Origin of the sequence: Desulfatibacillum aliphaticivorans DSM 15576 (assembly GCF_000429905.1) — a bacterium.
GTDB lineage: Bacteria > Desulfobacterota > Desulfobacteria > Desulfobacterales > Desulfatibacillaceae > Desulfatibacillum > Desulfatibacillum aliphaticivorans.
Genome location: NZ_KE386984.1, coordinates 22,615 through 70,208 on the forward strand (window position 1 = coordinate 22,615; position 47,594 = coordinate 70,208).

The 47,594-nt window shown below is 54.5% G+C and carries 45 protein-coding genes, 2 tRNA genes and 1 CRISPR repeat array; of the genes, 13 read left to right on the forward strand and 34 right to left on the reverse strand.

Annotated features, from left to right (window positions below):
- Positions 1-10: 10 nt before the first annotated feature.
- A CRISPR array of direct repeats spans positions 11-872; the repeat unit is 28 nt; unit sequence GTTATCCATCCCTATAAGGGGTTATGAG.
- A gap of 26 nt (positions 873-898) precedes the next feature.
- The gene (locus tag G491_RS33050; protein ID WP_248635550.1) at positions 899-1,591 is read left to right on the forward strand and encodes a site-specific integrase; all 693 of its coding nucleotides are present in this window, start codon (positions 899-901) and stop codon (positions 1,589-1,591) included.
- A gap of 78 nt (positions 1,592-1,669) precedes the next feature.
- Here the strand turns inward: G491_RS33050 and G491_RS0128525 are convergent.
- From G491_RS0128525 to G491_RS0128625, 20 genes are all read right to left on the reverse strand, one after another.
- A tRNA-Cys gene (locus G491_RS0128525) sits at positions 1,670-1,744 on the reverse strand.
- A gap of 9 nt (positions 1,745-1,753) precedes the next feature.
- A tRNA-Gly gene (locus tag G491_RS0128530) sits at positions 1,754-1,828 on the reverse strand.
- A gap of 70 nt (positions 1,829-1,898) precedes the next feature.
- Positions 1,899-2,486, reverse strand: a complete 588-nt coding sequence (gene pgsA / locus G491_RS0128535) for a CDP-diacylglycerol--glycerol-3-phosphate 3-phosphatidyltransferase (protein ID WP_012609567.1) — start codon at positions 2,484-2,486, stop codon at positions 1,899-1,901.
- A 28-nt stretch (positions 2,487-2,514) separates the two neighbouring features.
- Positions 2,515-3,159 (reverse strand): fructose-6-phosphate aldolase, encoded by a 645-nt coding sequence (gene fsa / locus G491_RS0128540; RefSeq protein WP_012609566.1) that lies wholly within the window; start codon positions 3,157-3,159, stop codon positions 2,515-2,517.
- A 40-nt stretch (positions 3,160-3,199) separates the two neighbouring features.
- The gene (locus tag G491_RS33055) at positions 3,200-3,451 is read right to left on the reverse strand and encodes a hypothetical protein (protein ID WP_012609565.1); all 252 of its coding nucleotides are present in this window, start codon (positions 3,449-3,451) and stop codon (positions 3,200-3,202) included.
- 43 nt (positions 3,452-3,494) lie between these two features.
- On the reverse strand, positions 3,495-4,010 hold the full coding sequence (gene folK / locus G491_RS0128555; RefSeq protein ID WP_028316959.1) for a 2-amino-4-hydroxy-6-hydroxymethyldihydropteridine diphosphokinase: 516 nt from the start codon (positions 4,008-4,010) through the stop codon (positions 3,495-3,497).
- 12 nt (positions 4,011-4,022) lie between these two features.
- Complete coding sequence (locus G491_RS0128560; RefSeq protein WP_012609563.1) at positions 4,023-5,189, reverse strand: LL-diaminopimelate aminotransferase; 1,167 nt, start codon at positions 5,187-5,189, stop codon at positions 4,023-4,025.
- A gap of 16 nt (positions 5,190-5,205) precedes the next feature.
- On the reverse strand, positions 5,206-6,042 hold the full coding sequence (gene dapF, locus G491_RS0128565) for a diaminopimelate epimerase (protein WP_012609562.1): 837 nt from the start codon (positions 6,040-6,042) through the stop codon (positions 5,206-5,208).
- 11 nt (positions 6,043-6,053) lie between these two features.
- Positions 6,054-7,307, reverse strand: a complete 1,254-nt coding sequence (gene lysA / locus G491_RS0128570; RefSeq protein ID WP_012609561.1) for a diaminopimelate decarboxylase — start codon at positions 7,305-7,307, stop codon at positions 6,054-6,056.
- Between the two features lie 44 nt (positions 7,308-7,351).
- The gene (locus G491_RS0128575) at positions 7,352-7,810 is read right to left on the reverse strand and encodes a hypothetical protein (protein ID WP_169829542.1); all 459 of its coding nucleotides are present in this window, start codon (positions 7,808-7,810) and stop codon (positions 7,352-7,354) included.
- A gap of 8 nt (positions 7,811-7,818) precedes the next feature.
- Positions 7,819-9,216, reverse strand: a complete 1,398-nt coding sequence (argH, locus tag G491_RS0128580; protein ID WP_012609559.1) for an argininosuccinate lyase — start codon at positions 9,214-9,216, stop codon at positions 7,819-7,821.
- A gap of 10 nt (positions 9,217-9,226) precedes the next feature.
- A complete protein-coding gene (locus G491_RS0128585) occupies positions 9,227-10,429 on the reverse strand; it encodes an argininosuccinate synthase (protein WP_028316961.1) in 1,203 nt (400 codons plus the stop codon).
- Between the two features lie 10 nt (positions 10,430-10,439).
- Entirely contained in the window at positions 10,440-11,360 is a 921-nt protein-coding gene (gene argF / locus G491_RS0128590; protein WP_012609557.1) for an ornithine carbamoyltransferase, read from the reverse strand.
- Positions 11,361-11,399: 39 nt separating this feature from the next.
- Entirely contained in the window at positions 11,400-12,587 is a 1,188-nt protein-coding gene (locus tag G491_RS0128595; RefSeq protein ID WP_028316962.1) for an acetylornithine transaminase, read from the reverse strand.
- 25 nt (positions 12,588-12,612) lie between these two features.
- Positions 12,613-13,488, reverse strand: coding sequence for an acetylglutamate kinase (gene argB, locus G491_RS0128600; protein WP_028316963.1), 876 nt, complete (start codon positions 13,486-13,488; stop codon positions 12,613-12,615).
- 36 nt (positions 13,489-13,524) lie between these two features.
- On the reverse strand, positions 13,525-14,898 hold the full coding sequence (gene hslU / locus G491_RS0128605) for an ATP-dependent protease ATPase subunit HslU (protein WP_028316964.1): 1,374 nt from the start codon (positions 14,896-14,898) through the stop codon (positions 13,525-13,527).
- A gap of 7 nt (positions 14,899-14,905) precedes the next feature.
- Positions 14,906-15,448: an ATP-dependent protease subunit HslV gene (hslV, locus tag G491_RS0128610; protein WP_012609553.1), complete on the reverse strand. Its 543-nt coding sequence runs from the start codon at positions 15,446-15,448 to the stop codon at positions 14,906-14,908.
- Between the two features lie 31 nt (positions 15,449-15,479).
- Positions 15,480-16,427, reverse strand: a complete 948-nt coding sequence (locus tag G491_RS0128615) for a tyrosine recombinase XerC (protein WP_051327588.1) — start codon at positions 16,425-16,427, stop codon at positions 15,480-15,482.
- Positions 16,409-16,987 carry a 5' nucleotidase, NT5C type gene (locus G491_RS0128620; RefSeq protein WP_028316966.1) on the reverse strand — a complete coding sequence of 193 codons (579 nt, stop codon included), beginning with the start codon at positions 16,985-16,987 and terminating at the stop codon, positions 16,409-16,411. The genes G491_RS0128615 and G491_RS0128620 overlap by 19 nt, the downstream gene beginning before the upstream one ends.
- A 61-nt stretch (positions 16,988-17,048) precedes the next feature.
- The gene (locus G491_RS0128625; RefSeq protein ID WP_012609550.1) at positions 17,049-17,375 is read right to left on the reverse strand and encodes a hypothetical protein; all 327 of its coding nucleotides are present in this window, start codon (positions 17,373-17,375) and stop codon (positions 17,049-17,051) included.
- A gap of 426 nt (positions 17,376-17,801) precedes the next feature.
- Here G491_RS0128625 and G491_RS0128630 point away from each other — a divergent pair, with 426 nt between their 5' ends.
- On the forward strand, positions 17,802-19,187 hold the full coding sequence (locus G491_RS0128630) for a hypothetical protein (RefSeq protein WP_028316967.1): 1,386 nt from the start codon (positions 17,802-17,804) through the stop codon (positions 19,185-19,187).
- A 383-nt stretch (positions 19,188-19,570) separates the two neighbouring features.
- Here the strand turns inward: G491_RS0128630 and G491_RS0128635 are convergent, their stop codons facing one another.
- Complete coding sequence (locus G491_RS0128635) at positions 19,571-21,022, reverse strand: diadenylate cyclase (RefSeq protein ID WP_028316968.1); 1,452 nt, start codon at positions 21,020-21,022, stop codon at positions 19,571-19,573.
- A 79-nt stretch (positions 21,023-21,101) separates the two neighbouring features.
- The gene (locus G491_RS33060; RefSeq protein ID WP_051327589.1) at positions 21,102-22,808 is read right to left on the reverse strand and encodes a carbon starvation CstA family protein; all 1,707 of its coding nucleotides are present in this window, start codon (positions 22,806-22,808) and stop codon (positions 21,102-21,104) included.
- Between the two features lie 130 nt (positions 22,809-22,938).
- On the opposite strand from G491_RS33060, the gene G491_RS0128645 reads away from it, so the two are divergent.
- From G491_RS0128645 to G491_RS0128660, 4 genes are read left to right on the forward strand one after another with little or no spacing between them, the layout of a single operon-like run.
- On the forward strand, positions 22,939-23,562 hold the full coding sequence (locus G491_RS0128645) for a Maf family protein (RefSeq protein ID WP_028316969.1): 624 nt from the start codon (positions 22,939-22,941) through the stop codon (positions 23,560-23,562).
- Entirely contained in the window at positions 23,555-24,256 is a 702-nt protein-coding gene (locus tag G491_RS0128650) for a YggS family pyridoxal phosphate-dependent enzyme (protein WP_028316970.1), read from the forward strand. Before G491_RS0128645 ends, G491_RS0128650 begins: the two co-directional genes overlap by 8 nt.
- 14 nt (positions 24,257-24,270) lie before the next feature.
- Positions 24,271-24,822 carry an epoxyqueuosine reductase QueH gene (locus tag G491_RS0128655; protein WP_028316971.1) on the forward strand — a complete coding sequence of 184 codons (552 nt, stop codon included), beginning with the start codon at positions 24,271-24,273 and terminating at the stop codon, positions 24,820-24,822.
- Positions 24,823-24,831: 9 nt separating this feature from the next.
- Complete coding sequence (locus G491_RS0128660) at positions 24,832-26,664, forward strand: M48 family metallopeptidase (RefSeq protein ID WP_028316972.1); 1,833 nt, start codon at positions 24,832-24,834, stop codon at positions 26,662-26,664.
- 318 nt (positions 26,665-26,982) lie between these two features.
- On the opposite strand, the gene G491_RS0128665 is transcribed toward G491_RS0128660, so the two are convergent.
- Both G491_RS0128665 and ndk read right to left on the reverse strand, forming a co-directional pair.
- Entirely contained in the window at positions 26,983-27,738 is a 756-nt protein-coding gene (locus G491_RS0128665; RefSeq protein ID WP_028316973.1) for an RNA methyltransferase, read from the reverse strand.
- On the reverse strand, positions 27,738-28,154 hold the full coding sequence (gene ndk / locus G491_RS0128670; protein ID WP_028316974.1) for a nucleoside-diphosphate kinase: 417 nt from the start codon (positions 28,152-28,154) through the stop codon (positions 27,738-27,740). Before ndk ends, G491_RS0128665 begins: the two co-directional genes overlap by 1 nt.
- A gap of 216 nt (positions 28,155-28,370) precedes the next feature.
- On the opposite strand from ndk, the gene G491_RS0128675 reads away from it, so the two are divergent.
- The 5 genes from G491_RS0128675 to G491_RS0128695 all read left to right on the forward strand — a co-directional run bounded on the left by G491_RS0128675 (position 28,371) and on the right by G491_RS0128695 (position 33,009).
- Entirely contained in the window at positions 28,371-29,435 is a 1,065-nt protein-coding gene (locus G491_RS0128675; RefSeq protein ID WP_012609538.1) for a branched-chain amino acid aminotransferase, read from the forward strand.
- A 138-nt stretch (positions 29,436-29,573) separates the two neighbouring features.
- Positions 29,574-30,596 carry a tRNA dihydrouridine synthase gene (locus G491_RS0128680; protein ID WP_248635552.1) on the forward strand — a complete coding sequence of 341 codons (1,023 nt, stop codon included), beginning with the start codon at positions 29,574-29,576 and terminating at the stop codon, positions 30,594-30,596.
- Between the two features lie 210 nt (positions 30,597-30,806).
- On the forward strand, positions 30,807-31,199 hold the full coding sequence (gene hypA, locus G491_RS0128685) for a hydrogenase maturation nickel metallochaperone HypA (RefSeq protein ID WP_012609536.1): 393 nt from the start codon (positions 30,807-30,809) through the stop codon (positions 31,197-31,199).
- A gap of 14 nt (positions 31,200-31,213) precedes the next feature.
- The gene (hypB, locus tag G491_RS0128690) at positions 31,214-31,882 is read left to right on the forward strand and encodes a hydrogenase nickel incorporation protein HypB (protein ID WP_028316976.1); all 669 of its coding nucleotides are present in this window, start codon (positions 31,214-31,216) and stop codon (positions 31,880-31,882) included.
- Positions 31,883-32,013: 131 nt separating this feature from the next.
- A complete protein-coding gene (locus G491_RS0128695; protein ID WP_028316977.1) occupies positions 32,014-33,009 on the forward strand; it encodes an ATP-binding protein in 996 nt (331 codons plus the stop codon).
- 159 nt (positions 33,010-33,168) lie between these two features.
- Here G491_RS0128695 and G491_RS0128705 read toward each other — a convergent pair whose 3' ends face one another.
- The gene (locus G491_RS0128705) at positions 33,169-34,185 is read right to left on the reverse strand and encodes an AraC family transcriptional regulator (protein ID WP_028316978.1); all 1,017 of its coding nucleotides are present in this window, start codon (positions 34,183-34,185) and stop codon (positions 33,169-33,171) included.
- A 181-nt stretch (positions 34,186-34,366) separates the two neighbouring features.
- Between G491_RS0128705 and G491_RS0128710 the strand changes: the two genes are divergently transcribed.
- A complete protein-coding gene (locus G491_RS0128710) occupies positions 34,367-34,798 on the forward strand; it encodes a hypothetical protein (RefSeq protein WP_012609532.1) in 432 nt (143 codons plus the stop codon).
- Positions 34,776-35,612, forward strand: a complete 837-nt coding sequence (locus G491_RS0128715) for an SDR family NAD(P)-dependent oxidoreductase (RefSeq protein WP_028316979.1) — start codon at positions 34,776-34,778, stop codon at positions 35,610-35,612. The genes G491_RS0128710 and G491_RS0128715 overlap by 23 nt, the downstream gene beginning before the upstream one ends.
- A gap of 37 nt (positions 35,613-35,649) precedes the next feature.
- On the opposite strand, the gene G491_RS0128720 is transcribed toward G491_RS0128715, so the two are convergent.
- From G491_RS0128720 to G491_RS36050, 9 genes are all read right to left on the reverse strand, one after another.
- The gene (locus G491_RS0128720) at positions 35,650-37,098 is read right to left on the reverse strand and encodes a TrkH family potassium uptake protein (RefSeq protein WP_028316980.1); all 1,449 of its coding nucleotides are present in this window, start codon (positions 37,096-37,098) and stop codon (positions 35,650-35,652) included.
- Between the two features lie 57 nt (positions 37,099-37,155).
- Positions 37,156-38,520, reverse strand: a complete 1,365-nt coding sequence (gene trkA / locus G491_RS0128725) for a Trk system potassium transporter TrkA (protein WP_028316981.1) — start codon at positions 38,518-38,520, stop codon at positions 37,156-37,158.
- Between the two features lie 63 nt (positions 38,521-38,583).
- Entirely contained in the window at positions 38,584-39,342 is a 759-nt protein-coding gene (locus G491_RS0128730) for an energy-coupling factor transporter transmembrane component T family protein (protein WP_028316982.1), read from the reverse strand.
- A complete protein-coding gene (locus tag G491_RS0128735) occupies positions 39,330-40,085 on the reverse strand; it encodes an energy-coupling factor ABC transporter ATP-binding protein (RefSeq protein ID WP_028316983.1) in 756 nt (251 codons plus the stop codon). Before G491_RS0128735 ends, G491_RS0128730 begins: the two co-directional genes overlap by 13 nt.
- 1 nt (position 40,086) lies before the next feature.
- Positions 40,087-40,695, reverse strand: coding sequence for a biotin transporter BioY (locus tag G491_RS0128740; RefSeq protein ID WP_012609526.1), 609 nt, complete (start codon positions 40,693-40,695; stop codon positions 40,087-40,089).
- Positions 40,696-40,736: 41 nt separating this feature from the next.
- Entirely contained in the window at positions 40,737-41,675 is a 939-nt protein-coding gene (locus G491_RS0128745) for a biotin--[acetyl-CoA-carboxylase] ligase (RefSeq protein WP_169829543.1), read from the reverse strand.
- Positions 41,676-43,011: 1,336 nt separating this feature from the next.
- Positions 43,012-43,515, reverse strand: a complete 504-nt coding sequence (locus tag G491_RS0128755) for a cyclic nucleotide-binding domain-containing protein (protein ID WP_012609523.1) — start codon at positions 43,513-43,515, stop codon at positions 43,012-43,014.
- A 122-nt stretch (positions 43,516-43,637) separates the two neighbouring features.
- Positions 43,638-45,080, reverse strand: a complete 1,443-nt coding sequence (locus G491_RS0128760; protein ID WP_028316986.1) for a HEAT repeat domain-containing protein — start codon at positions 45,078-45,080, stop codon at positions 43,638-43,640.
- Between the two features lie 417 nt (positions 45,081-45,497).
- Positions 45,498-47,594 (reverse strand): autotransporter outer membrane beta-barrel domain-containing protein (locus G491_RS36050; RefSeq protein WP_028315685.1); only part of this gene is annotated, 2,097 nt, incomplete at its 5' end.

Here is a 47,594-nt window from a genome sequence, read left to right on the forward strand (position 1 = left end):
GGCGTTCAAGGTTATCCATCCCTATAAGGGGTTATGAGCAGGCCCGAAAGCCCGTCCCGTGGGATGGGTAACACGTTATCCATCCCTATAAGGGGTTATGAGATATTCCTGCCCATGCCAGCCGGTGACAAGATCGGAGTTATCCATCCCTATAAGGGGTTATGAGAAGTTTAAAAGCAACCTTGGCTCCGTCAAGGAAACAGTTATCCATCCCTATAAGGGGTTATGAGACAAGCAATGTCAAATGGTCTGACTTATCAAGTGTGGTTATCCATCCCTATAAGGGGTTATGAGATGGGCAAACACTCCAAGGCCGCGTTTATGGCCTATGTTATCCATCCCTATAAGGGGTTATGAGCGTTGTAATACTTCGCAACCAGATCCCCGGAGCCAAGTTATCCATCCCTATAAGGGGTTATGAGCTGGCTCCATGACCCAGGCCGTCGCCCAGGATCTTGGGTTATCCATCCCTATAAGGGGTTATGAGAGACGATATTTATCAGTATGCTGAGTCTTTCCAGGGGTTATCCATCCCTATAAGGGGTTATGAGGGTCAACCACATGGGCGCAAAGATAAGCGCCGGTCTGGTTATCCATCCCTATAAGGGGTTATGAGAGACACGGACATGGGGAAGCTCGGGAAGGATTTCATGTTATCCATCCCTATAAGGGGTTATGAGACTTTGGCGAGCAAATCCAGTGCCCAGGCTCGGCAGGTTATCCATCCCTATAAGGGGTTATGAGTGGAAGAAGCCAAAAAGCTGGCCGACAAAATCGACCGTTATCCATCCCTATAAGGGGTTATGAGTTCCGTCCTATCCCCTGCTATACGGCCATAAACGGTGTTATCCATCCCTATAAGGGGTTATGATTTGAACAGTCCCAGTCCAGAGAGAGGTTGATCGAGATCTTCAGAAGCGCCGGCCGGGGAGGGACAACCTACAAAGGCACAACGCATCAGCAGGCGGTTTCTTTTCAGTCCAGGCACATGGTGCTTCTGGCGAGCATCGAAAAAAGCCTGCCCAGAGCTGCGGACAATTCCCGCTTTCTCTCCATTTGCACAAAAAAGGACCCGACCAGAAAACCGAAGATTCCGGATTGGCGCGAATTGGAAGAAATAAGAACGGACATGGTTGCCTACGCGTTATGCAGGTTAACTTGGGCTCAAGTCGACCTCAATAGGGGCACAGCCAAATTGGATCCCGGTACGACCAAGAACAACGAAGGCCGTCTGGTTTTTTTGGATGAGGAGTTGCAAGGCATGTTGAAGGGTCTCCATAAAAAGCGCAAAAGCCTACTACCCTGGGTATTTCTTAACGAACGGGGAACGGGCCGAGTGGATCAGTTTTCCAAGTCATGGGCAAACGCTTGCACTAAAGCAAAATTAGGCCATCGATTGTTTCATGATTTGAGAAGGACTGCTGTGCGCAACATGGTTCGATCAGGTGTGCCGGAAGCGGTCGTCATGAAGATCTCAGGGCACAAAACGAGATCGGTATTTGACAGGTATAATATCGTGAGCGAGGAGGACCTGAAAGCTGCTGCATTCAAGCAGGAAGGGCATCTTCAGAGGGTCGCAGGCACAGTTTAGGCACAATTTAGGCGCAATCGGCCATTTTGAGCATAAAAAAAGGTTAGCCCAAAACGAGCTAACCCTTTGATTTTCTTATGGAGGCGGCATCCGGATTTGAACCGGAGAATAACGGATTTGCAGTCCGCTGCCTTACCACTTGGCTATGCCGCCCAAAAAAAATGGAGCGGGAAACGGGATTTGAACCCGCGACTTCGACCTTGGCAAGGTCGCACTCTACCACTGAGTTATTCCCGCTCAGCGACCCCTACTTACCCAGAACAGGCAGGGTTTGTCAACCAAAAAAACGCTAACAAAAGCCTAAAATTCAACTTCTGATGACCTTTGAGTAATTCCTGAAATACTCGGCCCCGGACCAGATAGTAAAGACCAAAGCAATCCATAAAACCCAGTATCCCACCTGCCCGAAATCCAGGAAAAAACTCTCCGTAAAATAATACTTGTGATGAAGCAGCAAGGGGATGATCGCCCCGATCTGAAAGCCCATTTTATACTTGCCCAGTTTTTCCGCGGCAATGACCTTGCCCTGCTCCGCGGCGATGCCCCTGAGTCCGGTTACGGCCAGTTCGCGGCCCACGATGACGCAGGCTATCCAGCCCGGAATCCACTGGTGCCACGTGAGCATGGTCAGGGTGGACATGACCAGGAGCTTGTCGGCCAGGGGATCCATGAACTTGCCGAAGTTGGAGACAAGTCCCAGGGATCGGGCGTAATAGCCGTCCAGCCCGTCGCTGATGGCCGCCAACGAAAACAAAACGGCGGCGATAAAGCAAAACAGTTTGCCGGGCTCCTGAGGCAGCAACAGTATAACGATGCCGGGGATAGTCACCACCCTGAATAACGTCAGGGTGTTTGGATGCAGCACAATGTCCTTGAAAGAGCGACCTGAAGCCATGATATTCCTATTACGGACCGGTTTGGGCTTACTTTTTGGACTTTTCGTAGTCCGCCAGAAAGGCTGCCAAGCCCTTGTCCGTCAGGGGATGGCCCATCATTTTCTTGATAACGCCAAAGGGAATGGTGGCCACGTCCGCGCCCATCATGGCTGCTTCCAGCACGTGAAGCGGATTGCGTACGCTGGCGACCAGCACTTCGGTGTCAAAGGCGTAGTTGTTATAAATGGTCACCATCTGCTCAATCAGGAGCATGCCTTCGTTGGCCAGGTCGTCCAGGCGTCCCACAAAGGGGCTGACGAAAGCGGCGCCCGCTTTGGCCGCAACCAACGCCTGCAAAGGAGAGAACACCAGGGTCACATTGACCGGAATGCCTTCCGAGGACAGGGCGCGGGTGGCGATCATGCCGTCGGGAATCATGGGGATCTTAATGACGATGTTCTTATGGATAGCAGCCAGCTTTTTACCTTCTTCAATCATGGACTTGGCTTCGGTGCTGATAACCTCGGCGCTGATGGGGCCGTCCACTTCGGCGCAGATATCCTTGATGATATCCTCAAAAGGCCTTCCTTCTTTTGCAATCAGGGACGGGTTGGTCGTTACGCCGTCCACCATTCCCATGCTGTTGGCCTCTTTGATCTCGTCGATGTTGGCCGTATCGATAAAAAACTTCATCCGCCGCGCTCCTTGTTTGAGTGTGTTTTTTTATTCCGGTTTATTTTTGATTAAGATATTTTTTCATGCATTCCTCGCTGCAGAAATACATGAGCTGTCCGTCCACTTTGGCTGCAACCCCTTCCCGCTTGGGAAAATACACCTTGCAAACCGGGTCCTGCACCATGACATCGTCTATCTGCCGGACATCCTGGCGATCCATCCGGGGCCTGTTTTTTTCAGGTCCGGGGCCTGCCAGGGCCTTGTACACCATGTAACCCAACCCGGCAAATATTAAAAATTTTAGCCACATGAGCAACCCCTTAAGCTATTTCGGCGCTCCGGTCAAGCCGGATTCACGCCGTTATTGCAAGGACATCCTCCAATACCATGACATCCTTGCCGCCGTCATCCAGTTTGTCCAGAAGTGCGCTAACTGTCTTTTTTAAAACCGGATGCTGCAATTCCGGAGCTATATCACAAAGCGGGGCTAAAACAAACCGCCTTTTATGAAGCCGGGGGTGAGGTATTTCCAAATCTCCCGATTCCATGACAAGGTCTCCGAAAAACAGGATATCCATGTCCAGGACCCTGGGGCCGAAACGGGGGCCTGCATTGGTGCGCCCCGCCTCTTTTTCCAGGGATTTGAGCAAGGCCAAAAGATCCCGGGGCGCCAGGCTTGTCCTGATCCTGGCAGCCCCGTTCATAAACCTGTCCTGGGCTTCGTAATCCACGGGCTCGGTATCGTACAGGCGGGATATCTTTTCCACCATGCAGACTCCGGACCGGCTCAGGCTGTCCATGGCCCACTGGCAGTTTTTCTTCAGGTCTCCCATGTTGGACCCGAACCCGATGTAAACGGTATGCTCCAATGCGATCTTTCCTTAGAGCTTCAATTCCTGCATGCGCTTGACCGCTTCGGCCATGCGATCCTTGTTCTGGGTGAGGGCCATGCGGAAATAGCCTTCGCCCGGCGCGCCGAACCCGTTGCCCGGGGTGGCTACAATGCCCGCCTCGGTAAGGAGCTTGGTGCAGAAGTCCGCCGAGGAGTATCCTTCCGGAACCTCGACCCACATGTAAAAGGTGGCCTTGGGAGGCGTGCATTTGAGGCCCATGGCGTTCAGGCCTTCCATAAGCAGGTCGCGGCGCTCCTGGTAGATCTTGGAGTTGTCGGCCACGCACTGTTGATCGCCGTCCAGGGCTTCGATGCCCGCCATTTGCACGGCGTCGAAGGCGCCGGAGTCGATATTGCTCTTGACCTTGCCCAGGGCGCCTATGACTTCCGCATTTCCAACCGCAAACCCCAGGCGCCAGCCGGTCATGTTGTATGTCTTGGACAGGGAGTGGAATTCGATGCCCACTTCCTTGGCGCCGTCCACTTCCATGAAGCTCATGGGAGCGTATCCGTCAAAGGACATTTCCGTATACGCGGCGTCGTGGCAGACGATGATTTTATATTTTTTAGCGAATTCAATGACCTTTTTGAAAAACGCCTCGTCAGCCACGGCGGCCGTGGGATTGTTGGGATAATTGATGAACATGAGCTTGGCCTTGGACGCAACGTCCTCGGGAATGGCGTCCAGGTCGGGCAAAAAGCCGTTTTCCTTCAGCAAAGGCATGATGTGGCAGGATCCGCCGCAGAACTCCACGCCGATCTGGTAGACCGGATAGGCCGGGCTGGGAACCAGGGCCACGTCCCCGGGGTTGATGTATGCCAGGGGGATGTGGGCGATGCCTTCCTTGGAGCCGATCAGGGTGATGATCTCCGAAAGCTCCAGGTTCACGCCGAAGCGTTTGTCGTAAAAACGGGCGACCGCCTTATTGAACGCGCCCATGCCGGAATAGGAAGGATAGCGGTGGTATCTGGGATCTTTGGCGGCCTCGTTCAGGGCCTTGATGATATGATCCGGAGTGGGCAGGTCGGGATCGCCTACGCCCAGGTCGATAATGTCCACGCCCTTGGCGCGAACCTCTTCCTTTTTCCGGTCGATTTCCGCAAACAAATAGGGTGGAAGTTGTTTGAGCCTGTCCGCCTTTTCAAATTGATCCATGATCCATCCTTTCCGCTTATTTTTTTTGGGCCAGTTTCAGGGCGTCCGGCCCGATTTCTCCCGTGTAAATAATATTGGCGTCCCCTTCGAGAAAGATATTGCCGTATCCGCCGGGCACGCGCTTGTAATGCACGTAAAGATACCCGCCGCTGCGGGTCAAAACCTTGACCGGAGACAAAGCCGCGTCCGCCGCCACCCGGGCGAGGGCTGCGGCCACTGCGCCGGTTCCGCAGGCCAGGGTTTCCCCTTCCACGCCTCTTTCATACGTGCGAACGGCAAGCTCACCGCGGCGGAACTCCACGAAATTCACGTTGGTTCCCGCCGGAGCGAAGGCTTCGTGATACCGGATTTTTCGGCCCAGTTCTTCCACATCGGGCTTTTCGATATTACCCACCAAAAGCACCACATGGGGCACGCCCGTGTTCATACTGGTGACGTTGCAAGTGGTTCCGTCCACGTCCAGGGCGTAGAAATATTTGACGTCCGTGGGATCGGTCAAACCCGCCTTGACTGTTTCGCCCAAAACTTCTGCATGGATGACGCCGGCCAGGGTTTCAAAGGTCATTTTCTCACCGGCGATCTTGTTCAGATAGGCGAAACGGGCCACGCATCTGGAAGCATTGCCGCACATTTCCGCTTCGCTGCCGTCGGAGTTGTAAAACTGCCATTTGAAGTCGCACTGGTCGCTGTTTTCTACAAGGACTAACCCATCGGCGCCTATGGAAATCTTTCGGGCGCACAAGGCTTTTGCAAGCCCAGGCATGTCGTCCTTGGCTATTTTTCCGTCACGATTATCAGCGATAATGAAATCGTTGCCGCTTCCGCTCATCTTGTAAAACTGCAAACCGGTCATCTTAATCTATCCTATAAAAAGGTTGGAATAACTTCCCCCCGCGTAAGATCTTCGTAATTCTCGCGCTGCCGAATGACTTCAAAGGCATTGCCTTTTACCATGACCTCGCAAGCCCTGGGACGGGAGTTGTAATTGGAGGACATGGCGAATCCGTATGCGCCTGCGCTCATAACCGCCAGCAAATCCCCCGGGACTACGGCGCCGATCTCCCGGTCCTTGGCCAAAAAGTCCGTGGACTCGCAAATGGGGCCGACCACGTCGCCGGTAAGAGGATCGCCCTCCCGTTTGTTTACGGGCTGGATCAAATGAAAGGCGCCGTAGATGGACGGCCGGATCAGGTCGTTCATGCCCGCGTCCACTATGATGAAATTCTTGGTTGCGCCTTCCTTCAGATACAGGAACCTGGTCACCATGATTCCCGCGTTGCCCACCATGGCCCTGCCCGGCTCCAAAACCACAGTGATGGGAAAGTCCGCAATCACCTTGCAAATGGCCTTGGCGTATTCGTCGGGCTCGGGAGGCTCTTCGTCATCGTAGTTGATGCCCAGTCCGCCGCCCACGTCCAGGTAGTTTATGCCGATTCCCATGCCTTTAAGCTCGGCGGCAAGGGATTTGACGCTTTCCATGGCTTCCACAAAGGGGCCCACCTGGGTGATCTGGGAGCCGATATGAAAATCGATGCCCACCACCTCCGTGGAGTCCAGTTCGTGAGCCGCCTTATAAGCCTCCACAACGGCTTCCTTGGCGATGCCGAACTTGTTCTTCTTCATGCCCGTGGAAATGTAAGGATGGGTTTTGGCGTCCACGTTGGGGTTGACCCGCAGGGAAATGGGGGCTTTTTTACCCAATGCCTTGGCCCGGGCGTTGATGGCCTGAAGCTCTTCAAAGGATTCCACATTGAACATGAGAATGCCGGAGTTGAGAGCCAGGTCGATTTCGTCCTGGGTCTTGCCCACGCCGGCGTAGGCGATTTTATTGGCCGGGATGCCCGCCTTCAGGCCCCGATGAAGCTCTCCGCCGGAAACCACGTCCAGACCCGTGCCCATATCCGCGAACATCTTCAGAATAGCGCCGTTGGTGTTGGCCTTGGCCGAGTAGCAGATAATGTGATCCACGTCTCCGAAAGCCTTGTCAAAGGCCTGAAAGTGACGGGTAAGGGTAGCATGGCTGTAAATGAAAAGAGGCGTTCCCAGGTTGGCGGCGATATCCGCAACCGGGACGTCCTCGCAATAAAGAGCATTATTCTGATACTGAAAATGATGCATGGCAAAACGGTCCTTGTTCTGACGCTATGTTGTTTGTCGTGCGATCAGGGCGCGGCGGGAATTGCTTCCACGCTCACCCTTTCCGAATCCTGCGCTTCCCCTCCGGGCCCGAAGGCGGTCACCTTGAAAATGTACCTAAACCCTTCCAGCACCGGCGTCATGTGCACGGCTTTATCCGACTGGGTCTGCCAGGGATTGAACTTGCCCACGTGCACAGTGGCTATCCGCTGGAAATTCATGGGGCAGTTCTTGCACGCCTCCTTGTCCAGCTTTTCCCGGGCCATAAATACGGCGAATCCATCCACCTTGCCGCCTGCAACGCACCCGGCCTGGTTCCAGGTCAGCCGCACCCTGCTGTCTTCCAGCATTTCCGCTTCCAAACCGCAGGCGGGCGCCGGAGGCTGGGTGTGGGGCGCCCTTGGGGGGCCTTTTTTCCCGCATCCTATGCTGAGAGCGAGGATTAGCGCCAGCGTACATATGAAGTATTGTCGCATTCCCGGCATTGTCAAGGTCAGTCTCCCGAAGTCTCCGCCTGAAGCTGGGTCTGAGCCCGGCCGATGGCGGCGATTACGTTGACGGAGGCAGTCCCGCCTATGGTGCGGCGGCGCTCCACAACATGCTCCACAGTAAGGGCTTCATACAAATCTTTTTCCAGTTTATCCGAAAACTTGCGCAGGTCGTTCAGGGAAATCTCGTGCAGCTCCCTGCCCCGATCCAGAGCATAAGCCACGGCCCGGCCCACGATTCCGTGGGCTTCGCGGAAAGGCACGCCTTTTTCCACCAGATAATCGGCCATATCCGTGGCGTTCAAAAATCCCTGGTTGGAGGCGTCGAACATGTTCCTCCGGTTGAACTCCAGCTTGGGAACCATCCGGGCGAACATGGCGACGCAGGCCTTCAACGTGTCCACCGCATCAAAGAGCGGCGGCTTGTCCTCCTGCATGTCCCGGTTGTAGGCCATGGGCAGGGATTTCATAGTGGTCAGAATAGCCATGAGGCTGCCGACCACGCGGCCCGTCTTCCCCCGCACCAGCTCCGGCACGTCCGGGTTCTTTTTCTGGGGCATGATGCTGCTGCCGGTGGCGAATGCGTCCGGCATGTTGAGAAAGGCGAATTCACTGGAAGACCAGAGAACCAGCTCTTCACTCATCCTGGAAAGGTGCACCATGCAGATGCTGGCGTCGGACAGGAACTCCATAATGAAGTCCCGGTCCGAAACCGCATCCATACTATTTTGCGTAACGCCCTCAAAGCCCAGGAGAGAGGCTGTATACTCCCGGTCCAGGGGGAAGGTCGTCCCGGCCAGGGCGGCGCTTCCCAGGGGCATTACATTGATTCTGTACAAGGCGTCCGTAAACCGGTCGCTGTCCCTGGTGAACATCTCGTAATACGCCATGAGATGATGGGAAAGCAGCACCGGCTGGGCCCGCTGCAAATGGGTGTAGCCCGGAACGAAGTAATCCAGATGCGCCTGGGCCGAATCCACAATGGCCTGGCGAAGCTCATGAAGCATGGCGATGATTCGCCGGGTTTCGTCCCGCAAATACAAACGGTTGTCCAGGGCGATCTGGTCGTTCCGGCTGCGCCCCGTGTGGAGCTTGGCCGCCGTCGGCCCCAGAATTTCCGTCAGCCTGGATTCGATGTGCATATGGATGTCTTCCAGGCTGTCGTCGTATTTGAAGTTTCCGGCCTCGATTTCGCCTTTTACCTGCCGGAGCCCCTTTTCCATGGCGTCGGCCTCGTCGGAGGTGATCACTCCGGCTTCGGCCAGGGTCCGTGCGTGGGCGATGCTGCCGGTTATGTCATGGGCGTACAGGCGCTTGTCCACCTGGATGGAGGAGGTGAAAGCCTCCACCATGTCATCGGTTTTTTCGGCGAACCTGCCGTCCCAGGGTTTGTGCTCAGCCATCACCCGACTCCTATTTGTTCAACATGGACTGTATGCGGAGCCTCAGGGAGTTCAGCCTGATAAAGCCTTCCGCGTCCTTCTGGCGATAAACCTCGTCCTCTTCAAAGGTGGCGAAATCCATGCGGTACAGGGACTTGTCCGACCTGCGCCCCAGCACCCTGCAATTGCCTTTATAGAGTTCCAAAAGCACCTCGCCGCAGACGTTTTCCTGGGTGGCGTCGATGGTGGTCTGCAAGAGCTTCATCTCCGGGGAGAACCAGAATCCATTGTACACCAGTTCGGCGTATTTGGGAATGAGGGAATCCCGCAGATGGGCCACTTCGCGGTCCATGGTCAGGGTCTCCATGTTCATATGAGCGATGCGCAGGATGGTCCCGCCGGGAGTTTCGTACACGCCCCTGGATTTCATGCCCACGAAACGGTTTTCCACAATATCCATGCGCCCCACGCCGTGCTTGCCGCCCAGTTCGTTGAGCTTGGCAAGCAGATTGGCGGGAGAGAGCTTTTCGCCGTTGACCGCAACGGGGTTGCCCTGTTCAAACTGAATCAAAACCTCTTCAGGCTGATCCGGCGCTTGCTGAGGCGACACGGACATGACAAACATGTCCTCTTCCGGCGGCGCCCAGGGGTCTTCCAGCACTCCGCCTTCAAAGCTGATGTGCAGCAGGTTCCGGTCCGAGCTGTAGGGCTTGGCCTGGGTCGTGGGAACCGGAATGCCGTGCTTCTCGGCGTAAGCCATGAGCTTGGTCCGGGAGTTCAGGTCCCATTCCCGCCAGGGGGCGATGATCTTAATGGACGGATCAATGGCCAGGTAGCTCAGTTCAAACCGCACCTGATCGTTGCCCTTGCCCGTGGCGCCGTGGCTGACTGCGTCCGCGCCTTCCAGCTTGGCGATTTCCATCTGGCGTTTGGAAATAAGAGGCCGGGCCAGGGAGGTTCCCAGCAGGTACTGGCCTTCGTAAATGGCGTTGGCCCGGAAAGCGGGGAACACGTAGTCCTTGACGAATTCCTCGCGCAGATCGTCTATATATACGGCGCAGGCGCCGCTGGCTTCGGCTTTGCCGCGGACGGGCTCAAGTTCTTCGCCCTGTCCGATATCGGCGGAGAAAGCCACCACTTCGCACTGGTAGGTTTCCACAAGCCATTTTAAGATGACGGAGGTATCCAGTCCGCCGGAATACGCCAGAACCACCTTTTTAATATCTTTTCCCATGATGCTTCTCCTATTTCCAAAGCCTGATCAAGGCGTCCAAAATCGCCTTGTGCATGTGCAATTTGTTTTCGGCCTGATCCCAGACCACGGAATTGGGTCCTTCCAGAACCCCGGCGGTGATTTCCTCGCCCCGATGCGCCGGCAGGCAATGCATGACGCTGACATCCTTGGCGGCCAGGTTTACCAGGGCCTGATCCACGACGTATCCTTCAAAGGACTTCATCCTTTCGTCGCTTTCCTCCTCCTGGCCCATGCTGGCCCAAACGTCTGTATATAAAACGTCCGCGCCCACGGCGGCTTCCTTGGGATCGCTGACAACCTTGACGCTTCCCGCAGAGCTCTCCTTGACCTTGTCCAGGATGGTCTGCTCGGGCAGATGATCGTCCGGGCAGGCCAGCACCAGATCCAGGCCGAGAATGGCGGCCGCTGATATCCAGGAATGAGCCACGTTGTTGCCGTCGCCGATCCAGGCGATCTTTACGCCTTCATACCCGCCTTTCAGTTCGATAACCGTTAGGATGTCGCTTAATACCTGGCAGGGGTGATACACGTCGGTCAGGGCGTTGATGATGGGTATGGAGGCCTCCCGGGCCAAGTCTTCCACAAACTCCTGGGAAAAGGTCCGCACCACCAGGGCGTCCAGATACCGGGACAGCACCCGGGCCGTATCTTCCACCGGCTCCTGACGCTTGATCTGCGTATCGCCGGATTGAATGTACATGGGCACGCCGCCAAGCTGAATCATGGCTGCTTCAAATGAAACGCGCGTCCTCGTGGAGGGCTTGTCAAAAACCAAACCGGCGGTCTTGCCCTGCAATACGGGTTCGTAAACGCCCTGCTTGTGTTTTTTCTTTCCGTCCCGGGCGTTGGCGAATAATTGGTCTATCTGCTCTTTGGACAAGTCCGAGAGAGTGGTGATGTCAACTTTCATATATTAACCTCCTAAAAGCGGATTTCCTCCCGCTTTGATTTACCGGCAGTCTGCAAGAATCTTGTCCAATGTTTCGATCAGGCCGTCCACGTCCTTCCGCGTTATGATCAGCGGAGGCACAAACCGGAGGACGTCGCCCTGCGTGACATTGAAGATGTAGCCCATTTCCATGGCTTTGGCCGCAATGGGCCCGCCGGGCATGTTCAGCTTGAGACCCAAAAGCAGCCCCATGCCCCGCACTTCCTCCACGCAGTCGAATTTTTCTTTCAGCAGCAGCAACTGGTTTTTAAAGTAGTCGCCTACCGAAATGGACATTTCCAGCAGATCCTGGTCCATGAGAGTAATCATCACGGCCCGGGCCGCGGCGGTCACCAAAGGGGTTCCGCCGAATGTGGTGGCGTGGGCGCCTGGAGTGAACGCGGAAGCAACCTCTTCCGTGGCCAGGGCGGCGCCGATGGGCAGGCCGTTGGCAAGCCCCTTGGCCAGGGTCATGATGTCGGGAACGGCGCCCATTTGCTGATGGGCGAACAAGGCGCCGGTCCGGCCCATGCCCGTCTGGACCTCGTCGAAAATCAGCAGAATGCCTTTTTTATCGCAAAGCTCCCGCAAACCGGGAAGATATCCGGGAAAAGGAACCATGACGCCGCCTTCCGCCTGAATGGGTTCGGTAAGGACCGCGCAGGTTTCGTCGGTAATGGCTTTTTCCACGGCTTCCAGGTCGTTGAACGGCACGTGGTCGAACCCGTCCATCATGGGCTCGAATCCCTTTTTAATAGCGTCCTGGCCGGTGGCGGCCATGGTTGCAAAGGTCCGGCCATGAAAGGATTTTTCCATGGCGATCACCCGGTATTTATCAGGCTGGCCTTTTTCCGAAAAATATTTCCGGGCCATTTTGATGGCCGCTTCGTTGGCTTCGGCTCCGCTGTTGCAAAAAAACACCCGGTCCGCAAAACAGGAATTGATGAGCTGATCCGCCAGCAGGGTTTGGGGCTCGGTGTAAAACAGGTTGGACACATGCACCAGTTTGGCGGCCTGCTCCGATACGGCCTGGGTCACCGCCGGATGGGCGTGGCCCAGAATGCATACGGCGATGCCGGCCAAAAAGTCAGTGTATTCCTTTCCGTCTTCGTCCCAAAGTTTAACGCCCTGGCCTTTTACAAGGCATATGGGATTCCGGGCGTAGGTGTTTGCAATTACCTGGTCTGCAAGTTGTTTTGTATTATTCATTGTTACGGCCTTTCATAAGATTTAATCACGCTTTGAATTCAGTTCCGATGCCTTTGTCCGTCAAAAGTTCCAGAAGCAAAGCGTGTCGTCGTCGGCCGTTGATAATATGCACTTTGTTTACGCCCCAGGAAATGGCGTCCAGGGCGCAATTGACTTTGGGGATCATGCCTCCGGCGATGACGCCCTCGTCAATAAGAGTCGCGGCGGCATGGGCGTTCAGGGAGGAGAGCAGATTGTCTTCCTGATCCTTGACGCCGTCCACGTCGGTGACCATGATCAGCCGCCCGGCCTTTAACGCCGTAGCCACATGGGAGGCCACCAGGTCCGCGTTGATATTGAAGGTTTCCCCGTTGTCGCCGGTTCCCACGGGCGCAATGATGGGGATGAATCCTTCCCGGGTCAGGGTGTTGATAATCCGGGGATTCACCGCCGTCACTTCCCCCACAAGACCGGGGTCGATGATTTCAGGGGGGCTGTCCGCGGTTTCCTTATGCATGATGGTCATCTTCCGGGCCTTGATCAGTTCGCCGTCCTTGCCGGAGAGGCCTACGGCCCGGCCGCCCGCCTGATTAATCTGAGCCACAATGGATTTGTTGACCTTGCCGCCCAGAACCATTTCCACCACATCCATGGTGGGCTGATCCGTGATGCGCATGCCTTTAACGAACGTGGAGCAGATGCCCATCTGATCCAGGACCTTATTGATCTGGGGGCCGCCGCCGTGAACCACAACCGGGTTGGCGCCCACCAGTTTAAGCAGGGTGATGTCTCGTGCGAAGGCGTCTTTCAGCTCTTCGTCCACCATGGCGTGGCCGCCGTACTTGATCACAATGGTCATGCCAGAGAACTCCCGAATGTACGGGAGGGCTTCCACCAGAATATCAGCAACAGTTTTTTCCATGACTCACCCAAATGATAGAGGCCGGCCCGCCTGCCTTTACAGGATGTACCGGGAAAGGTCCTCGTCTTCCTTAATGGATTCCAGTTTCGCCCGCACCATTTCCGCACCGATGGTGATTTTCTTTTCCGGAACCTCCGGGGCGTCGTAAAGAATGTCCTCCAACAGGCATTCCATAACCGTATGCAGCCTGCGGGCGCCTATGTTTTCCGTCCTGTCATTCACTTCCTTGGCGATGGATGCGATTTCCGCCACCGAGTCCTGTGTAAAAACGAGCTCCACGCCTTCGGTCTTCAACAACTCCTGATACTGGAGCATGATGGCGTTTTTCGGCTCGGTTAAAATCCGCATAAAATCATGTTCGGTCAGGGAGTCCAATTCCACCCGGATGGGGAACCGCCCCTGCAACTCCGGCGTCAGGTCCGAAGGCTTGGTCATATGAAAGGCGCCCGACGCAATAAACAAAATGTGGTCGGTCTTGACCATTCCGTACTTGGTGTTGACCGTGGTGCCTTCCACAATGGGCAAAAGATCCCGCTGAACCCCTTCCCGGCTGACGTCCGGCCCCTGCCCTTTTCCGCCGCCCACGGCGATTTTATCGATTTCGTCCAGGAAGATAATGCCGGACTCCTCCACCCGGGACAGGGCCTTTTTGACCACCTTTTCCATGTCGATGAGCCCCTGGGCCTCCTGCTGGGTGAGGATTTCCATGGCCTCGCTGACCTTGACCTTGCGCTTTTTCGTATTCTTGGGCATGAGGCCGCCCAGCATATCCTTGAAGTTGAACCCCACCTCTTCCATGCCCATGTTGGAAAAAATCTCCACCACCGGCGTATTGCGTTCGTTGATTTCCAGATCCACGTACCTGTCGTCGAACTTGCCGGAGTGCAGCATTTTCCGGAGCTTTTCCCGGGTGGAGTCCTGGTTGGAATCCCCCCGTGTGACGATTTCCAGGGTGGTCTCCCCCTCCGCATCGGCAAAGGGCTGGGTCTCCCTCTTGGGAGGAAGCAGGATGTCCAGGATGCGCTCTTCAGCGGCTTTCATGGCCGGCAGCGCCACCTCATCCTCCTCCTTTTCCCGCACCATGTTGACGGTGACTTCCACCAGATCGCGAATCATGGATTCCACGTCCCGGCCCACGTAGCCGACTTCCGTAAACTTGGTGGCCTCCACTTTTAAAAAGGGCACGTCCGCCAATTTGGCCAGCCTTCTGGAGATTTCCGTTTTGCCCACGCCCGTAGGGCCTATGAGAATGATATTTTTCGGGGCGATTTCATCCCGCAAGTCCTGGGGAACCTGGCGTCTGCGCCAGCGGTTTCTCAGCGCAATGGCCACGAACCGCTTGGCATGGTCCTGCCCTATGATGTATTTGTCCAGTTCCTGAACAATTTCCCGGGGTTTTAGGTCTTCCATGCCTTCCTCATATCTCGTGCAGGGTGACTACCTGATTGGTGTAAATGCAAATGGAGGCGGCCACGTCCATGGCCGCTTTTGCGATGGCCGAAGCGTCCAGGTCCGAATGCCTGATCAGGCCGGTCGCCGCCGCCTGGGCGAAGGCTCCGCCCGACCCAATGCCTATGACGCCTTCGTCCGGCTCGATGATATCCCCGTTGCCGGAAATCAAAAACATGCGCTGGTCGTCCACGGCGATCATCATGGCTTCCAGCTTGCGCAGGTATTTGTCCGTTCTCCAATCCCTGGCCAGTTCCACGGCGGCCCGGGTCAGGTTTCCGTTGTATTGCTCCAGCTTGCCTTCGAATTTATCGAACAGGTTCAGGGCGTCAGCCGTGGCGCCGGCGAAACCCACCACAATCTTGTCGTGGTAGATCTTGCGGACTTTTTGCGCCGTGTGCTTGACCACCGTATTGCCAAGGGTTACCTGGCCGTCGCCTGCAATGGCGGTTTTGCCGTCCTTGCGAACCGCCAAAATGGTGGTGCCCCTGAAATCCAATGGGTTGCTCATGATCAAAGGTCCTTTTTCCGGCTGCTTGAATTCAACTTTTTTCGCCTCGCGGATGCGCCTTGTCATAGGCGGCCATGAGCCGGTCTATGCTCACATGGGTGTAGCGCCCGGTGGTGGAAATGCTGGCGTGACCGAGCAGTTCCTGGACCGAACGCAAGTCCGCGCCGTTATCCAGCATATGCGTGGCGAATGTGTGGCGCAATCCATGGGGGGACAAAGGCCGATTCAGCCCCATATCCCGCACGATCTTTTCCAGAATGCGCCGTATGGACCGGGTTGTGAGGCGCCCCCCGTTTTTATTGAGAAACACCGCTTCCGGGTCCTGATTTTTCGGCCCTTCAACGGCCAGCCTGTCCCTGTATGCCTTTATATGCTCCAGGGCCTTGGCGCCCGCCGGGACGATGCGCTCCTTATCCCCCTTGCCCAAAACCCGAAGGGTCTTGCCGGGGAAATTGATGCGGCCCATGTTCAGGCCCGCCAGTTCGGAAACGCGGATGCCCGTGGAATACAGGCACTCGAACATGGCTCTGTCCCTTGCGCCGGCCAGGGAGTCGTCCAAAATGGAGTCCAACAGGGCGAAAGCCTCGTCCACGGTCAGGTGGGCCGCCACGGTTTTCTTGCGTTTGGGCGTCACCACCGACTGAGCGGGGTTGACGGCCACACGGCCTCTTTTTTCCAGAAAACGATAAAAGGATCTCAGGGAGGAGAGCTTCCGGGCCATGGTGCTCTTTTCGTTCTTTTTATGCAAAAAGCCCAGATAGCCTCGAATGGCGAGGTTGTCCACCCTTTCCACGTCCGCGTTTTCCGGAGAGATTTCCCCTTGCAGGCCCGACTCGGCCACATAGGAGAAAAACTCGCGCAAATCCTTGCCGTAAGCCAAGCACGTTGCAGGGGAATATCTTCGTTCCGCGGCCAGGGATTCCAAAAAGGAATCAATCCAAAAAAAAGCGCCTTGGTCGTCTATATCCCCATGATGCATGGAAGAAGCTCTTCCCAGGAGCCCACCTCCTTAAAGGGGTGAGGCCTGCGGTTCCACGGCTGTCGGAAAAGGACCGGATTGATCCCTGCGTCCGCCAATAGGAAGCAGGTCTCCAACCGGTCCTCCACAAACCAGTTGCGGCCGTGATGGGCCAGGACATCTATTTTGGCCTCAAAACTGCCCGTGGCTTCTATGTGCATGTCTCCGTTGTCGATGCCCAGGTTGCTTCGGAGCCATTGTTCCACGGGCGACTTCCGGGGCCTGGCTGTGACGAACAAAAGAGGCGCCCCCAGAGCCCGAATTCGCCGCAAAGACTCCACGGCGCCCTCGATGGGTTGCAGGACTTCCTTGTACGTTCCGTCGATGATGTCCTTGATCACGTCAAGGATCACCTCATCGCTCATATCAAGGCAGTCCTCCAGCATGTAGCTGGTGATATCCTCTTTTGTTATGCCGCTGACGCCGTGCTTGTTCCGGGCGATGTCCAAAAACAGCTTCATGGCGTCGGCCACCACACCGTCAATATCAAAAGCCAGGGCGGCCGGATCGATTTTGTCCATTTTCAACAATACTTTATAAAAGACTATTGGAAAATTACGCGTCTGGCCGAAAAATGCGCTATTAGGCGGCCCTGCGGGTCTTTTTCTTAAGTTTGCTGATCTTGCGGCGAAGGATGGTCATCTGATCCTTGTCCTTGGCCTCAATGGCTGCGTCGCGTTTTTCCTTGAGTTCGTTGATCTGCTTTTTCAGGCCGCGGATGAGGCCGGTGTCCTTTTTGGGGCCGTCGTCCACGATGCCGCGGGCTTCCTTGATTTCGGAAAGCAGTTCAATCTTGTTCATGGAGTGCACGCCGACGATTCCGGGGATTTCCTTGGCAACTTCCCGGAGTTCCTTGGCTGTCATTTTATCCAGGGGTTTTTCCTTGGCTTCTTTTTTCTTGCCGCCCATGGTCTTCCTCTCTGTACTGTTTCATTTATCAGGGTTTGTAAAACATAACGGAGGCATGAGAAAACACACCTCCGCCCCGAAAACGACCCGTTTCCGGTAAAGGGATAATTTATAGGGCGCCTATAAGCGCTTTGTCAAGAATTGATTGGCTTTAAAAAACTTAAAGGCAAATTGCGACCTTAAAAACTGCGCTGGAGATAGCCCGTATCTAAAACGCCTCAAAAAACCGAAAACTATCAATATATTCTTCAAATTGCTCATTTGTACGAGCTAAATTAAAAAATGGTTAAGGATAGAATAATCTTGACAAAAGCACATCCTATAACGTAGTTAATTCAAATAGATATATAAAAATTACAAATTTATTGACGTCATAAAAGGCTATGTAGTGCAAGTTAATCAGAAACTTCTCTGGGGGGAAAGTGTATGAATGGCGATCATCGAACCCATTTGCCTTCTTATCTTAAAGATCTTGTCCAGCCGACCCCAAGCTCAGTCGTTAAATTCCTCGCAGCATGGGATAACTTGTGTGTTGAAACTCAAATTAAACTGTTAACCACCATTGAAGAGATTTCCTTCCCAGACTATCTTTCAAAGAGAATTTTATCTAAATCTTTAGATAGTCCAAATAGCTACATCAGGTACCTATCGGCAAAACAAATTGTTCATCTCAACCATGAAGATGAAGAAGTTAAAGAACTGATCCTAAAAATTGAATCTGACCCAGATCCTTTAGTAAAATACAGTCCTTTAGAAAGTGAATGGTGTTGGCAAATACCTTCCGAAGACAAAGCTGAGGAATTCTTTGATCTTCCCCAGGAGGCAAGGTTGTCAACAGTCAGACAGTCAAAAAACGGAGGAAAGTGGATTGCATACCTGATTACCTATGGTATCAACAAATTGTTGCCCAAAAGTAAAATTACCAATCTTGAACTTACGGAAATTTTAACAGACTACCTAATGAACCCAAATTTTTCCACTTACTACGGCACTAAACCTTTTAATGACTATGATGGTTTTTCGGAATTTGATAAAGGAGAGGACATCGTCACTCTATGGGAATTGACTCGAATTGCGCCAAAAGAAATTTCTTGGGTACTGATAGCAAATTTGCCAGAGAACTCTGGTTTGAAAAGCGAAATACCTGAATCCACGCTTAACCGCTTAAACCCTTGGCAGTTAGAACAGCTACTTTTCAGAAAAGATATTAAACTTCGTGATTTCAGAAAAAAAATATTCCTGCAAACTGCAAAAAAGGGCGATAGTGCTCGTTGTGCAGCTATTTCTTATAATTTCGACCTGTCTTATGAGGAATTCGCCCAAGTACTTAGCCTTCCGGAAGCAGAAAAGGTTGGGATACTGAGTGATTTAGCTTTATACGCTGGCGATTTGAGTCTAGTTATTTATGATGCTCTTAGCGATTGTCTTAGGAGAAGCAAGGTCTTTGACAATATCAAATGGGCCAGGATGAACTTTCAACGAAAGGCTGAATCATTATCTGGATGGAGACGAAGAGAAGAAATTAAAGAACTACAACTATACAGACTTGCTATCCAAGCAGCGCCATGGAAAGTTAAAAAACAAGGACACCCGCCAGAGGGTGAACTTGGCTTTCTCTCAACCGGAATAATCAAGGGTAATACCTGGAGAACTTTCTTAAATTTTTCAGATGAATGGGAAAAAAAAGGAAACAAAAAACTGGAAAACATCTTCCAGAAATTTTTGAAATTGATGATGTTGATGCCGAGAAAGATGATTCTAAAAAAATTGATGCCATCAAGACTACGGTGGATACCCTGCAGGCAAAATTAAACAACTATGACGAGTCGAATTCCGAAAACGGATGGATAATTCAGAGGCAAATCGATTTACTTAACAAGAAAGCGGGTAATCACTCACTAACACTTTATCTGATTCTTGGTTTAGTTATCTGGCTATTGGTTCAAAGTTTGTAATAGCTCAAATTTGCAATAGAAATGCCTCACAAATAAGGATGTCAAACCTTCACTTCAGTAAGGACTATTTTGGGATGCTGCGTCCTCACAGCATAGTATTCAGTTGTGGGCCATGGACTGCTATCAATTTCCCGGCGCCGGGAAAATGGTCTATAGTCACTCTATAGATTTCTGTGCGACGTCAACAGTCTGATCTCTTTTTGCTCCGCACTTTTAACTCCTGCTCCGTTAAAACAAACATCATTCCACCTTCGCATCAACCGGCATGAGGCGGATTTGCACTTCCACGTCGGGCCAGGGTTTGTCCGAGGGCTGGGCGTCGGGAGGGGCGATGATCTTGCATCGGATGGTGGCGCCGGAGCCCAGGCTGTCCAGGTAGATGGGGGTGGTGGTCACGGCGGGGGCTTGTTGTTCGCCTTCTCCCTTTTTCATGACCACCCGGACTTTCTGCGGCTTCACGGCGACGCTAACCACGGTCCATCCCTGCCGGGGCTGGCCCACCAGTTGGGGGGTCACGGGGACTTCCATATCCACCGTTTCTTCCAGGGACAGATTGATTTCCGAAGGGTCCGCGTCCAGCAGGTCCACCTTCTTGGGCAGATTCAGGCTTTCACGGGATACGAAAAAGGTCTGCTTGCCGGGTTGGGCCTTGGAAAGGTCGATGCGCACGCGCAGGTTGTCGGCCGTCAGGCTGTCCAGTTGCGATTTGGGTCCCGCCATATGGATGCGCGTGCCCGTGGGCTTGGCCCCGGAAAGGGCGATGTTGGCGGGCAAGGAAACATAGACAATGGGAGTCTCCACGCTTTTTTCCACGATCTCCATGCGTCCTATGACCACGCTGGACCAAAGGAGGATGGTCAGCATGAAGGCGGTCACAAGCTCCACGGCGGTGGTCCATTTTTTGGCCCCCTTTTCCGGCTGGGGCAAAAAGGAGGCGGTGGCCTTCCAATGATCCGTAATGGCCTCCACAGCTTCCTTTCGGCCAGGGACGCGGGACAGCTTTCCATTTTTGAAAAAGGAAACCAGCCCCCTCTCCTCCGAAACCACAAAAACCAGGGCGTCCGTGATTTCCGACAGCCCCATGCCCGCATGATGCCGGGCGCCCATTTCCCTGGGCAGGTGGGAGGACTTGGAAATGGGCAGGCGAAATCCGTATCCGGCCAGGCGGCCGTCTCGGACAAGCAGGGCGCCGTCGTGGCCGGGGGAGTGGGTGTCGAAAAGGCTGAGAATCAACTCTGGGCTCGGATCGGCGTTCAAGGGCACGCCTCCCGTGAGGAAACGCTCCAAGGGGTCCCGTCCGGGAAAAACGAAAATGGCGCCGCAGGGAATTTTGGCCAGGGAAAACAGGGCGTCCGCAATCATCATGGGCAAGCCCTCGTGTTCAGGCCCCTCCGGCTCCCGGCGGGCGGGTGAGACCGAGCTTTCCAGCATCTTCCGGATTTCGGGCTGAAAAATGATGATGATGCCAATAAGCGCTACGTGGCTCAGGTTGGAAAAAATCCAGGTGATTCCTTCCAGGCCCAATATGTTGGCGCCCACATAGGCGAGCATGGCCATCACCAGCCCCAGGAACATCTTCCAGGTGCCCAGTCTGCGAAGGGTGTGATAGACGAAGAACATCCCCAAAGCGATGAGGGTGATGTCCGTCAGCGCCCGCCATCCCAGAACTGTTTGCAAAAAGTTGGAAATCATCCAGTGTTCCGTTTAATGGTCGAACGGCCCGCGGCTTTCCCCGGCGCACGGGCCGCCCGCTCCCTGTCTATTTGTTTACTTAAGCAGGCGCCCCGGAGTCTCCCTCATGCCTTTTGTCCGCGCCCTTGTCTTTTAACAAGGAAAAGGCTGCGGAGCAGGCGATGACCAAAGCCAATCCAATGAGCGCCAGGCTGATGACGCCCAGCATAAGGTCATGGCCGGGTCCGGAGCCAAGATATCCGTTTTTGTTGAAGACGGACCAGCCCAAGGCGCCAATGGTGGTGGCCACCATGAACAAAGCCGGAAAAATGACCGGAGCGATGGCCCTGCGCCTCTGGGCCAGCCAGGCTGTGATCACCAGCAGGCTGATGGCGGCGATCAACTGATTGGAGGCGCCGAACAGCTTCCAAATATTTTTCCAATTGCCCGTGGCGGCCAGATAATAGGCGGGCGCCAGGGTTCCCATGGTCGCAATAAAAGTATGCCTTAAAAATTTTACGTTGGAGAACAAGGTCTCCATGAAGATAAAGCGCCCGAGGCGGGTGGAGGTGTCCAACGACGTCATGACAAAGGTCTTCACCATAACCCCGCCCAACAGGGCCGCCACGGCGGCGCTTAAAAACGGCAGGCCCGCATCGCCCACAATGGCGCCGAACCCGTTGCTGAAAGCCACAATCCAGCCTTGCTCCAAGGAAGAGGCGAAGTACAGGCCCGCCGCTTCTCCGGCCGGAGCATTTCCCCACTTGAGGCCCGCGCCCACAACAACAACCACCAGGGCGGCCAGCACGCCTTCCATGATCATGCCGCCGTACCCTACGACTTTTCCGTGGCTTTCCTTGTCCAACTGCTTGGAGGTGGTGCCGGTCCCAACCAGGCAGTGGAAGCCGCTGACGGCGCCGCAGGCCAGGGTGATGAACATAATGGGCCACATGGGTTTATCCGAACCGGTGATGAACGCGGGCGCGGTAAAGTCAGGCCTGGCCGCCACAATTCCCAGCAAGCCGAGAAAAAGCCCCACAAACAATTTCACCGACGAGATGAAATCCCGGGGCTGAAGCAGAACCCAAACCGGAAGCATGGAGGCGATGAGGCAATAACCCATAAGCAGGTTCAGATACAGCATGACCTTGCTTTGATGCTCCCATCCATCCAGGGCAACCGGATAATTGTAACCCACGTAAATTAGAAAGTACGCGAGAAAAACCGCTCCAACAGAGGCTAACACCGCATTGATTTTCAACTTATACACCGCCAGACCCAGCAGGACGGCCACAAAGCAAACGCCGAAGGTCGGGATGACCAGTTCGGGCATATTGGCCAGGGCGTTGGCCGCGCTGACGGCGAACACGGCGATGATAAAGACCAAAGTAATCCAGATGAGGATGCCGAAGGAGAAACGGGTGACGTTTCCCAAGGTGTCTCCGGCCACTTCGGAAATTCCCCGGCCTCGGTGACGTACGGAAAGCATGAGGGACAGATAATCGTGCACGGCGCCGATGAACACGCATCCAATGGCGATCCAAAAAATGGCGGAAGCCCAGCCGAACCAGGCCGTGGCCAGGATGGGGCCGATAATAGGGCCGGCGCCCGCTATGGACGAAAAATGATGCCCCCATAAAAAACTGACTTTGGCCGGAGAATAGTCGATGCCATCCTCAAACTCATAGGCTGGCGTAGGCCTGGAGTCGTCCGGCTTTACGAGGTTTTTCTCCACCCAGGTTCCGTAAAATCGGTATCCCAAATAAAACCAGGCCAGCACGATAGCCATTACGACAAAAGCATTCATCCTTCCCCCTCCTTAAGGTTCCTTGCTATGGAAAAAAAGGCATGAAGCCAGACAAACCAACCCCAAGCCCATCACTCTCCCTCTTCATCCGGGGGTTGCCAAGGGCGAACCCCGGTGTTAAAAGCACAGCATGGAAACAGTAATACCACATAAATGCACGAATGAGCCACTAATTCTGGCCTCGGCGTCCCCCCGGCGCAGTTATCTTTTAGAGCAGGCCGGGCTGGAATTCCAGGTCATTGTGAGCGACGCGGACGAAACCTGCCCGGCGGACGCCTCGCCCAGGGAATGCGCGGCTATGCTGAGCGAAAAAAAAGCCCTGGCCGTGGCCGAAAGCCATCCGGCCCATTGGGTCTTGGGCGCCGACACCATTGTGGTGACCGACGGCCGCATCCTGGGCAAGCCCTCCGGCATGGAGGAAGCCCGGGACATGATCACCATGCTGGGAGGCCGCACCCACCAGGTCTTGACCGGCTTCAGCATATTCCATGTGGACAAAGGCGTGCGCCATACGGAAGTCATTTCCACCCAGGTGACCTTCAAAAGCCTGAGCCCGGACGAAATCGAATGGTACCTGAGCACCGGAGAGCCCTTTGACAAGGCAGGCGCCTACGCCATCCAGGGAATCGGAACTTTCCTTGTCAAAAGCATATCCGGGTCTTACACTAATGTAGTCGGCCTGCCTGTTTGCGAGGTTATCGAGTTTTTTATGGCGCAAGGCGTGATTATTCGAAATAGCGGGAATCATGGATAATACAATCAGCAAAAATTTGCAGGAAATTCAAGAGAGAATCCAAAAGGCCGCGGAAGAATGCGGCCGGGATCCCCAATCCATAAGATTAGTGGCCGTCTCCAAAACAAAACCGGCTGAAATGCTTCGGCAAGCGGCGGCGGCTGGCGCGACGATTTTCGGAGAGAACTACATCCAGGAAGCCCGGGAAAAAATCGCGGAACTGGAGAGCCTGGACGTGGAATGGCACTTTATCGGCCATCTGCAGTCCAACAAGGCCAAGTACGCGGTTCCGTTATTTTCCCTGATTCATTCGGTGGATTCGTTCAAGCTGGCCGGGGAAATCGACAAGCAGGCGGCCAAGGCGGGAAAAATTCAGGACATCCTGGTGCAGGTGAATATCTCGGGCGAAAAAACCAAATCCGGGACGGCCGACGAGGAAGCGGCAACCCTGGTCAAGGAGATTTCCGCGCTGGAAAACGTCCGGGTAAAGGGGCTCATGACCATGCCGCCTTTTTTTGACGATCCGGACAGGGCCAGGCCCTTTTTCCGGCGTCTGCGGGAGTTGGCCCAGGCAATCCAAAACAAGGGCTTCAAGAATGTCAGCATGGTGGAACTGTCCATGGGCATGACCGGGGACTTTGAAGCCGCCATCGAGGAAGGCGCCACCCTGGTGCGGGTGGGCACGGCCATCTTCGGCGCCAGGAACTATAATTAAGGCGACAGCCGTTCATGAAAATTCTATTAAACATTTGCTGCGGGCCTTGCTCCATATACTGCCTTAAAGTATTACGCGAACAGGGCCACGACGTCATGGGAACCTTTTACCGCCATAACATCCACCCCTATACGGAATGCATGAAGCGGGAGGAAACCCTGCGGGAATATGCTGCGGCCCAGGATTTGAGGATGGTCTGGCAGCAGGGCTATGAAATCGAAGAATTCTTGCGAAACGCGGCATTCAGGGAAACCGAACGCTGCCGTTATTGCTACCACAGCCGGTTAAAGGCCGCCGCCATGATCGCCAAAAAAGGAAAGTTCGACGCCTTTACCACCACCCTCCTGTACAGCAAGTTCCAAAAGCACGAACTGATTCGGGAAATTGGGGAGGCCTTGGGCAAGCAATACTCCGTGCCTTTTTATTACCACGACTTCCGGGAAGGCTGGAAGTACGGCATCGAGGAATCCAAGCGTCTGGGCATGTATCGCCAGCAATATTGCGGCTGCATCTACAGTGAAAAAGACCGCTACTACAACGCAAAAAAGGACCAGGAGGCCCGTTAGCCGCCCTTTATGTTCACCAACCTTATTCTTATAATCGCGGTCCTGGTCAGTTATGATTACGCCCCGGAATCCCGGGATCTTTTACTCTCTCAGGGAAAAACGTGGCATATTTTTTTTCTTGCCGCCTTGTTTCTGGTGGTCGCCCGACTGCGATTCAAAAATTTTGCGCGCCGCATCCCCCAGCGATCCAAAAACAGAAACCTGAGCGTCCTGGACAAACTGGCCGTCCAACAGATGCTTATGGCCGTGGTGTTTTTTGTCACGTGCCTGTTTTTGACTCCGCTCAAGCCTTTTTTGCTGGAAATTCCACTCATAAGCAAAATCCCCACCCTGTCGGCCCTGTTGGCCCTTTTTATTTTCCTGGCCTTTTTGATCGCCGTATGGCATATGGCCCATCCCATGTACGCAAAGCTGGGCCAGACCATGGTATCCCGGCGGGAGTACGTCCGGCAGCAGGTCATGCTTGTGGCGCCCATTCTCATCCCGTGGACAGGCTTTTACGGGGTTCAGGACATCCTGCTTCTTATACCAAGCGCCTCCTGGCATGCGGCGCTAATGAGCGCGCCCGGCCAATTGATCTACCTTTTCGTTATGATGACCGCCCTGGTCCTGCTGGGCCCCCGAATCGTCCTGTATTTCTGGGGATGCGCGCCCGTCCCTCCAAGCCCGGAACGGGACCGCATGGAAGCCCTGTGTCGAAAGGCGAACTTCACCTGCGCCGAAATCCTGCGCTGGCCCTTGTTCGGCGGGCATATTCTGACGGCCGCCGTGTTCGGAATCGCAAGCAGGTTCCGGTACATCCTCATGACCGACGCCATGCTGCGGATGGCCGCGCCGGACGAACTGGACGCAGTTTTAAGCCATGAAATCGGACACGCCAAGAAAAAGCACATGCTTTTATTTTTGCTGATTGTCGCCGCTATGGCCCCTGCGGGTTATCTGGTTTGGAGCGCGCTGGAAATACCTGTGCTCTATCTCAGCACGCGCTTTGTCCCCATGAGCATGAAAGCTGAGCAATACGCTTGGTTTTTGAATTTGGCCCAAGGGCTGTTTTTAGTGACATTCGCGGTTTTGTACCTGCGCTTTGTGTTCGGTTACTTTTTGCGGAATTTCGAAAGGCAGGCGGACCTCTATGTATACGAAGTGCTGCCCAGCGCCCTGCCCCTGGTGACCATGTTCCGGAAGATCGCCTTTTTTTCAGGACGCTCCGCCGACGAACCCAACTGGCATCACTTTGGCCTTAATCAGCGCATCGATTATATTCTCAAATGCGAGTCCAACCGGCTTTGGATAGACCGGCACAACGCCAAGGTGAAAAAATCCTTGCTGATTCTGGTCGCTGTTTTTGTCGGGACATTGGTCGCCCAAGGCGCTCTGGCCTGGAATGGATTCCATAATCGCGTCAGACTGGGAGTGACTCTGGCGGCCCTGGAAGCCAGACCGGACGGCATGGAAGAGCTTGACAAAGCTCCGAGCCTGCTGGGGGATATGTATCTTGCCGCAAACGACATTGAAAACGCCATTGACGCCTATGAAAAGGCCCTGCAAATCCATCCTGACGACGCCATGGCCTTAAACAACCTGGCCTGGACCTATGCAACCTGCGAGAAGGAAGAGCTCCGAAACCCGGAAAGAGCGCTGGAACTGGCTCTGCGGGCCGTGGAGATTTCTCCCCGTCCCCACATTCTGGACACCTTGGCGGAAAGTTATTACGTGAACAGCATGTACGATAAGGCCGTGGAAACCCAGACCAGGGCCATAAAAGCAGGGCCGCTCTCCGAAGAACTGAACGATTACCAGGAGCATCTGGACAAATACATGCAAGCCAGGGACGGAAATTAGGTTTATATTACAAAAAAATGTTGCCAGTAATTCGGTCGGGTCACGCGGAGCTTTGCGCCGTCCTTAAAAAAGAGTGGCTCTCATACGGGTTCCGAGTTTACCGAAGCCTTGGTGCATCCAGCGCAGCGACGCGCCATTGTACAACCTTCCATCAAAGACGGATTGAAACGACTCCTGTATTGTCGGGTTGAAGTCCAAAATCCTTCCCGGTTAACAAACACGCCAACGCCGGACTTCATAACCCGACCTACAAAGCAAATGCGATTATATTACAATATGTTAAAACAACTTCCGCTCCGAACAATTTGAATTAACAGCCTAATCCTTTTTCTTGGCTTCCATTTTTTTAAAGCGGCGTTCCGTGTACCAATCCACCTGGCGGCAGATTCCCCGGACAATCTTCACGTCCCGGGCAGTGAGGGGGTGGCGGGTGAAAAAACGGCGGATGTTGTCCATCCAATGATCGGGATTCTCCGGGTTGATAAAGTCGATGCGGACCAAAAGTTCGGAAAGCTGATCGTACATGGCTTCCAAATCGAATTTGTTGGCCAGCTTGGGCGTGCTTTCCCTGGGCTTATCGCTGCCGGCCTTGAACAACTCGTAGCAAACCAGCAGAACGGCCTGGGCCAGATTCAGGGAGGAAAAGCCGGCGGTGCGGATGTTCACCAACTGGTGGCACAGGCGTACGTCTTCCGTGGAAAGGCCTCGATCCTCCCGGCCGAAAACCAGGGCGACCCTGTTTTCCCCGGTCATGGAAATGAGCTTGGCGGCCATGTTCTCCACGGTCATGGCTTTACGGTGGCTGCCAAGCCGGGCCGTGGTTCCCACCACCCAGTTAAACTCCTTAAGGGCGGTTTTCAGGTCGTCCACCACCTCCATGGAGTCGATAAGATGGCGCGCCCCGGCGGTGGCCATGGGGTAGATTTTTTCCTGGGCCAGGCTTTTAGGCTTCACCACAATGAGCCGCTCAAGGCCCATATTAGCCATTGCCCTGGCCGTCCCTCCGATGTTTTCGGGGATTTGAGGCTCGCACAGGACAATGGCTATTTTTTTAAAATCAACGCTGTGGGGCATTAACCGGCCAGTTCGTACTCGGTGAAGAAGAAAGCGATTTCCTGGGCTGCGGTTTCCGGAGCGTCGGAGCCGTGCACGCTGTTCTTTTCCTTGTCAATGGCCAGGTCGGCGCGGATGGTGCCTGCGGCCGCTTCCTTGGGATCGGTGGCGCCCATGATTTCGCGGTTCTTCAGGATGACGCCTTCGCCTTCCAGGATCATAGGCACGCAAGGGCCGGAAGACATGTAATCGGTCAGTTCGCCGTAGAAGGGGCGTTCCTTATGCACGGCGTAAAAGGCTTCGGCCTGGGCCTTGCTGAGCTTAAGCAGTTTCATGGCTACGATTTTGATGCCGGCGTCCTCAAAGCGTTTGACGATGTTGCCAATGAGGTTTCTTTCCACGGCGTCGGGCTTGATGATGGAGAGTGTTCTTTCCATGGTTGATGTCCTTTCGCGTTAAATAATTGTTCCTTGGGTTCAATGCGCAACAATTCCAGCGAGGGATTAGCAGAAGGATACGTTCAAGTCAACAGCGGCAATGTTTGGATTTTTTAAGTACAGGTGTATTTTTCCCAAAAAATCGGGTTGTCAAATCGCTGAAATGGGTTTATGAAATAAGATTATTTCACTTTATTTGTCCCTAAGGAGGAGACGATGGCAATCAAGGTCACTAAGGCATCCAATTTGAAACCCCACCCTGCTGACGACAAGCTGGGATTCGGGAAGATTTTCACTGACCACATGTTCAACATGGACTATGCCGAGGGTAAAGGCTGGTTTGATCCCAGGATTGAACCTTACGCGGCTTTATCCTGCGACCCCGCCATGCTGGTATTCCATTACGGGCAGGCGATATTTGAGGGACTTAAAGCGTACAGGACTCCCAAAGGAAACGTTCAGCTTTTCAGGCCCCAGGCCAATTTCGCAAGGTTCAACCGCTCGGCTTCCATGCTGTGCATCCCGAATTTTGATGAAGCCGAAGCCCTGGACCATCTGAGGCAACTGATCTCCGTGGAAAAAGACTGGGTTCCCAGTTCTCCCGGCACCAGCCTGTACATCCGGCCGACCATTATCGCTACGGACAATTACCTGGGCGTGGCTGCATCCCAGACTTACCGTTTTTTCACCATTCTGTCCCCGGTGGGCGCCTACTACGCAGAAGGCTTCGCCCCCATCAAGATTTTGGTGACCACGGAGCATGTGCGCGCCTCGCGCCAAGGCATCGGCGAAGCCAAGACGGCGGCCAACTACGCAGCCAGCCTGCTGGCGGGTCACAAGGCCGCCAAAGCCGGTTACACCCAGGTGCTCTGGCTGGACGCCGTGGAAAGAAAGTACGTGGAGGAAGTGGGCTCCATGAACATCTTCTTCGTCATCGACGGAGAAGTGGTCACCCCCGAACTGAACGGCAGCATCCTGCCCGGCATCACCAGGGATTCCGTCCTGACCATGGCAAGGCATTGGGGACTGCCCGTTTCCGAACGGCACATCTCCATCGAAGAAATCTTCGAAGCCAATGAGAACGGCAAGCTGGAAGAATGCTTCGGCACCGGAACCGCCGCGGTCATCTCCCCCGTCGGCGAGTTGCGTTACGACGAGCGGGTCATCACCATCCGCAACAACGAAGTGGGCCCCTTGTCCCAAAAGCTGTACGACGCCATCACCGGCATCCAGTTCGGCGAAAAGGAAGATCCCTTTGGCTGGATCGTGCCCGTGGATTAAAAGATCCCACATTACTGAACGACCCATACACGGGGAAAGCCGGATGCAGAAAACGGCTTTCCCCGTTTTTTTCCATGCGTTTCAAGGCACAGCATGGGAACGAGGGCTAACGTCCACCATGCTCGATGGAAGGCGACTTTGAAGACTGACCTGAAAATTTTTTTAAATTCCCCCCTGGATATCGGGGGAAAAACCATCGCCAACCGCCTGATTTTGGCGCCCATGGCAGGGTTGACCCATATCGCCTTTCGAGAGGTCATGGCTCTGTATGGAGGATACGGCCTTTTGTACACGGGCATGGCAGGCGCCAAGAGCGTCCCCCATGAGAATCCCAAGGTCTCCACGGTCTTCTCATGGAGGGAGAAGGAACTGGACCACACGGTCTGCCAAATTTTTGGGTCCGTTCCGGAAACCATGGCCAAAGCGGCGGAACGCATCGAGGCGGAGGGCTTTTTCGGCGTGGACATCAATTGCGGCTGTTCGGCCAGAGCTATTTGCCGGTTCGACTCGGGCGCGGCCCTGCTGGCCAAACCGGATCTGGCGGCCCAAGTGGTGAGGGCGGTTCGCAAGGCGGTCAACATTCCCGTCATCGTAAAATTCCGCACAGGCTGGAAGGACGACCCCGCCCACGCCGTCTCCATGGCCCGCCTTTTTTGCGACGAAGGCGCGGACGCGCTCATCTTCCATCCCCGTGTTGCGCCGGACCTGCGCACCCGCCCCCCAAAATGGGAGTATATCGGGCTGGTCAAGGACGCCGTCAAGGTTCCGGTTTTCGGCAACGGCAATGTAATCAGCCTGGATGACGCCGCAAAAATGCTCTCCATGAGCGGCTGCGACGGCGTTGCCTTGGGCCGCATCGCCCTGGCCCAGCCCTGGATCATGGCCCAGTGGTCACAAGGCATGAAGCCGGCCCTGGAGGACTACAAGACAGCGGGAACGGCCATGGCCTCCTTTTGCGCCAAACGTTTCGAGCCGCGAACCGCTTTTCTCCGATTCATGAAATTTTCCCCCTATTACTGCGCAAACTTCCAGTTCGGCCACGCCTTGCATAAAAGGCTCTTCGCCGCCAAGGAGATTGACAATATAATCCCGGTCTTGGAAAATTTTTTCCAATCCGATCCCCCTTTAAACAAGCGGCCCACCCCCGGCCTATTTGTTTAAATAGCAATGCCTTAAAACATGGGCGCCCATGGCGCCGCTTGACAAAGCCCGTCCCTTGCTGTCATTTTGTGTATTGCAATTTTCAACCATATGGCTATATTATAGAGCAAACGTTCGTTTTTTCATCCCGGACATGCCCAGAAAAGGCGGGGGGCTGGCTGGCTCGGGACCTTACCCCCTCTCCCAATCCCCGCATCGGAAAATAATCATATGCATGAAATGGGTATCGCTCTGCAGATTGCGGAAATCGCCAAATCCGCCATCCCCAAGACTCCCGCTGACCTGAAGGTGAAAGCCGTCAACCTGAGGGTGGGCAAGCTGACGGCCATTGTACCGGACAGCCTGCGCTTCTGCTTTGAAATTGTGGCAAAGGATACGCCCTTGGCGGAAGCGGAGCTTAACATCGAGGAAATTCCAATCGTTGCGGTCTGCAAGGAGTGTTATACGGAAACCATTATAACGGATGCAGACTTTTCGTGCGAAAAATGTAAAAGCGGCAAGCTGGACATCATTTCAGGCAGGGAACTGACCGTCAGTTCCATTGAGGTGGCGGATCCCGAGGAAATGAAACAGGCCCAAAAGAAATCCAAAAAGGAAAAATAAGCAAAGGAGCAACCATGGAAATACCAGTCGTACGCAAGGTCCTGGACGTCAATGACACAATGGCTCAGGAAAACAGGGATTATTTCACCCAGCAGGGCGTGTATGTCTTTAATCTCATGAGTTCTCCGGGGTCGGGCAAGACCACCCTGCTGACCAAAGTGCTGCAAAAATTGGCGCCGGAAATCAAAGCCGCGGTGATCGTTGGGGACGTGTGCACCACCAACGATGCGGACCGCCTTTCCGTCACCGGCGCGCCCGTGGTTCAGATCACCACGGACGATTTCGGCGGAGACTGCCATCTGGCCGCCCATGTCATCCGCAGCGCAGCCAAGGAGCTTGATTTAACGGACATCGATCTCTTGATCGTGGAAAACATCGGCAACCTGGTATGCCCGGCCGAGTTTGAGATAGGCGAGGATTCCAGGGGCGTGGTCCTTTCCATCACGGAAGGAGAAGACAAACCCCTCAAGTACCCCTTGATGTTCCGGGTTTGCAATGTGGCCATCCTCAATAAAATGGACCTGGTCCCCTATCTGGAAGTGGATGCGGACCTGGCGGTGAAAAACATGCTCACTGTGCATCCTGAAATGCCTGTCTTCAAGACCAGCGCCACCAAGGACGCCGGCCTGGATGAGTTCGTTGACTGGCTTAAGGGAGAGGTGAACAAGAAGTTCGGCAAATAACGAGTCCTGAAGCACGCTTTGGAGCGAATCGCGGAAAGCCGCAGCCGAACTGCGCAGCATACTTCTGCTCTTAAGCAAGATAGCTCCATATCGGCCGGCCCATACCATCATAATGAGTCCAAGGAGGATTTATGGGAAAAACCGTCTACGAGCAATTCGCAGAGAAGATAATGATCCCGGGATCAGGGATCGTCCCCCAGCTTATCGCCATGATGACCACGGAGCAGGAAGCGGAAATGCTTCTATCCATGCCCGCCACGGCCCAGGAACTGGCGGATAAGTTTTCCATGGATCTATCCGACGTGGAAGACAAAATGGTGGACTTCTTCAAAAAAGGCCTGGTTTTCAAGTCGTATAAGCCCCAGGGAATCGTCTACCGTATGCCCCGGGAAGTCATGCAGTTCCACGACGCCACCATTCTATGGCACGGCGCCACCCGGGAGTATCACGACCTATGGCAGAAATTCATGGAGGAGGAATGGCCGGAATACACCAAGATGCTGGAAAAATTCCTGCCCCGGCCCTTTTCCAGGATCATCCCGGTGGAGCAGTCCCTGAATCCCAAGTCCCAGATTCTTGCTTATGAAAGCTGCAAGGACCTGATCGAAGACAGCGAAGACATTGCGGTGACCAAGTGCACGTGCCGCGTCATCGCCCACAAATGCGACAGTCCCGTGGAGGTCTGCCTCCAGCTTGGAAAATCCGCCCGATACGCCCTGGAAAGGGAGACGGGCCGAAAAGTCTCCAAACAGGAAGCCCTGGACATCATCAAGCAAAGCGAGGAAGCCGGGCTCATCCATGTGACCATGAACCGGGCTGAAAACATGCATTTTATCTGCAACTGCTGCGGCTGCTGCTGCATGGCCATGCCCATGATGGTGGAGTACGGCCGGGCCATGAACGATCCCAGCCGTTTCTGCGCGGTGATCGACGAAGACGCCTGCGAAGAATGCGAACTGTGCATAGAGCGGTGCGTGTTCAAGGCCATTGAAATGGACGACGACAAAGGCGCCGCCGTGGTGGATCCGGACCGTTGCATGGGCTGCGGCGTGTGCCAGGTCACCTGTCCCGCCGACGCCATTGTCCTGGACGAAGTCCGGGAAAAGGAATTCATTCCCATGACCTAAGGACGATTATTCAACCAACGCAAACCACAAAGGGGAAAGCCTGGATGAAAAGGCTTTCCCCTTTCTTTTTTTGGGGGAATATTGCAAGCCGACCGCCCTGAAGGCCGGCTTCCATATTGTCAGGCCCCCTATAAGAGTGAAAAACTTTCCGCAAAAAGGTTAAAGGATCCTTTTATACATGTTGGGGGATTTGCCAAACCAGCGGCGGAAGGCGCGGCTGAAGTTGCTTGAGTCTGAGTAGCCAAGTTGAAAGGCGACATCGGTCACGGATAGATGGGGATAGCGAATTAAATTTTCCGCCAAATGCTTTCGCGTTTCGTCAAGAATTTCGGTAAAGGAGGTTCCCTGATTCCGTAGATGCCTTTGCAGGCTCCGCGGGCTAATTCCCATGGACTGCGCCGTTGTTTCAATGCTGGGCTCCCCCAGGGGCAGCGATTTGAGCAGTCGGCTCCTGACCTGCTGGTCGAGCCGTTCGGTCTTACAGCGGGCAAGATAATCGAAAACAAGTTTGTCGTTTTGCATTGCAATTTCAGCATTTGCAGTGAGCAGGGTCTTGTGAGCGTCCTGAAGGCTGAAAACGATGGCATTATCTTGCATGGCAAAATACACCGGGGCCTGGAACAGTCGCTCGTACTCCCTGCCCTCCCCCCACTTTTCATGCATGAACTCCACCTTTACAGGATTAAGCGAGGCATCATAAAGCATCCTGGCGTAAAAAACCGCCGCCGCCATAAAGGCATCCACCGAGGCTCCCACAGGCAAGGGGCGTCCGGCAAAGGGGGTGAAACAGAGAGCATCGCCGTCATCCCGCGAGTCAATGCGCACTTCCACTTCATCGCTGATAATCTGATATACCCGGCAAAGGCGTTCCAAAGCCTCGCGCAAGTCCCGGCTGGCCAGCAATGCGGGGCCAAGGGCATGAAAGGTGACCGGGTGAATATGCCGGATTACCCGCAGGCCAAGGCAAGGATCCCTGGATTGCTCCACGGCAAGATTCCATAACCGCGCTATCTTATCTATCTCTATTCTCTGGCCGGGTTGTCCAAGAACCTTCTCATCAATCGCGGCTTTTTTCAAAAGCTCTTTGCTGTTGAGGCCGTAAAAGGCGCAAGTCCTGGCAATAACGACAGCCCATGAACTGATGGTTGTGGGATGCGTTGCTAAAAATTGATTCATCGCTCAAGCCCTGGCATCGAATGACTGAAAGTTGGCATTTACTGACCTGAAAAACAGGCGAAAACCCTGTACATGGATCTGCAGGCGGAACGAGTCTGTAAACATAAATAGCATGAAAATGGAATTTTTCCAATTGATTGGTCTGCAAGCGGCCGCCATTGCCGCGTTTAAGGAGAAGAGCATGAAAAATAGGCTGACGGGATTTGGGTTCCTCCTGGCGGGAAGCGTCAATATTGCCGGGATTCTTCTTTTCAGCAAGTTGTTTACCAATGACCTGATGCAAAGTCTTGATCCCGCGGTTTTTTCCAATGTGGGCATTGCATCCATAATTTTATGGGGCATGGCTTACCTGTCTGTCAGGGATCGATTTCAGGCCGCGCCTCAAATTGTGGGAGTTTTCATGGTCGAAAAGTTTTTTTACGCTGCTGTTTGGGGTCAATGGATTTTTCATCATTGGAAGGACCTGGGGAACGTTTATCAGGAGGACCTGATTACAGGCCTTTTTTTCTCGGTCTACGGGCTGAATGATTTTCTATTTGGGGTGTTTTTTCTAATTGTCTTTATTTCGTGCACCAGAAAGGGAGAAAGTGATGACCCAGTTGTCAGGATCTAAAGCAGTGATAACAGGCGGAGCAATGGGAATCGGGCTGGCGACGGCCAAGCGGCTTCTGGACGAGGGATGTCAGGTGGCTATATGGGACATCAACAAGGAAGCCCTTATGCAGGCGGAAAAGGAACTCAAGGAGGAAGGGGATCGAGTGCTTTTTTGCCAGTGTGATGTGTCGGATGAAGAGCAAGTCTATCATTACGCCCAAGTTGTGCAAAATGCCATGGGCCAGGTGGATATTTTAATAAACAATGCGGGGATGGTTGTTCCCGGACGGTTTTGCCAATACAAGCCCTCTGTGAGGGAAAAGGAAACCCGAGTGAACCTGCTGGCCATGTATTACACGATTTACGCCTTTCTGCCTGGGATGTATGAACGGAATTGCGGCCACATTGTAAACATATCCTCGGGCGCGGGCCTGGTGGGCATGCCGGACCTCGCCGCATACTGCGCCGCCAAATGGGCTGTATACGGCCTGACCGAGTCTTTGCGTTTTGAAGCGATCGTGGATGGAAAAACCGGCGTGCATTTCTCCTCCGTTCATCCGGGCATTCTTAAAAAGGGCATGTTTGAGGGGAGCAAGCTGAATCTGCTGGGAGAAATAATGATTCCCCGCGTGAATGACCATGACTCGATTGCCGGAGTAATCGTGAACCGGGCCTTAAAGAAAAACCGGTATATTGTCAAGTTCCCCAAAAGCCTGCATATGGGCCCATTGGCGCGCGGGTTGATGCCGGATCGCATGATGAACAGCATTATGCTGCTGGCCGGAATAGGGGATTCCATGAAAAACTGGACCGGGTCCGGGCGGGATCAATAAACAAAATCAAGAACATGCTGCTTGATGGGGATCTCCCTTACTTCCTCCAAAACTCAGGGACGAAGAGGATGATGACCGTATAGATTTCCAGGCGGCCCAGGAGCATGCACCAGACCAAAAGCCATTTACCGGCCAGGGGGATATTGGCAAAATTGTCCATGGGGCCGACCCCGCCGATCCCGGGGCCAATATTGCCGATAGTGGCGGCCACAGCGGCCATGGAGGTCACCAGATCCACGCCCATGGCGGCGAGACCCAAGGCTGAAATGGCGAACAAGCCCATGTATAAAACGAAAAAGGCGCACACGCTGTGGAGCACTTCCTCGGGAACCACCCTGCCCCCCAGCTTGACCGGAATCACGGCCCTGGGGTGGATCATACGGAACAACTCCCGGTAGCAATATTTAAAAAGCAGCATGACCCGCAGGCATTTGATGCCGCCGCCGGTGGACCCGGCCGAGGCGCCCACCACCATGCAAAACATGATGAGAAGTTGGCTCAGGGCCGGCCATAGCTCGTAATCGGCCGTGGCGTATCCGGTGGTGGTTATGATGGAGGAAACCTGAAAGGCCGAAGCCCGTATGGATTCGTTCAGGCTGCTGAACACCTTCCCGTGGATGTCCAGGGTGATTACAGCAACCAGCACTAAAACAAGGCCCAGGAAAAACCGGCATTCGGGGTCCTTCCACAGGGCCATGGGCTTGCCCCGCAATAACTGAAAGTGCAAGGAAAAGTTAATGCCCGCCACGATCATAAAGAAAATGATCACCCATTCAAAATAGGGGCTGTGATATTGCCCCACGGAGGTGTTGAGCGTGGAAAAGCCGCCCGTGGGCATGGTGGTGAAGGCGTGGCAAACCGCGTCGAAAACGCTCATGCCTCCCACAAACAGCAGCACGGCCTCCAAGACCGTAAACAAGGCGTACACCTGCCATAGGATGACCGCTGTGTCGCGGATGCGGGGCTTTAATTTGTCGGGAACAGGCGTGGGCACTTCGGCCTTATATAACTGCATGCCGCCTACTCCCAAGAACGGCAGGATGGCGACGGATAAGACAATGATTCCCATGCCGCCCAGCCACTGGATCATGCTGCGCCACATCAAAAGCCCCTTGGACACGCCTTCGATGTCGGACAACACGGAGGACCCGGTGGTTGTGAAGCCGGACACGGATTCGAACACCGCGTCCGTAAAACCCAAAAAAGACGAAGAAAAATAAAAGGGCAGGGCGCCGGCCACGCCGACCGCGGCCCAGCCCAAGGCCACAATGGCCATGCCTTCCCTATGGCTTAGGGTTTCCTGCTTTTTGGTAGGGGCCGCCAGATAAACCATGGCGCCCACCAAAAGCGTGATCCCCATGCCTTTGGCCAGGGGTATTATGCTCTGGTCCTGATAGTACAGGCCGACCAGCATGGGCAACGCCATGGCCAGCCCGCAAAAAACAAGCAAAATTCCAACAACGGAAAATGTGTGGCCCCATCTCATATTATAATCCTAAACTTTTTCCGGAGGGACATGGCCTTTTCTCAGGCGTCCTGTTGGTTAAAAGAACTCCAGCTTGACGGCCATGGCCTTTTCGATTTTCGGAATGGCTTGTTGGGAGCATAACAGAATAATCCGGTCCGCAGGCTGAATCACGCTGTCCCCCTTGGGGATGATCACCTCGTTATCCCTTATGATGGAAATAACCAGCGCGCCCTTTGGAAAGCTGATGCTTTTTAAGGGCTTTCCCACAATCTCCGCGGTTTCGAGAGCTTCGGCCTCCAAAACCTCGGCGCGCTCCCCTTTGAGGGATACGGAGGACAGCACTTTGCCCCGCCGGACATGCCCCAAAATCGTATTAATGGCGGACAATCGGGAACTTATGACGTGCTCGATCCCAATAGCCGTGGTCAAGGGAAAGTATCCGAATTTGTTGATCCTTGTGACGGCAATGGGCACGCCCATGCGTTTGGCGAGCAGGGAGGTGAGGATGTTGGTTTCTTCGTCCCCGGTCACGGTGATGACCACGTCCATATCCTCGATGTTTTCCTCGGCCAGCAAGCCCTGATCCGTGCCGTCCCCGTTCAGCACAACCACGTTATTCAGGGCTTCGGCCAACCGGTTGCACCGCTGCGGGTCGTCCTCCACGATTTTTACATACACGCCGCTCTGGGCCAAAGCCCTGGCCAGACGCATGCCAATGCGGCCCCCGCCCACAATAAAGGCCCGCTTCACGGGGCGGGACTCCTTGCCGAACAGCTTCAGGGCCGTGTGCAGATTGGCGTCGTCCGTTACAAAGTACACCAGGTCCCCCGGCACAAGGGAGTCGCGGCCTGTGGGGATGATCAACTCCTCATCCCGGACAATGGCGGCGATGAGCAGATGGAAGTCTCCGGTCACCTCACGCAATTTGGTCAAACGCATGTTGGATAAAGGAGACAGTTCGTCCAGGCGCACCCCGATCAGTTTGATGGCGCCGCCGGAAAACTCCGCCACGTCCTCGGCCCCCGGAACCTCCAATAGCCTCTGGACCGTGCGCACCAATTCCACTTCCGGATTGATGACCGTGTCAATGTGTGGGGGATCATCCCTTAAGCGGTCGGTAAAATCGGTGTAATCCGAGTCGCGGATGCGTATGAGCTTGCGGGTGGCCGGGGAAAGAAGATCGCAAACCAGGCAGGAAACCAGGTTGGTTTCGTCCGAATCGGTGACGGCCAGCAATATGTCGCTTTGGGAAATTCCCGCCTCCCGAAGCACTTCCGGACTGCTGCCCGATCCTTCAAACACCTGGACGTCCAGTTGCTCCGAAACCCTTTTCAACGCCTTGGGATCTTTGTCTATGACGACCACGTCCTTGTTTTCTGTGGCCAAACGGCTCGCAATATGAAAGCCGACTTCCCCCGCGCCTACAATAAGGATCTTCACGCATTCCTCCCTGTTCCGGTTATGGTGAGTAAAGGGCTTTGTAGTACAGCTTTTGGGCGGGTGTCAATCCAAGACGCGCAATCCGGCGCACAGGCTAAAAAACAGGAGAAAGTAAAGCCAGTCGGTTTTTTGGGCGTGCAATCCGCGGGACGTGGGATTAGGGCCGAAATTCCGGGACACAAGGGCCAGGGTAAGGTCCTGAGCCCGGGTGAAGGTGCGCTCCATCAACGGGGGAACCAAACGGGTGATGCGATATACCGGATTTTTCCTGTTTTCCAGGCCGCGAGACCTTTGCGCCTCCTTGATGGAATCCGCCTCCTCCATGATGATGGGGATGAAACGCATCATCAACGTCAGCATCATGGCCGCCCGGGCGCCGTCCATGAACGGGATAGGCTTAAAATACCACCTGACCGCGGAAAAAACGCCGCTTGTCCGCGTGGCGCCCGTAAAAACCGCGCTGGCGATCAAAACCACGAACAAACGCCAACTGATAAGCAGGCCGTCTTCCAGTCCGTTGACCGAAAACCAGGGAATTGCGCCGTTAAAAACGGCCGGTCCCGGCGTGACGGCGCCGCGAACCAGAATGATTCCCACAAGAAAAAGGAGGAACACCTGGGCGTTTCGGATCATGGTAAAAGCGGGAACCTTGCCGGCGATCGCCGTGAAGGCTGCTATAAAAAACAGCCCCAAAGCGGCGTAAGGGCCGCATTGCACCGTGGCCAGGCTCAAAACGACAAGAGCCGCCAGCTTGAACCTGGGGTCCATCCTGTGAACGGCCGTGGCGCCCGGCGTGTAAACAAAAAGGTTTACTCCAGCCACGAATCGACCTCCCGGCCGAATAACGAGGCGCAGGGACGGCGCACGCCGAATTTTTCCAGGTCCGGGGTCGCCTCATCCAGAGAGCAATCCAGGGCCAGGCGTCCTTTGTCCATGACCAATATACGTCCGGCGTGGGCGGCGACCTTTTCAATATCATGAGTGGCCACGATGATGGTTTTGCCCAATCCGTGCAAATTCACCATTTGCTGCAGCACCTGCTTCACCCCCGGATAGTCCAGGTTGGAAAACGGCTCGTCAAACACGATCACCCGAGACTCCATGGCCAGCACGCCGGCAACCGCCGTCCGCTGTTTTTCCCCGCCGGAAAGCAAATAAGGCCGGCGGTCGCCCATATGGCCCATGCCCACGGCTTCCAAAGACGCCTTCACCCTTTTGTTGATCTCCTCCTCGGGAAGGCCCAGGTTTTCCGGGCCGAAAGCCACGTCGTCCGCCACGGTCTCCCCCACGATCTGGTTTCTCACATCGGAAAAAACCATCCCCACAACCTGGCGGGCTTGAACGGGGTTCTTTTTGGTGGAAACGCCGGCCACAAGCACCTCTCCTTCGGAAGGAAGGGACAAGGCGTTCATGTGCCGGAGAAGCGTGGTCTTGCCCGAACCGTTCTTTCCGCACAGGATGATGAACTCTCCCGGCGCCGCCCTGAAAGACACCCCGGACAAACCCATTATTCCTCCGGAAAAGGTATGGGAGACGTTTTTAAACTCAAGGACTGAGTCGGCCATGTTATTCATCCGATTTAAAGCGCCGCAGCATATTTCTGATTCCCACAATCAAAGAGGCGTTGGCGGCTATTTTTATAACGTCCCCTAAAAGAAAGGGCGCCATGCCCACCGCCCAGGCCTTTCCCCACGAAAAACCGGCCATGCTTTTTAATCGGGACACGCCGATGGCGTACACGAGCGCCGAACCCAGAACCATGGCGAGCACGTCATAAACCATGGCCTTGGTCACAGCTCCCGCCGCAGGATTGTGGTGATATTTTTTTCCCAGGCCGGAAATAAGCCCGATAAGAACGACCGCAGGCAGGTACGCAAAAAGATAGCCCCCGGTGGGCCCCATAAACTGCACCAGCCCGGCGCCGCCTCCGGAGAAAACCGGCATCCCCAATATGCCCGCCAACATATATATCCCCACGGAAGCCGCGCCCCACCAAGGCCCCAATATAAGCCCGGCCAGCATGACGAACATGTTCTGCAATACAATGGGCACTGGCCCAATGGGAATGGCGATGTAAGCGCCGACGGCCATCAGGGCCGCCATCAGAGCGCCCAGGACCATGTTCCGGATTTGCGTGAATGAAAAGGCGTTTTCTTCGCCGATATTTTCGTTCATCTTGAATAACCCTTTATTGCCTGCATAAAAATTGAGGCGCCTTAACTTTCCTGCGCCTCCCCCGACTGATAAAAGCAGTCCCCATGAAAAACCTCCTCCAACCTGCCGTCCGCCAACTCCACTATCAAAGATCCCTGGGAGTTTACATCCACGGCTCTGCCTTCCAGCACGTCCCGGGTAGTCTGAATCCTCACCGGACGGCCTATGGTGGAAGTATACTGCTTCCACTGCGCGATTACGTCTTCGTCCTTGTTCTTAAGACGTTCTTCCATAGAATCAAGAAAACCGGTCAGTATTTTCCTCCGGGGAAACTCCTGCCCCAGCAAGTCGCGGATGGAAACCGCATTAGGCTCCGCTTTGGAAGGATTGTTGTTGACGTTAACGCCGATTCCCAGATTCACGTATTGGACGAATTCATCCTGCGTCGCCATTTCCGACAGCATGCCGTTCAGCTTTTTCTCGCCCACCAGGATGTCGTTGGGCCACTTTACCGTTGCGTTGATGCCCGTCAAATTCCTGACCACCAGGGCCAGGCTGACGGAGGCTGTAAACAAGACTTTATAGACCTGGTTGATGGGAAAAGAAGGCCTTAGAATTACTGTGAAATATAGTCCCCCATCCTGAGAGTCCCATACCCGATTCAACCTTCCGCGTCCTTTTGTCTGCCTTTGCGCTACCACCGTGGTCATATGAGGGCAGTCGCTTTCCGCCAAGTCCCTGGCAATTGTCATGGTGGACGTTGCTTCTTCATAATAATGAATCAGCGGCGCCCTCTCTCCAAATTCCCAAGGGTACAAAAAATCCCCTTCGTCTTCCAGAGTATACCCTGTAGAACCCGCCGTGATGGAATAGCCCCGCTCCCGAAGTCCATTAATATGCTTATGCACGGACACGCGCGATACGCCCAGGTCCTGGCTGATTTTTTCTCCGGACAAGGGAGTTGTCGCCTCTTTTAACAAACCGACAATTTTTGCTTTCATAAAGATCCTCGTATAGGGCTGCAGGGTTCTTTTATTTGGGGCGCGGCCTTTTTCGTTAACCACTATGCTTATACCCATTAACGATTTAAAATGCAACTTGTGAAATATTTCTTTTGCCACAAGTTTTGTCAAAAAGGCGCCACAGTGATGAGCCATTTGTCCTGGCAAGCAGGATTATGCCCTGTTTTGCGGGATAAGAGGGCAAAGGAATTTTTTCACAATCGGAGCGGGCCCGGCAAAATACGCGAAAACACTTCATTTTAATTTTTTTTGAAAAAACCATCAGTTTTGGAATCGATTTTGCAAGTAAAAAAGGCGACAGCAGAAAGAGACAAAATCGGCTTCCCCCCTGGGCGCCCTTTCCACACAACCTTCAGCCGTAGAAGTGTTTTGGTTTTTGATGTTCTTTTTTTGTAATCCGCCTCTTTAGGCCTAACCCCCCGCACCGGGAAAGTGTTCGTAGGAAAGGATGACTATGAGAAACCTTGACTGCCCATACTACAACACATGCCTCACTAGCGCCGCCAAGCATAATCTTCCCGATTGGGACTGTGGTCCTTGCCCTAACAGGGATGTGAAGTGTGAAAGGGAAGAACCTGATATGGTCGCCTACCATATCTTATTGCGGGCGATTTTCGACCCTGAACAATATGCCATGTACCTGGGCTCCAAGCCCATGCACAAGCCCAGACAAAAAGCCGTTGCCAGTCAACAAATGGCGTCGATGTAGAAAAGCGCCGCCAATGGGATTCTTCCTGACGCTTGCCGGGCAAGCCAAAGGAAATCCCTACACCCTTCGTGTATATGTAGGTTCCCCGGGCTGCTGGGATGCAGCCCACATGAAGTTGTCCTGTATTATCCCGATGCCATCCACTTAAAATTGGTTGATTTTGGGGTGCAATATAGCAAGGGAGAGGTGCGCCTCGGCCTCGCCCCATATAACAAAACCCCGGACCTCTTGTTGTGTGGGACCCAACAGGCGTGTCGGGGTTTTGCTTAAAATGAAAACCCAATCCTCCGGGAGGCTGGAGGGATCTTGGCCTATTGTTCGAAGAGCCTGGCGGAAAACTTTGGGATTGATCGGGCGCCCTGCTTGGAGCCGTCGCAAGTGGCATAAAAAAGAAAAAGCCCCCGAAACCAGGCTGGGGGAACCAGTAACCTGCCTCGGGGGCTTCCCAAAAGGGGATGGGGACGGTCTGCGCTGTTAAGTTTGACACCGGATCAGGTTGGTAGCGCTTCCCGTTTTCCGAGTGCATAATAACCCTATTTTTTTATTTACGGCAATGAAACGCTTCACAGTGAATATAGGATAAAATTCACAAATAATACAGGCAATTCACAATAAGGGCAGCATATGCTGAACGAGATTCGCCGATGTTTTCCGCAAATTCATGGATAAAACCCGCGCAATGCCCTTCAACAGCTTGATCCCTATTTCAGGATTCTCCGTCACCACTCTATGAAACTGGCTTCTGGTCATGGTTATTAATTGACTTGGCTTGCGGGCTATAACGGTGGCCGAACGGGGAAAATCGTCTATAACCGCCATCTCTCCAATGGAGCTGCCTTGAGGCAGACTGGTAAGCTCGGCGAACTTGTCGCCCTCCAGGCATTTCACGACGGCCAACAGGCCTTCCGCCACAAAACAGACAAAATCGCCTTTGTCGCCCTCTCTAAAAACCGTTTCTCCCGCCTCGACGGTCAACAACAGGGTTTGCTTGGACACCGCCAACATTTGCTCGTGCGTCAAATCTTCAAACATGGGGATCACGGATAAACACGCTAAAATATCCTGACTTGCCATGCTGTTAAACCCTGCTCCAAAATCATTATTTTGCATTGCATTCGCCTCCTTGCCAAGCCATTGATGCAAAAGGCTTACCAGCCATGCAAAAAAAACAAACGATAAACGGCGGCCCGCCATGAAATCGGCCCAGGCTGCCCGACTTTTTCAATCTATTCTTAAGACACTTCTTCCCAATAGGCTTTAGCCCCCGCCCTCTGGAAGGCGGCGACCATTTTTTCCGCGGTTTCCCGGTTTACGCCCTTTTTCACCACGCGCGGCTTGCCCGAAAAAAAGCCCTCCACTTTGGAGACGTCCACCTTGTAGAGCTTGGCAATGCCCTGCTTTACCTCGTCCAGGGTTTTGCCCTCAATAAGCTCGCCTTTGTAAAGGACATTGTATGCAGACGGCGCAGGCGCGGGCTTTTCCAACGGAATCTCCAACTCCGCTTGAACAGGTTCAGGAGCGGCCTGAGCCGGGGCTGGGGCCGCCTCTTTTTCCTCTTTCACCGGTTTGCCTTCGGCGGCTTCTCTGCGTGCTTCAATGGCTTTGGCAGGCGCCTCGATCCCGCTGGGATCAAAGGTCAATTCCACGCCAAATCCCTTGCAGCCGGGGTTATGCCCCTTTGCAAAAGAGCCGGCGGAGGCATTAGTGAGTTCACCCAGATCCAAGGGCGTACCCGACTCGAAGCTCTCTTCCACCTTGCCGAGCAAGCCCTGAGTGTACTCGGTGGCCAAAGGGCCGCAGGTGTGGCAGTTCAGCCTGACGGCGCCAGACAAGAGCTTGAATATTTCCTGAGAATCCAAAAGAGCATAACGCCCTTTCAGTTCTTTGAAAAAGCCTTCCATGATCAATGGAATTTGCAACATGGGCGTGGTGATGGCGCTTTTAGCCCCCAAAGCCTTGACCACAAAGTCGTGCAGCGCCTCGTCGGAAAGCTCCTTGCCCATTTCTGCGTCCTTGCGTTTGGAGGCATCGTTGTTATCGTCGCCTTCCTTTCTATGCTCGTAGTCGGGAACGGCTTCCTGGCCCGCAATGGAGACAATCATCTCATCCGCCGCTTCAAAAAGATTATTGATGACGTCCAACTCCGGCCAAGTGGGAAAAATCTCGTTCCTGGCCAGAATATAAATATTCTTTCTGAATTTCTTTCTGGAATACGGGGCCAGACCCTGCCTTGCAGCGGCGTCCAGGTCCTCCTCCCTGTCAGGATTGAGCTGGGACCAAATGGAAAGGGCCGCCCCTAAAAAACTTTCCGGTTCGGCTTTCATGGTGGTCATGGGCATGTCCCCCACCATTTTCATGGTCGTGGAGTTGCGGTTCTCATTAAAAAACTCCTCAATAAAACGAACTTTCAGGCCCTGCCGGTATGCCAGGATTGCCTTTAGCGTCCGGGCGGCTTGCTTGCCCGGAACCGGCAGGCTGGACAGCGCCTCCATGGCGGAGTCCTGCACTTTGGGATCCTCCAACGCCGTGAGCAACGGCTCAAAAGCCTCTGCCTTTTTCATACGCCCCAAAGAAAGCGCAGCCTCCCGCCGCACTTTGGGCGTTATCCATATTTTCCACTTAGGCGGATTAAGATCGGCAATAAGTTTTTCCACATTGATCTTTTTATTGGCCATGACAAGTCACTCCTTGACTGGGAACCGTTATATGCAACCAACAGGACGTTGATCGGAGCTGTTAACCGGGAATGAATCGAAGTAATTCATAATCCTAAGCATAACATATGTCAATGAAATCAGCAAGAAAAGCCGATGTTTTACATAGGCCGGCCATGTGAATGACTTCACCCGAAGGATATGAAAACGTGCACCATCTCCTGCAAAAGGAAATCCGGACGGCGCAATCCATAATATTAACAAGGTTTATGCCTGCTTGAACAAGCAGGATCGACCCGGTTTAAAGTCAATCCTATTAACCGGCGTGGAAGCAAAGGAGCCCCAGGCGGGGGGTCCGCCTGGGGCTCGTTGAGTTAAAAGGGGTGAGGCAGGCCCCGGGGAAGCCCGTTAAAGGCTTCCCAAAGGCCTGTGTGTTTATTATTCGTCGTCTTCCGGGGTGATGCCCTTGCCTTCGATCACGAACAGGTCGTCGAACGGAGCAAAGACAGAATCGCCGAACACGTCCAGCTGCAGCACGTAAGGCCAGATCTCGTTGCCGATCACCGCCTGGTTCTGAGCAATGCCCTGGAAGTACCAGTCCGTGAACTGGTTCACGCCGTCCACAACTCCGCCCACGCCGGGAGCTGCGCCAGGCTCTTCGGAGTTGAACAGCACCAGGCCCGGGATTCTTTCGTCCGGGTACAGGGCGTACACGTCGCGGCCCTGGAGGTTGGCGGACAGCCAGCCGTCGTCCAGGCCTCCGGCCTCGATGAACAAGGCGCCGGTGACGTCCACGTCAATGGGCAGCTCAAAGACGCCGATGGTGCCGTTGGTGGCCTGCAGGTAAGCCCAGGGAGCCGAGATCACCGTGGTGGTGTCCACATCCAGGTTCAGGATGGATCCGCTGGTGATGATCCGGACCGTTTCGCTTCCCCTCACATCGCCCACAAATGCGTTGCCGTACACGTTGTCCAGCGGCGTGGGATCGATGTTTTCCAGGTACACGTTCCCGTTGTTCGGGTTGGGCGCCAGGCCATGGTCCGCCTTGACCACCACAAAGTCGATGTCCACCGGGTCGGGGTACGTGCCCAGGCCCTGCTGGATGAAGGTGATATTGCCGTCGCCCGTGGTCAGGCTGTTCACAACCACCCGGCTGTCGGCTTCGTTCCACAGGATGATGTCGCCGATCGTGGTGTCCGCCGTGATGAAGTCCGCCTCGGTTTCCAAGGGGGCGTTCATGCCGATGCCAAGGCCTGCGTTCAGGTCCATGGTCGTGGCCGTGATGTCGATGTCCAGGAGCGCATCCGGTTCCGCCTGCAGGTCGTCGATGAACCCGGCCGCCGTGATGCTCACCGTATCGCCCAGAGCCGTGATGCCGCCCGCGGCCGTTCCGATGAGGATGTCGCCGTTAGGCGTGGTGTTGGTGATGGTGATATTACCGTCGCCCGTGGCTGCTCCGCCGGCCGTGGCCAGTTCCACAGTCAGGTCCGTGGTTCCGGTGTAGCCTTCTTTGGAGTACTGGTCAAAGTTGATGTCTCCGGAGCCCGTGGTCAGGGACGTGATGGTCACCATGGCCGGGGTGGACGCTTCGTTGTCCAGGTCAATGGCGCCCGTCACCGTGTCCGCCGCGATGGTGTTGGTAATCTCCATCTCGATGGCTTCGGTATTGCCGATGCCGTCCACCGCGTTCAGGTCCACGTTGGCTGCGAAGATGTCCGCATCCAGTTCGTCGGTCACGTCGTTGATGGCGCCCGAGCCCGCCGCCGTGATGGTCACGTCGTTGCCGATGGCCGAGACCACGCCCAGGGTGATGTCGCCCTTGGTGTTGGTGATGGTGATGTCGCCGTTGTCGGTCCGGGCCAGGGTCACCAGCAAGTCGCCGGCGGCCGTGCTGTCGTAGTTGATGTCGCCCAAAGCCGTGGTCAGGCTGTTCACCGTCACAAAGCCCGTAGCGCTGTTGTTCAGGTCAATGGCGCCCGTATCCGTGTCCGCGTCCACCGAGGTGGTCGTGGCCAGGTTGATGGCCGCAGTGGCGCCGATGCCCGTGTCCGCATCCAGGTCCACGGTCGGCGTGGTGATCAGGGCGGAGCCGGTTCCGTCAATGAAGCCGTCCGAGTCGATGGTCACCGAGGTCAGGCCGGTCACCACGTCCACCCAGATGTCGCCGTTCGCGCCGTTCTGCACATACACGTCGTCCTGGCTGGTCACCCGGGTCAGGATGATGCTGTCGGTCTCATGGATGGTCACGTCGCCCACCGCCTGGATGTCCGCGGATTTCACCGTGGTGTCCACGTTGGCGTAGCCGGTGATGGCGCCACCCGCGTCGTTGTCAATGATCAGGGCGGAACCCGCTGCGATATCCGTGGTGGAGTCGCCGTCGTTCTGGACGCTGCCGTTGGGCAGGTGCAGGCTGACGTTCGAGCCCGCATCGATCTCGTTCACAATGATGTCCCCGGCGTTCAGCAGGGTCACGTCCACGCTCTTGCCGGCGTCAATGTCCCGGAGGGTCACGCCGTCGAACTCTTCGATGACCAC

Coding starts and splice junctions, on each gene's coding strand:
- pgsA (WP_012609567.1), bottom strand. CDS start 2,486: ATGGCTTCAGGTCGCTCTTTCAAGGACATTGTGCTGCATCCAAACACC.
- fsa (WP_012609566.1), bottom strand. CDS start 3,159: ATGAAGTTTTTTATCGATACGGCCAACATCGACGAGATCAAAGAGGCC.
- G491_RS33055 (WP_012609565.1), bottom strand. CDS start 3,451: ATGTGGCTAAAATTTTTAATATTTGCCGGGTTGGGTTACATGGTGTAC.
- G491_RS0128560 (WP_012609563.1), bottom strand. CDS start 5,189: ATGGATCAATTTGAAAAGGCGGACAGGCTCAAACAACTTCCACCCTAT.
- dapF (WP_012609562.1), bottom strand. CDS start 6,042: ATGACCGGTTTGCAGTTTTACAAGATGAGCGGAAGCGGCAACGATTTC.
- lysA (WP_012609561.1), bottom strand. CDS start 7,307: ATGCATCATTTTCAGTATCAGAATAATGCTCTTTATTGCGAGGACGTC.
- G491_RS0128575 (WP_169829542.1), bottom strand. CDS start 7,810: ATGCCGGGAATGCGACAATACTTCATATGTACGCTGGCGCTAATCCTC.
- argH (WP_012609559.1), bottom strand. CDS start 9,216: ATGGCTGAGCACAAACCCTGGGACGGCAGGTTCGCCGAAAAAACCGAT.
- G491_RS0128585 (WP_028316961.1), bottom strand. CDS start 10,429: ATGGGAAAAGATATTAAAAAGGTGGTTCTGGCGTATTCCGGCGGACTG.
- argF (WP_012609557.1), bottom strand. CDS start 11,360: ATGAAAGTTGACATCACCACTCTCTCGGACTTGTCCAAAGAGCAGATA.
- G491_RS0128595 (WP_028316962.1), bottom strand. CDS start 12,587: ATGAATAATACAAAACAACTTGCAGACCAGGTAATTGCAAACACCTAC.
- argB (WP_028316963.1), bottom strand. CDS start 13,488: ATGGAAAAAACTGTTGCTGATATTCTGGTGGAAGCCCTCCCGTACATT.
- hslU (WP_028316964.1), bottom strand. CDS start 14,898: ATGGAAGACCTAAAACCCCGGGAAATTGTTCAGGAACTGGACAAATAC.
- hslV (WP_012609553.1), bottom strand. CDS start 15,448: ATGAGCAACCCATTGGATTTCAGGGGCACCACCATTTTGGCGGTTCGC.
- G491_RS0128615 (WP_051327588.1), bottom strand. CDS start 16,427: ATGCATCATGGGGATATAGACGACCAAGGCGCTTTTTTTTGGATTGAT.
- G491_RS0128620 (WP_028316966.1), bottom strand. CDS start 16,987: ATGGACAAAATCGATCCGGCCGCCCTGGCTTTTGATATTGACGGTGTG.
- G491_RS0128625 (WP_012609550.1), bottom strand. CDS start 17,375: ATGGGCGGCAAGAAAAAAGAAGCCAAGGAAAAACCCCTGGATAAAATG.
- G491_RS0128630 (WP_028316967.1), top strand. CDS start 17,802: ATGAATGGCGATCATCGAACCCATTTGCCTTCTTATCTTAAAGATCTT.
- G491_RS0128635 (WP_028316968.1), bottom strand. CDS start 21,022: ATGATTTCCAACTTTTTGCAAACAGTTCTGGGATGGCGGGCGCTGACG.
- G491_RS33060 (WP_051327589.1), bottom strand. CDS start 22,808: ATGAATGCTTTTGTCGTAATGGCTATCGTGCTGGCCTGGTTTTATTTG.
- G491_RS0128645 (WP_028316969.1), top strand. CDS start 22,939: ATGGAAACAGTAATACCACATAAATGCACGAATGAGCCACTAATTCTG.
- G491_RS0128650 (WP_028316970.1), top strand. CDS start 23,555: ATGGATAATACAATCAGCAAAAATTTGCAGGAAATTCAAGAGAGAATC.
- G491_RS0128655 (WP_028316971.1), top strand. CDS start 24,271: ATGAAAATTCTATTAAACATTTGCTGCGGGCCTTGCTCCATATACTGC.
- G491_RS0128660 (WP_028316972.1), top strand. CDS start 24,832: ATGTTCACCAACCTTATTCTTATAATCGCGGTCCTGGTCAGTTATGAT.
- G491_RS0128665 (WP_028316973.1), bottom strand. CDS start 27,738: ATGCCCCACAGCGTTGATTTTAAAAAAATAGCCATTGTCCTGTGCGAG.
- ndk (WP_028316974.1), bottom strand. CDS start 28,154: ATGGAAAGAACACTCTCCATCATCAAGCCCGACGCCGTGGAAAGAAAC.
- G491_RS0128675 (WP_012609538.1), top strand. CDS start 28,371: ATGGCAATCAAGGTCACTAAGGCATCCAATTTGAAACCCCACCCTGCT.
- hypA (WP_012609536.1), top strand. CDS start 30,807: ATGCATGAAATGGGTATCGCTCTGCAGATTGCGGAAATCGCCAAATCC.
- hypB (WP_028316976.1), top strand. CDS start 31,214: ATGGAAATACCAGTCGTACGCAAGGTCCTGGACGTCAATGACACAATG.
- G491_RS0128695 (WP_028316977.1), top strand. CDS start 32,014: ATGGGAAAAACCGTCTACGAGCAATTCGCAGAGAAGATAATGATCCCG.
- G491_RS0128705 (WP_028316978.1), bottom strand. CDS start 34,185: ATGAATCAATTTTTAGCAACGCATCCCACAACCATCAGTTCATGGGCT.
- G491_RS0128710 (WP_012609532.1), top strand. CDS start 34,367: ATGAAAAATAGGCTGACGGGATTTGGGTTCCTCCTGGCGGGAAGCGTC.
- G491_RS0128715 (WP_028316979.1), top strand. CDS start 34,776: ATGACCCAGTTGTCAGGATCTAAAGCAGTGATAACAGGCGGAGCAATG.
- G491_RS0128720 (WP_028316980.1), bottom strand. CDS start 37,098: ATGAGATGGGGCCACACATTTTCCGTTGTTGGAATTTTGCTTGTTTTT.
- G491_RS0128735 (WP_028316983.1), bottom strand. CDS start 40,085: ATGGCCGACTCAGTCCTTGAGTTTAAAAACGTCTCCCATACCTTTTCC.
- G491_RS0128740 (WP_012609526.1), bottom strand. CDS start 40,695: ATGAACGAAAATATCGGCGAAGAAAACGCCTTTTCATTCACGCAAATC.
- G491_RS0128745 (WP_169829543.1), bottom strand. CDS start 41,675: ATGAAAGCAAAAATTGTCGGTTTGTTAAAAGAGGCGACAACTCCCTTG.
- G491_RS0128755 (WP_012609523.1), bottom strand. CDS start 43,515: ATGCAAAATAATGATTTTGGAGCAGGGTTTAACAGCATGGCAAGTCAG.
- G491_RS0128760 (WP_028316986.1), bottom strand. CDS start 45,080: ATGGCCAATAAAAAGATCAATGTGGAAAAACTTATTGCCGATCTTAAT.